At 43.3% G+C, this 57671-nt stretch carries 49 protein-coding genes and 1 pseudogene (2 of these 50 running past the window's edge); 7 read left to right on the top strand and 43 right to left on the bottom strand.

Annotated elements, in window-relative coordinates:
* Positions 1 to 196: the start of a ribosome hibernation-promoting factor, HPF/YfiA family gene (hpf, locus tag B4V02_RS02325; protein WP_007432680.1), read on the bottom strand. 359 nt of this gene lie to the left of the window's left edge; only the first 196 of its 555 coding nucleotides appear in the window; its start codon is at positions 194 to 196; its stop codon lies beyond the left edge, outside the window.
* Positions 197 to 446: 250 nt separating this feature from the next.
* Here hpf and B4V02_RS26435 point away from each other — a divergent pair, with 250 nt between their 5' ends.
* The 3 genes and pseudogenes from B4V02_RS26435 to B4V02_RS27075 all read left to right on the top strand — a co-directional run.
* Positions 447 to 929, top strand: a complete 483-nt coding sequence (locus tag B4V02_RS26435; protein WP_094153622.1) for a DUF11 domain-containing protein — start codon at positions 447 to 449, stop codon at positions 927 to 929.
* Positions 930 to 970: 41 nt separating this feature from the next.
* Entirely contained in the window at positions 971 to 1270 is a 300-nt protein-coding gene (locus B4V02_RS26430) for a DUF11 domain-containing protein (protein WP_094153621.1), read from the top strand.
* A gap of 6 nt (positions 1271 to 1276) precedes the next feature.
* Positions 1277 to 1429, top strand: a pseudogene (locus tag B4V02_RS27075) (hypothetical protein); the annotation flags it as partial.
* A gap of 74 nt (positions 1430 to 1503) precedes the next feature.
* Here the strand turns inward: B4V02_RS27075 and B4V02_RS26420 are convergent.
* From B4V02_RS26420 to B4V02_RS02230, 17 genes are all read right to left on the bottom strand, one after another.
* Complete coding sequence (locus tag B4V02_RS26420) at positions 1504 to 1926, bottom strand: hypothetical protein (protein ID WP_244188438.1); 423 nt, start codon at positions 1924 to 1926, stop codon at positions 1504 to 1506.
* A 244-nt stretch (positions 1927 to 2170) separates the two neighbouring features.
* Positions 2171 to 2368: a cold shock domain-containing protein gene (locus B4V02_RS02305; protein WP_007432685.1), complete on the bottom strand. Its 198-nt coding sequence runs from the start codon at positions 2366 to 2368 to the stop codon at positions 2171 to 2173.
* Positions 2369 to 2733: 365 nt separating this feature from the next.
* Positions 2734 to 3945 carry a UDP-4-amino-4,6-dideoxy-N-acetyl-beta-L-altrosamine transaminase gene (gene pseC, locus B4V02_RS02300; RefSeq protein WP_094153620.1) on the bottom strand — a complete coding sequence of 404 codons (1212 nt, stop codon included), beginning with the start codon at positions 3943 to 3945 and terminating at the stop codon, positions 2734 to 2736.
* Between the two features lie 30 nt (positions 3946 to 3975).
* Positions 3976 to 4923 (bottom strand): dTDP-glucose 4,6-dehydratase, encoded by a 948-nt coding sequence (locus B4V02_RS02295; protein ID WP_094153619.1) that lies wholly within the window; start codon positions 4921 to 4923, stop codon positions 3976 to 3978.
* A gap of 91 nt (positions 4924 to 5014) precedes the next feature.
* Positions 5015 to 6061, bottom strand: a complete 1047-nt coding sequence (pseI, locus tag B4V02_RS02290; RefSeq protein ID WP_007432688.1) for a pseudaminic acid synthase — start codon at positions 6059 to 6061, stop codon at positions 5015 to 5017.
* Entirely contained in the window at positions 6061 to 7122 is a 1062-nt protein-coding gene (gene pseG, locus B4V02_RS02285; protein ID WP_094153618.1) for a UDP-2,4-diacetamido-2,4,6-trideoxy-beta-L-altropyranose hydrolase, read from the bottom strand. The genes pseI and pseG overlap by 1 nt, the downstream gene beginning before the upstream one ends.
* Positions 7119 to 7802, bottom strand: coding sequence for an HAD family hydrolase (locus B4V02_RS02280; protein ID WP_094153617.1), 684 nt, complete (start codon positions 7800 to 7802; stop codon positions 7119 to 7121). Before B4V02_RS02280 ends, pseG begins: the two co-directional genes overlap by 4 nt.
* Complete coding sequence (locus B4V02_RS02275; RefSeq protein ID WP_244188437.1) at positions 7799 to 8743, bottom strand: ATP-grasp domain-containing protein; 945 nt, start codon at positions 8741 to 8743, stop codon at positions 7799 to 7801. The genes B4V02_RS02280 and B4V02_RS02275 overlap by 4 nt, the downstream gene beginning before the upstream one ends.
* A gap of 48 nt (positions 8744 to 8791) precedes the next feature.
* Entirely contained in the window at positions 8792 to 9520 is a 729-nt protein-coding gene (locus B4V02_RS02270) for a cytidylyltransferase domain-containing protein (protein ID WP_094153615.1), read from the bottom strand.
* A gap of 17 nt (positions 9521 to 9537) precedes the next feature.
* Positions 9538 to 10284 (bottom strand): crotonobetainyl-CoA--carnitine CoA-transferase, encoded by a 747-nt coding sequence (locus B4V02_RS02265; RefSeq protein WP_094153614.1) that lies wholly within the window; start codon positions 10282 to 10284, stop codon positions 9538 to 9540.
* A gap of 135 nt (positions 10285 to 10419) precedes the next feature.
* A complete protein-coding gene (locus B4V02_RS02260; RefSeq protein WP_068497233.1) occupies positions 10420 to 11415 on the bottom strand; it encodes a UDP-N-acetylglucosamine 4,6-dehydratase family protein in 996 nt (331 codons plus the stop codon).
* A gap of 21 nt (positions 11416 to 11436) precedes the next feature.
* Complete coding sequence (locus B4V02_RS02255; protein ID WP_244188521.1) at positions 11437 to 13227, bottom strand: motility associated factor glycosyltransferase family protein; 1791 nt, start codon at positions 13225 to 13227, stop codon at positions 11437 to 11439.
* 115 nt (positions 13228 to 13342) lie between these two features.
* A complete protein-coding gene (locus B4V02_RS02250; protein ID WP_094153612.1) occupies positions 13343 to 13687 on the bottom strand; it encodes a hypothetical protein in 345 nt (114 codons plus the stop codon).
* The gene (gene fliS / locus B4V02_RS02245; protein WP_007432696.1) at positions 13687 to 14070 is read right to left on the bottom strand and encodes a flagellar export chaperone FliS; all 384 of its coding nucleotides are present in this window, start codon (positions 14068 to 14070) and stop codon (positions 13687 to 13689) included. Before fliS ends, B4V02_RS02250 begins: the two co-directional genes overlap by 1 nt.
* 17 nt (positions 14071 to 14087) lie before the next feature.
* Entirely contained in the window at positions 14088 to 15596 is a 1509-nt protein-coding gene (fliD, locus tag B4V02_RS02240) for a flagellar filament capping protein FliD (RefSeq protein ID WP_094153611.1), read from the bottom strand.
* Between the two features lie 12 nt (positions 15597 to 15608).
* Complete coding sequence (locus B4V02_RS02235; RefSeq protein WP_094153610.1) at positions 15609 to 15956, bottom strand: flagellar protein FlaG; 348 nt, start codon at positions 15954 to 15956, stop codon at positions 15609 to 15611.
* A 179-nt stretch (positions 15957 to 16135) separates the two neighbouring features.
* Positions 16136 to 16903, bottom strand: a complete 768-nt coding sequence (locus B4V02_RS02230; RefSeq protein WP_007432699.1) for a flagellin N-terminal helical domain-containing protein — start codon at positions 16901 to 16903, stop codon at positions 16136 to 16138.
* Positions 16904 to 17178: 275 nt separating this feature from the next.
* Here B4V02_RS02230 and B4V02_RS02225 point away from each other — a divergent pair, with 275 nt between their 5' ends.
* Positions 17179 to 18579 carry a carboxypeptidase-like regulatory domain-containing protein gene (locus B4V02_RS02225; RefSeq protein ID WP_094153609.1) on the top strand — a complete coding sequence of 467 codons (1401 nt, stop codon included), beginning with the start codon at positions 17179 to 17181 and terminating at the stop codon, positions 18577 to 18579.
* 66 nt (positions 18580 to 18645) lie between these two features.
* On the opposite strand, the gene csrA is transcribed toward B4V02_RS02225, so the two are convergent.
* From csrA to B4V02_RS02150, 14 genes are all read right to left on the bottom strand, one after another.
* On the bottom strand, positions 18646 to 18888 hold the full coding sequence (gene csrA / locus B4V02_RS02220) for a carbon storage regulator CsrA (RefSeq protein ID WP_007432701.1): 243 nt from the start codon (positions 18886 to 18888) through the stop codon (positions 18646 to 18648).
* Entirely contained in the window at positions 18888 to 19337 is a 450-nt protein-coding gene (gene fliW / locus B4V02_RS02215) for a flagellar assembly protein FliW (RefSeq protein WP_094153608.1), read from the bottom strand. Before fliW ends, csrA begins: the two co-directional genes overlap by 1 nt.
* Positions 19338 to 19415: 78 nt before the next feature.
* Positions 19416 to 20324 (bottom strand): flagellar hook-associated protein FlgL, encoded by a 909-nt coding sequence (gene flgL, locus B4V02_RS02210; protein WP_007432703.1) that lies wholly within the window; start codon positions 20322 to 20324, stop codon positions 19416 to 19418.
* Between the two features lie 23 nt (positions 20325 to 20347).
* Entirely contained in the window at positions 20348 to 21928 is a 1581-nt protein-coding gene (flgK, locus tag B4V02_RS02205) for a flagellar hook-associated protein FlgK (protein ID WP_094153607.1), read from the bottom strand.
* Between the two features lie 15 nt (positions 21929 to 21943).
* Positions 21944 to 22441 carry a flagellar protein FlgN gene (locus B4V02_RS02200; protein WP_007432705.1) on the bottom strand — a complete coding sequence of 166 codons (498 nt, stop codon included), beginning with the start codon at positions 22439 to 22441 and terminating at the stop codon, positions 21944 to 21946.
* Positions 22442 to 22453: 12 nt separating this feature from the next.
* Positions 22454 to 22729, bottom strand: coding sequence for a flagellar biosynthesis anti-sigma factor FlgM (gene flgM, locus B4V02_RS02195; protein ID WP_007432706.1), 276 nt, complete (start codon positions 22727 to 22729; stop codon positions 22454 to 22456).
* A 185-nt stretch (positions 22730 to 22914) separates the two neighbouring features.
* Positions 22915 to 23325, bottom strand: coding sequence for a TIGR03826 family flagellar region protein (locus B4V02_RS02190; RefSeq protein ID WP_007432707.1), 411 nt, complete (start codon positions 23323 to 23325; stop codon positions 22915 to 22917).
* 734 nt (positions 23326 to 24059) lie between these two features.
* Positions 24060 to 24527: a LysM peptidoglycan-binding domain-containing protein gene (locus tag B4V02_RS02180; protein WP_094153606.1), complete on the bottom strand. Its 468-nt coding sequence runs from the start codon at positions 24525 to 24527 to the stop codon at positions 24060 to 24062.
* Positions 24528 to 24910: 383 nt separating this feature from the next.
* Complete coding sequence (locus B4V02_RS02175; protein WP_244188436.1) at positions 24911 to 25510, bottom strand: ComF family protein; 600 nt, start codon at positions 25508 to 25510, stop codon at positions 24911 to 24913.
* Positions 25511 to 25824: 314 nt separating this feature from the next.
* Entirely contained in the window at positions 25825 to 27945 is a 2121-nt protein-coding gene (locus B4V02_RS02170; protein ID WP_094153604.1) for a helicase-related protein, read from the bottom strand.
* A gap of 204 nt (positions 27946 to 28149) precedes the next feature.
* Positions 28150 to 28590, bottom strand: coding sequence for a hypothetical protein (locus tag B4V02_RS02165; protein ID WP_007432712.1), 441 nt, complete (start codon positions 28588 to 28590; stop codon positions 28150 to 28152).
* Positions 28591 to 28679: 89 nt separating this feature from the next.
* A complete protein-coding gene (locus B4V02_RS02160) occupies positions 28680 to 29402 on the bottom strand; it encodes a response regulator (RefSeq protein WP_007432713.1) in 723 nt (240 codons plus the stop codon).
* Between the two features lie 4 nt (positions 29403 to 29406).
* Complete coding sequence (locus tag B4V02_RS02155) at positions 29407 to 30567, bottom strand: sensor histidine kinase (RefSeq protein ID WP_007432714.1); 1161 nt, start codon at positions 30565 to 30567, stop codon at positions 29407 to 29409.
* A gap of 47 nt (positions 30568 to 30614) precedes the next feature.
* Complete coding sequence (locus B4V02_RS02150; RefSeq protein ID WP_094153603.1) at positions 30615 to 33332, bottom strand: stalk domain-containing protein; 2718 nt, start codon at positions 33330 to 33332, stop codon at positions 30615 to 30617.
* A 265-nt stretch (positions 33333 to 33597) separates the two neighbouring features.
* On the opposite strand from B4V02_RS02150, the gene B4V02_RS02145 reads away from it, so the two are divergent.
* The 3 genes from B4V02_RS02145 to B4V02_RS02135 are packed head-to-tail and all read left to right on the top strand — an operon-like array spanning position 33598 to position 39074.
* Positions 33598 to 35007, top strand: a complete 1410-nt coding sequence (locus B4V02_RS02145; protein WP_094153602.1) for an efflux RND transporter periplasmic adaptor subunit — start codon at positions 33598 to 33600, stop codon at positions 35005 to 35007.
* Positions 35004 to 38120, top strand: coding sequence for an efflux RND transporter permease subunit (locus tag B4V02_RS02140; RefSeq protein ID WP_094153601.1), 3117 nt, complete (start codon positions 35004 to 35006; stop codon positions 38118 to 38120). Before B4V02_RS02145 ends, B4V02_RS02140 begins: the two co-directional genes overlap by 4 nt.
* A gap of 54 nt (positions 38121 to 38174) precedes the next feature.
* Positions 38175 to 39074, top strand: coding sequence for a TetR/AcrR family transcriptional regulator (locus tag B4V02_RS02135; protein WP_094153600.1), 900 nt, complete (start codon positions 38175 to 38177; stop codon positions 39072 to 39074).
* 163 nt (positions 39075 to 39237) lie between these two features.
* On the opposite strand, the gene metK is transcribed toward B4V02_RS02135, so the two are convergent.
* The 11 genes from metK to csaB all read right to left on the bottom strand — a co-directional run.
* On the bottom strand, positions 39238 to 40440 hold the full coding sequence (metK, locus tag B4V02_RS02130; RefSeq protein WP_094153599.1) for a methionine adenosyltransferase: 1203 nt from the start codon (positions 40438 to 40440) through the stop codon (positions 39238 to 39240).
* 333 nt (positions 40441 to 40773) lie between these two features.
* Positions 40774 to 41064, bottom strand: a complete 291-nt coding sequence (locus B4V02_RS02125) for an alpha/beta-type small acid-soluble spore protein (protein WP_094153598.1) — start codon at positions 41062 to 41064, stop codon at positions 40774 to 40776.
* Positions 41065 to 41180: 116 nt separating this feature from the next.
* On the bottom strand, positions 41181 to 41756 hold the full coding sequence (locus B4V02_RS02120) for a hypothetical protein (protein WP_094153597.1): 576 nt from the start codon (positions 41754 to 41756) through the stop codon (positions 41181 to 41183).
* A gap of 69 nt (positions 41757 to 41825) precedes the next feature.
* Positions 41826 to 43340 carry a stalk domain-containing protein gene (locus B4V02_RS02115; protein WP_094153596.1) on the bottom strand — a complete coding sequence of 505 codons (1515 nt, stop codon included), beginning with the start codon at positions 43338 to 43340 and terminating at the stop codon, positions 41826 to 41828.
* A 99-nt stretch (positions 43341 to 43439) separates the two neighbouring features.
* On the bottom strand, positions 43440 to 45800 hold the full coding sequence (locus B4V02_RS02110) for a copper amine oxidase N-terminal domain-containing protein (RefSeq protein WP_094153595.1): 2361 nt from the start codon (positions 45798 to 45800) through the stop codon (positions 43440 to 43442).
* A gap of 542 nt (positions 45801 to 46342) precedes the next feature.
* Complete coding sequence (locus tag B4V02_RS02105; RefSeq protein WP_094153594.1) at positions 46343 to 47689, bottom strand: efflux RND transporter periplasmic adaptor subunit; 1347 nt, start codon at positions 47687 to 47689, stop codon at positions 46343 to 46345.
* Positions 47690 to 47709: 20 nt separating this feature from the next.
* Positions 47710 to 50850, bottom strand: coding sequence for an efflux RND transporter permease subunit (locus B4V02_RS02100; RefSeq protein WP_094153593.1), 3141 nt, complete (start codon positions 50848 to 50850; stop codon positions 47710 to 47712).
* 352 nt (positions 50851 to 51202) lie between these two features.
* Complete coding sequence (locus B4V02_RS02095) at positions 51203 to 55222, bottom strand: S-layer homology domain-containing protein (protein WP_094153592.1); 4020 nt, start codon at positions 55220 to 55222, stop codon at positions 51203 to 51205.
* A 193-nt stretch (positions 55223 to 55415) separates the two neighbouring features.
* Entirely contained in the window at positions 55416 to 56546 is a 1131-nt protein-coding gene (locus tag B4V02_RS02090) for a glycosyltransferase family 4 protein (RefSeq protein WP_007432727.1), read from the bottom strand.
* A 138-nt stretch (positions 56547 to 56684) separates the two neighbouring features.
* The gene (locus tag B4V02_RS02085) at positions 56685 to 57446 is read right to left on the bottom strand and encodes a WecB/TagA/CpsF family glycosyltransferase (protein ID WP_007432728.1); all 762 of its coding nucleotides are present in this window, start codon (positions 57444 to 57446) and stop codon (positions 56685 to 56687) included.
* An 8-nt stretch (positions 57447 to 57454) separates the two neighbouring features.
* Positions 57455 to 57671: the 3' end of a polysaccharide pyruvyl transferase CsaB gene (gene csaB, locus B4V02_RS02080; protein WP_094153591.1), read on the bottom strand. It continues 923 nt past the right edge of the window; only the last 217 of its 1140 coding nucleotides appear in the window; its start codon lies beyond the right edge, outside the window; its stop codon occupies positions 57455 to 57457.

Below are 57671 nucleotides of genomic sequence, written 5' to 3'. Positions count from 1 at the left end.
CGGCACGGAGTACAAGCCCCGGCAAAGGAATGGTTACTTCTACAGTGTGCAAATCTCTGGTTGTGCTTAACGTTACACTTCCGTCAGACGTCGGGGGTGCATCGAAATACTTTTCAAGTCTGCTGAATTTCTTATCAACGTAGTCCTTCAAAGCGTCGGTAACCTCGATCTGTTGACCTCGTACTGTTAAGTTCATAGGGCACGCCTCCTTTGCCCCTTCAGTATAACACATATGTTAACGCCAAGTAAAAAAAACACCCAACATTTCGAAGCTATTTTACAAAATTCTTCATATTTCGATAAAACGCCTCTGGTAACGCCATCCTTTGAAAAAGTAATGTTTAATTATACGAAAGGATTATTACATCCAGCTTAGCTGGTTCTTCCCAGTCGAAGATCCTCCAAGTATAGCGGATTGGAAGAGATGGAAAGCAGGAGGCTAATCCATGGCTTTTATTCAGCGTTACGTAACGAACCAGACGGGATCTGTCACCTTTACCGGAAATACACTTGGGCTGGCACGTTCCAATTCGGCAGCCGTCACATTTCAAGTTTCTGTCGTCAGTCTGCCACAGCCGCCGCAAATTACGAATCAGTCGACCGTTAGCTTGATAAAAACTATCAATACCGTCAACGCGCAAATTGCTTCAACACTGCTCTATACACTAACGTTAACCAATACTGGCAATATCGCCGTTATACCTGTGCTGTCAGATAATATCCCGACTGGCTCTGAGCTACTGCATAACAACGTCGGTGTTAACGGCATCCTTGTCCCTGGGGCTTCACCGGTTACAGGTATTACATTTGGCTCGCTTGTTCCTTCCAGCAGTATCGTGGTGAGCTTCCAAACAGTCGTCTCATTTCTGCCAGCTCCACCTATATTGACCGACGTTGGGCAAGCGAACTTTTACTTACTCATCACCTGACGGTAGAGTACTGAGCGGTTCCATCACATCAAATACAGTCAATGTCACCATATCCGCACCCTAATATCCAGGCGACAAAAGCAACCAGTTTGGCAGCCGCTGTAGTCGGCGATACGATCAGATACACACTGAGCATCACGAATAGCGGTATAGATCTGGTCACAGATACCATTGTAACCGATACGATTCCGGCTGGAACCTCCTTTGTTCCAGACAGTGTGCTCATCGACGGCGTAGCCTTCCCTAATGCTTCTCCGGTTGCTGGAATTGCCATCGGTAATGTTGCACCTGGAAATACATTTGTCGCAAGCTTCCAGACGTCCGTGCAAACTTTGCTGTAGCCTCCACTGCTCACAGATATCGTAGCCGTTACGTTTACCAGTAGAACATTCACCGGCACTACCTTTTCCGATCCGCTTATCGTACCTGTATTCAATCCGCTTATTGCACTTACCAAAACGTCCAGCACGCTTACCGCCTCTGTCGGGGAGCCCCTTACCTATACGGTTCAACTTAACAACTTTGGCAACGTAACTACCGAAGCTACTTTGCAAAAGCCACCATCGAATACACCTCACGTCGTAGTGGAGGAGAGACCATCCAGGAAAGCACCCAAATCCAACACTATCGATGTGACCGCTATTGCAGCCATTCCCAAGCTTACACTTAGCTCCAGCGCTCTGCGTGTTGGGGAAGAGGGCAGCTTGTCCTTCACCGTCCATGTGGAAAACATCGGCAATACTCCGCTGGAGGAGCTACTGCTCACTGCACCATTCGCAGCCGAGGATTTCCTTTTATTGCGAACCGTTACCGTAAACTCTGGCCACTTCCGTATCCTAAGCTGCTTCAAGGTCTCCCATTGGGTCGCCTTGATCCCAACCATCAAGCCGTCATCGTCTTCTCCTTTGATATTGAAACCGCGCTCCGTCCTTATCTGATAGCCCAGGCTATCCTGCGCTATCAATTCCGTTATCCCGACGGACGCATAGAAAAACAATCTGCTTCCTCCAATACTATTTTTGTGGAGATGGCTAACTTTGACGGTTCTGTAGAATAATTTTTCATTACTCAGAGCTTCCTTACCACCGTGTAAGGGACTCTTTTTATGTTGGGGTTTCAGAAAATCCTTATGTATTTTGAAAACATAAAAAAGCCCTGGAATGCATTCCAGGGCAGTTGCTAGCGTGTTATCCATTGCTAACCATCTTACCAATTATGTAGGTCGGCTATGCCGGGGATGATTATAGTTTGGTTACGTTAGCGGCTTGTGGTCCACGTGCGCCTTCAACAATGTCGAACTCCACGTCTTGTCCTTCTTCAAGTGTTTTGAAGCCTTCTGTTTGAATTGCGGAAAAATGTACGAATACGTCGCCGCCTTCAGCAGTTTCAATGAAACCATAACCTTTTTCAGCGTTAAACCATTTTACTTTACCTTGCATGCACTAACATTCCCTTCGTCATCAAATGAAGTGAAGCTCTCGCCCACATTTCCGACTATACCACCCAAACTTATCCATTGTCAATTGGAATTGATAATGTTTTCATACATTTTTTTACCACAATTTAGGATCAAGTATTGATTTAATCAAGGCAGTATATGCAAAAATAAAGGAGCTCCTCAGCTCCTTTACCCCGTACAAATTTATTTGAAACAAAAAAATTAAATAGTTTTCTTCTATAATTAAATTACAGAAGAGCTCCATCACAGAAAATTCCGCAAGAGATATTTTTCCTGCTCATGCTCCATCCTCATATGAGACGACTATTCATGGTCATCATTAGAAGTTGGTCTCATATCAGATTTTTACTTTATTGGATTTTCTCCAGAAACTGATCTCGTATATCTGGCCCATATCTTACGAATCGCCTGGACTACATCCTGTACATCCTGATCTGTCATCTTAGGAAAAAGAGGGAGTGTTACTGCTGTCCGATAATATTCCTCAGCGTTCGGGCACAGTCCTTCCTCATATCCGAGGTGTTGGTAATAAGGCTGTAGGTAAACAGGAATGTAATGCACATTTACACCAATATTTTCAGACTGTAGCGCCTCAAATATCGTTTTCCGATCTGCTTTAAAATACTCCGGTAGCCAACGAATCACGTATAAGTGCCAGCTGGAGTGCGCCCCAGCAAGCTGTTCAGGAAGGACAATCCCGGTCAACTCACCCAAAGCTTCATTGTACGCCCGAGCGATCGTGCGACGCTTCTCTACAAATGCATTCAGCTTGTCCATTTGGGAATTCCCCAATGCAGCCTGGATATCTGTCATACGATAGTTATATCCCAGTTCCTGCATTTCGTAATACCAAGGGCCGTCGTTTTTTGTCATCTCCTGTGGGTCGCGTGTCATACCGTGGCTACGGAACAATAACAATTTTCGATAAAATTCCTCAGAATTCGTCGCAATGATGCCACCCTCGCCTGTCGTAATATGCTTGACCGGATGGAAACTGAACATGGTCATGTCCGCCCATGAACCTACTTTGCGCCCATGGTAATCCGCCCCCAAAGAGTGAGCCGCATCCTCAATGAACACCAGCCCACGGTCCCGGCACAACATCGATATCTTGTCGAGTTCAGCCGGCTGACCCGTAAAATCGACGGCTATGACCGCCCGAGTATGCTCGGTAATCCGCTCTGCAATCCGATCCGCATCAATGTTGTAGGTGTGCATATCAATGTCGGCGAACACCGGTGTTCCTCCCTGGTATAACACACAATTACTACTGGCGAGGAACGTAAGTGGTGTTGTGATAACCTCGTCGCCTTGTCCAATCCCAGCAGCAAAACAGGCTCCATGCAGTGCAGCAGTTCCGTTGGTGAACGCCACCGCATACTTGGCACCTACATACTCAGCAACCTTCGCCTCAAATTGCTGAATCGCAGGTCCCTGCGTAACAAACCCGCTACGGAGTACATCCACGACAGCTTGAATATCTTTATCGTCAATCCATTGCTGTCCATATGGCAGCAGTGTATCACGCACAGGTCCAGTTATTACATCATCGGACATTCGATTAACCCCCTCTATGCTTAAAACAAACTAGATCATGCCGCTCTCGCGAATCCAGACCGTCGTACGCCGGATACCTTCTTCCAAATTAATACGCGGTTCCCAACCAAGTAACTCCTTCGCCTTCGCCGAGTTACACAACAGCTTTTGAATCTCACTTTGCGGATGGATGTGTTCCACATGCTTGATACGGGACTGATCACCACTAATCAGAAATGCCAGATCGTTCACAGAAATATCCTGCCCCAATCCCGCATTGACAATCTGACCATTGACACGGTCGCTAAATCCAGCCTCCACGACGAAGCGAGCGCAATCCTCAACGTACAGAAGATCACGGGTTTGTGTGCCCTCCCCATAGATGTTAAGGTCTTTACCTTCCAAATGGTTTTTAATGAAAATTGCAACTACGCCGCCCTCGCCGCCTGTCTTTTGAAAAGGACCATACGTATTAAACGGGCGAATAACCACTGTCGGTAAACCATAAGCGAAATAGTAGGATAATACCATATTCTCAGCAGCTACCTTCGCTCCTGCATAAGGAGAAGCCGGCTTGGTCGGATGCAACTCATTAATGCCTTGATCGTCGCTACAGCGGTCATATACCATACATGTACTCATAAAAACTACCTTGGTTTGATGCTTGCGGCACTGCTCCAAGACTGCGAAGGTTCCCACCGTATCGTTATTAAAAGTAGTGCGTGGATCATCAATAGAATCCTGTACATTTATGGAAGCTCCCAAATGGTAGCAAATTTCAAAAGAATGCTCTTTGAACAATCGTTCCAACAGCACTTCATCCAAAATGCTTCCCCGGATGAATTCTTTAAAGCCGCTATATTCGACCAATTCCGACAAATTTTCTTCACGACCATTCGACAAATCGTCGACAATCCAAACCTGATGCCCATCCTCCAACAGACGCTTGGCAACCCAACGCCCAATGAAACCAGCGCCACCAGTGAGTAAAATGTTCATAAGTGCAACTCCTGTCTATTTCATTTTGTCGAGACTCTTCATAGTGTATAGCCTGATTGTACTTACTCTATAACCTGTGGCTCACAGGCACTTAAAATAACCCCCAGTTTACTGGCGTACCTTTAGGGGTATTCTCTTTCACTGATTTTCCAATAATTTCGTCTAGAAATTTTGTCGGCAATCCTAAGCCTGGACGAATTGCCTTAATATGCTCCCTAGTGATCATTTCACCCTTTTGGATGTCCTTGGCGATATAGAGAGACCTTCTATGCTTCAAAGACTCCTTTTCTCGTTCCGTTGCACCATATGTAATATGACCGATAGACTGCCAGGCACGTTCTGCTTCCGTCACCAGCGCAGCCATTTCTTCAGGCTCCATGGAAAAGGCTGAGTCCACTCCACCGTCAGCGCGGCGCAACGTAAAGTGCTTTTCAATTACCGTCGTCCCTAAAGCCACACTCGCCACCGACACGCCAACCCCCATTGTATGATCCGATATACCAACCTGGCAACCGAATAGTTGCTCCAAATGAGGAAGCGTCGCAATATTCGTATTGTCTGGCGATGCAGGGTAAGTACTTGTACATTTCAGTAAAACAATGTCCTTGGCGCCAGCCTCCTTCGCTGCACGAACTGATTCATCTAGTTCAGCCACCGACGCCATACCTGTTGAAATGATCAGTGGTTTGCCTGTTGCCGCAACCTTTCGAATTAATTGGATGTCCGTATTTTCAAAGGAAGCTATTTTATAAGCAGGCACTTTCAATGATTCAAGAAAGTCGACAGCTGATTCATCAAAAGGAGTGCTGAACGCCAAAATCCCCAACTCTGCACATTTATTGAAAATGGGTTCATGCCATTCCCATGGCGTATATGCTTCCTGATAAAGACTATACAACGAATTGCCTTTCCACAGACTGTTCGGGTCCTCAATGAAAAAGTCGCCCTCATGAATGTCCAACGTCATTGTATCTGCTGTATAAGTTTGGAGTTTGAGCGCATCCACTCCAGATGCTGCCGCAGCTTCCACGATGGCAAGCGCCCGATCGAGCGACTGATTATGATTACCAGACATTTCTGCTATTATAAAAGGCTTGTGTTTCTTACCGATCCAACGGTCTCCAATTTGGAATTCCACTATAATTCCCCCTTTAATATGGAAAGGATGGGATGTCTCCCGCTCCTTCTCTGCGTCTCCGTCAAAGCCAGAACCGCCCTGCTCTGCTCAGCTAGCAATTCGGGCTTATTTAGCAATTTCTCCAGTATATCTGTAACTTGTTCAGTCCTGACCTCCCCACTTGCCCCCATATACCATGCAAGCCCCCGTTTTGCTGCTTCCACAACAGTTGCCTTCTGATTTTCAGCCACGGTGATAATCACGGAAGGCACACCCATATAGCAGCGCTCCCACATAGAGATTCCACCTGCACCGATCGCCAAATCCACTGAGGCTAACAGCTCCGCCATATTCGAACAATTCTCATAAAACGTAACATGGTCAAAAGGAGAGAATGCTGCTCGCAGTTCTGGTACACGAGAGTTGGCTGGACCTGCAACTACAATAAAATGAAACTGTTTTCCGATTTCGCTTTCAACGACAGGCAGCATTTTCCCCAACTCATTTGTTGGATCACTTCCACCGAAATTAACAAGAATGCATTGACATTGTGTCCGAGCGACCACTTTTTCCGACAGACGGAAAAAGTCGTTCCGTAGCAATGCAAATTCCGGGCCCAATAGTTGAAGTGCATGCTCCGGCAGCAATCCGATATATCTTTTATCCATATCTGGATATAAGTTCTGGTCCAATAGTACGTCACAATCATGTGGCCGATTTGCCAGGTCATCAATCACCAAGATATTGCGGACATAAGGACGGAGCAATTGCTCCCAACGGGCATCTAAGCCATAATGGTCCACAATAAGCCAATCGCATTGTTCACCACCTACAGCTGCAGTCTCCTGGGCATCCCGATCCATCTCTAAGGGTTCCTCATCAGTTCCCGATAGACAGGAAAGACTAAAGCCTCTGCAGCAAATATCTTCAGCCAAAGCTTGCGGTATATCAGCATTACACACAAAGCGGATATCTGCTGGTATGTTATCCCGTATACTCAAGGCAAGGGTAATGCACCTCATCATATGCCCGATTCCCAGTCGAGAAGAGGCGTTTGCCCGTATCAAGATCTGCATTTTCATTGGGATACATCCCAAGCAGTCGTAGTCTCAAACAATTGGTCCAAAGTTTCCACTTCCACATCTGCATTATATTCCTCAGGCTTTACGGTATCCTTAAAATGCCCTCGACGAATTCGAATCGTGCGGTACCCTAAAGGCCGTATACCCACAAAGTCTTTGTTCGGATTATCTCCAATATATATAATATCGGACGGATCAACCTTTTCCGTTTGCGCGATGAGCTGGAAACAATAAGGAGAAGGTTTAGATCTATGTCTCCCGTATCGATAGGTGATATAGCATTTCCTCACCCGCTCTTCCAAACCTAGTGCTTTAATCTTGTTATATTGTACGACCTTGTTGCCATCCGTCACAATATAGATCGGGGAGCCTTCGACTGCCAGGCGCTTCAAAACCGCATCCGCATCAGGGGATAGTGTGATGTCCGGTCGATGAAGCCTATAAATCGATAGGCATTTCCTGATATTACGCCGTGTTGCCATCCCATAATGTTCAAGCACTCTGTCAAAGACCTTTCCTCTACCCTCTTGCTCCAGCACATCCCACATGATTGAGAAGGCCTCCTGTGAGTTTATACCAAATTGCTCGCTCAAGTAAGAAGCGACCGCCTGAAATCCGCTTCGAACAAAAGTAATTTCTTCGTACAAAGTATCATCAAGATCAAAAACAAAAACCTTCATAAGATTAGGTCCTCCGCATGCCGAACTAGCATTTTCTCATGCGCAGATCTATGAAAGAACAAGTCGTCAATTTGAGTCCCCTCGCTCTCCTTCAGAAACCAGAAAAAACTATCCAGCCCCATTGCTAATGATAGCGTCGACGCTCCCCCAAACCGACAGTTACACTCAATTAGATGCTGCCGTTTATCTCCATCCACTATAAGCTGGAAGATAACATGACCACGAAAGCGGAATTGCTCTGCAATCTGCTGACACAGTTCCTCTATTTCCGGGTAACGAACTGATGTCGTGATCTGTGACTCCCCATTCATCACCCAATTGCGTTGCCGAACAATGGCCCCCACAGCCTTACTTTCACCTGTCAAGAACACATCAACACTATACTCCATCCCTTGGATCAGAGGCTGAAATACCGGGTTTAGCATTCTTTTCGCATGCCTTTTAGTTTCATGGGGGCTAAGACCAATACCCGCATTGATTGAACCGGCCCCAAATCGCTCTTTTACCACATATTGTCCAACGTTATAGTAGGAGGATGTTGCTATAGCTTCAAGCTCTGTGAATGTTGGAATTACCGGATATCCCTGTTTCACCAGTACCTCATAAAAGCGTAACTTGTCCAAACATAGCTCTACTGCATCAACATCCGATATCATAACTCTAATGCCGGCCTTCTCTAGTTGTTGCCGCTGCTCTGCAAAATATAGTAATTCTCCGTCTCTGCTCGGAATGATTACTGAAATCTCTTGTGCATGACAGTAGCTGATAAGACTATCCACCGTCAAATCTTGTAAAGAAGGACAAAGCCAGAATACATCAACCACATACTGCCCTAAACAGCTAGCACTAATATCCGCTCCATACAACTTGGCCCCTGGACGGGCACGATGCAGGGCATCCCTTACCGCTTTAATCATAGGCACCTTCTGACTGATACTCATGATCATGACATTCATACCGCAAACCTCGCTTTATCAGTCATCACTTTATTACTCGCCTAGCTTTTTTTGCTTTACCTCCGCATTGATCAGCGCCAGTTCAGGTTGACGCTCAAGTAGCGAAAGTATCTCGTTCCAATGGAAAATGTTTCCTGTATATAACTCCCCATAAATCCTGGAAATCAACTCCCAATCCTCGGGGGTATCTAACGTCAACCTGTATCGACTAAAATCTGTGCTGCTGCTGTATGCATGGATATGAAATAAATCAGGATGCTGGTAAATGTAGGGTGTAACGTGCTCGTATTCATATTCTTTCGTGGCATGAAAATACGATCGGCTTAAAGCATCAAAGGTAAACACTTCTGTATCCAGTCCCCGTGCAAAAGTACCACTTAAACCACTGCTAGAATAATCTAAATCATTGTCCAAAAAATGAGTAATGACTTTATCGGAAATAAGTGGGTCTAAAAGAGGACAATCCGACGTAATTCGCACAACAACATCTGCTTTTACTTCCTTTGCCGCTTCATAGTAACGGCTGAGGACATTCGCCCGGCTTCCCCTGAAATAGTTTACCCCGTAATGGCTTGCCTCCTGACAAATATGGTCATCCTCCGTCTCCGTGGTCGTAGCCACGATGACCTGGTTCAAGGTAGGAATTGCAAGTACCCTATTAATCACATGTCCCAGAACTGTCTGATCCCCTAGTTTGTTCATAACCTTGCCAGGAAGACGCGTAGATCCCATACGGGCTTGGATAATGGCAGTAATATTCATGAATATTCGCCTTTCTTTTATTCAATAATGATATAAGAACATAGTGGATTCATAGGATCTCTTCTAATGGCATATCGACTTAAACCCAATACTTCTTTTAAAGCGATTGTCTCACCAGGAAGTGCACTATAGTTAAGCTCATCAAAAGCTAAAACACTTCCTTTTGTGAGATGGCTTGAAATAGCCTCCAGGCATTTTTTTGTAGGTTTATATAAATCAAAATCAAAATATGCTAATGAAACAATAGTTTCAGGATGATCAGATAGATAAGTCGTAATACTATCCGTTGCATCTCCCTTTATCAACTCATATTTTTTAATGTGGGAAATCGGACTTTCTTGTTCATGAAATTGCATCACACTGTCCAAGTACTCAAAATAGTTAGGAGTAACAGAATAATCTCCTTTACTGACGTGCTGACCATCCTTAATATCTACTTCAGGAAAGCCTTCAAACGTATCAAATCCAATAATTTTTCTATTATAATTATATGGTTCATATATACCTCTTAAATTTTCATATAACGACAGATTCTGTCCCCATCTCACTCCAAATTCCATAATAACTCCATGAACATTTATAATCTTTTTATATAATTCATTAATGTATAATAGCCTTGAGAGAGTTTGTCTTCTTAGATAAATTCCCATATTATCCAAAATTTCCTCATCAGGAATGGGTGAATTCTTCATTATCTCCACGAATTTTTGTTTACCTTTTTTTTCTTCATTACTTGAGTTTCCTAAATACCTAATTGAATTCATATGTTACTCTCCCCTATTTTTTTATAGAATTCTTTTTTCAGTGCTTCTCGAACGGTAAATACTAACACATCAAATGCTCTTTAAATCTCTTTCCATGTGTTTATTTTCAATTTTTCATATCCTGTTCGACAACAATTAAATCAGATTCTCTGATATTAACCAGTCTATAATCACGTTTTTAGCAATTGGAAGCTCATTTGGCTTAATAATCTTATTTGATAACGTTTGATTTTTATTTTTAGAAAGTGACGGTATAATATACATTTGCTCTGTTTCTAGAGCATTTAGTCGTTCGTCTTCAGTCATTAATTCTTCAAACATCTTCTCGCCTGGACGAAGTCCTATCCGTTTAACTTCGACTTTAGTTTTGATCCCGGATTTTTCTAAAAAAACCTTTATGAGCGCTTCGGCTAAGTCACCAATTCGCACAACAGGCATTTTCAGGACAAAGACTTCCCCCCCCTGTGCATCCTCGTTAGCCTGCAGGATTAATTCAATCGCCTGTGAAGGGGTCATCATGTATCTCAACATCTCTGGATCTGTAATGGTGATTTCGTCATTTTCCAAAATTTGTTTCTTAAATAATGGAATAACGGAGCCACGTGAACCCATCACATTTCCAAAGCGAACCGAAGAAAATATAGTAGACTTGGAGCCCTTTTGATATTCAGAAGCCGAAATCAGACGCTCTGCTGTTAGCTTGGTTGCACCATAAGTGTTGGTCGGAGAAATAGCCTTATCCGTGCTTGTGAAAAGCACCTTTTTCACTCCATTCTCCAAAGCCGCTTGAATGACATTCTGGGTACCTATGACATTGGTTTGTACAGCCTCAAACGGGTTATACTCACACGAAGGCACGTGCTTCATTGCGGCTAAATGGAATACGTAATCAATATCCTCCATTGCTCTCATCAATCTTTGCTGATCTCTCACATCACCAATCAGAAAACGCAATTGATTAGAGTGGGCTTGAAAATCTATATTCATTTCATACTGTTTATGCTCATCACGGCTAAAAATACGAATTACACTCGGCTCATCTTTCAAAAGTCTCTGCACCAGTTGACGCCCTATTGTTCCCGTTCCACCTGTGATTAATATTTTCTTCCCTTTGTAGGTTTCCTTCTGCATTTTGAACACGTCCCTTGTCCTTTAACTCTTTATATTATCTATTCTGCGAATTGCTTCTATAAACAGTTCTTCAAGCATCGGAATTTTATCCAGTATTTCATTTCCTAGCTTACCAAGATGCTTGTGTATCATATCGGCTTTACGCGAGAGATTTTGCTCTATAGCGATCAAAGGCTGCTGCTGGTCAAACAGACCAATTTCCAGTGGGAGTACGGTTTCTATAATGGGAACAAACCAATCTCTACTTACAATGCTGGTCCAACGTTGTTCAATTTCGACAATCGCATTATGACACCTCAGCGGCTTCATTCGGCTCCACTCTCTAATATTTCCGATCGTTTTCAACATGACTTTCAATTCTTCCCTGAATTGGGCGAAATCATTGAGCGTATGCTGTATTTTCCCTTTAACCTCTTCGATACGATTTTCATTTATAATAAAGGGTTGATTACGTTGAATATTTGCTATTGCATCGTGCTCAATATGTTCCTCGGCAATCATATCATATACTTCTTCAATCGGCTTCCAAACGGTTCCCTCTAGCGCGGCCCCGTTACGAGTCGTATTAATGAATTCAATGCTGGATAAGGCTGCGAACAAATTCTCTAGTGCGTCTTTCATAAACAATAAGCTTTCATTCGTTGCATTATATTCACCGTGCACGTTCAATACCTGTTGCAATGCCTTCTCCACAATCGATGCTTTGTGGGATTCTTCAACATGTCCTAATCCATCAGCGTAGAACTTATTACCTGGGAAGGATAAATCCTGCCCCATCAGTACGACACGCCGAGCGCCCAGCCACACAGCCGCCTGTATAGCTGAGCCTACAACCGTCGGTGTTGCCGTTATAGCTACCTGTGTCCGGTCAATTCCTAAATAATACTGCGAAATATGATCATTGCTTAGCACAAAATGAACGGTATCTTTCTGCTTGCGGTCTGTAATTCCAAAATAAGAGGTAGACCCATACAATAAAGGAGCTTCTAACGTTTCAGGCTGAGAAAACACCTTATCATTGATAATCCCCCCATCCAGCGTGACCGCTAAATGCGGCTGTATCCCCTGTTTAACTAGTGCCTGAATACTGGAGCCTGCCGCGATAACAAGAGCATGGGGTCTTACACGCTTAATCCACTCAATATCCTGCTGGAGTGACGGGCCTGAAGCGATAATGAAAGCCGTACTACCGGGAAAGGAAAATTTCAAATCATCAATAGAGGGCGAGGTCAGCATCCCTGCCATCTGGTACATACAGTTACGAATCCAGTCCTGTCGAAAAAGATGATGCGTGCGTTGGTTTGATTCATAGGTGTGATTATATTCTTCCAATTTTTCTTTAACATCACGTAATACATCCATCTCTACCTCGAGATAATGACGAAGTGCTACAAAAGCTAACTCTCGCTGCATATGGACAGACGCCATATAAAACAGTGAGTTCAATTGGGAATCACCAATGGCCAGCCAGTACAAATTGGGATGCTCTAAAAGACTCCGCATATCATAACTGCTAATGGACTTTAGGAACTGGTATTCATCCGGTTCATATACAAAAAGCAAGCGGTCAGGATACATTTCAAGGATGTCAGCAATGCCAAGACCCTGGCCAAATCCATAAACAAAGACACATTCTATATTTTCTACCGATTGCTGAACCGCCTCCAACCAAATATGATCTTTTTCTACGGGTTCATTATAAGACTTGGGATCCTGAGCCTCAGTTGGCTCAAGCTCGAGTATTGTATTAGCAGCATGTGGAAAGCGATACTGTATAGCAGCCAAGTTCATTGATAAAATTGTCAAGACCATACCACCATTCATATTGATTCTTCTTAATTAATATATCGGACTGTAACATGAAGGAGTGAACCTTGCAAATAAAAAAAATCCCCCCAGTAATGACTGAGAGAGATTATAATACCATTTATTTACGGTGGTCTATAAAAAGACTGTCAACCGAATAAGCACGCTGGTAAGCATTTTGTTGAATTCGAATATTACCTTTTTTCTCCATCCAGCTGCCCGCTTCATCTTTCAACTTATTCATACGCTTCAATATCGGTCCATCCATATCTAAGATGAGTCCAATTTCTTGTTTGTCTTCCTCAGTGAGAGAAGTACGATATTTTTCCATTGCATGCACAATTTCCTGTCGACGATCTACAAAAGTAACTAATTCTTCCTCTTCCATGATTGAGAGCCGTTTAGTCATCTCTATTGTCATTTCTTTTAATGCTTGAATAAGGGCTTGCACACTGTTACTGTCCATCAGCTACCTGTGACCGAGCTTGGTAGTTTGCTCACTTCCACCCAAGCCTCACGAAGATCCGTTAGATGTCCCTCTACTTCCCGAGCCTTGGACACATCTTTATGAACGTTAGCCTCAATCAGACAATGCAGCATATATTCATAAATTCTTAATAAATCCTGTGCAATCGGATAGTCAAAATTCAAGGCGGATATTAATTCATGGATGATAGCTTGTGATTTACAAAGATTATAGTTCGCTTTCCCATAATCTTCATCTAAAATCCCGTCTATACCTGCCCGAGTAAAACGAATTGCCCCATCATACAGCATAATCAGAAGTTTAGGCTTGGAGGCAGTTTGGGCTTGAGCCTGCTGATACTTCTGGTAAGGGGATTGAATCAAATGTATGACCTCCTTATTTATCTAAAGCTGGACAAACTAGAAGAAGTGCTATTATATCTATTAATTGCCGTCTCCATAGCTGTGAATTTTTTGTAGTAATTCGTTTCTATCATATTCAATCGGGCTGTCATATCGGTAATTCTTCTGTCAATACTCGTTAACTCTGTTCCCATTGTGCTGTTGATAAGGAATGAAGCACTAAGATCAGTACTTACCTTTGAGGTTCCTGCCTTGTCAGCTAATTTTTGCAGCGAAGTATTGGATATTTTTCTCATGCGTGCAAAAATCCCGTCTTGATCCGTATATTTATTACTTTGTGCTGTAGCAGAATCCTGCTTACTGAAAAAGTTGGTCACAATATCAGGATCTTTATCTAAAGCAGCTTTCAGCTTATCTGTATCTAAAATAAGTTTCCCTTTTGTCTGATACGTACCTGTTGTTATACCGAGCTGGGCAAGACTAATTGTTGTACCGTCGTCCAGTTTAACTCCCTGAGTCATTGCATTACGCATATCCGCTGCTGCACTCTGCAAAATGTCGTCATTTTTAAGCATTCCACTTTTAGCTTTATTGGTCCAAAGTGTGATTTCATCATCACTCATATCCTTTTTTTGGTCAGTTGTTAAAGGTGCGTATTTTTTGTATCGTTCTTCACTTACTTTATTATTTAACGTAGAGAGAAGATCATTGTACGCGTCAACAAACCCCTGAACCGTTTCAACCAGCTTATCTGTATCTTTGGCCACCTCAATGCGTGTCGAAGTACTTCCACTGGCACTATTAAGCGTAAGTTCGACACCATTCATCGTGAATGTATTGGAGGATCTTGTCATATCCAAACCATTTACAGTGAGTTTAGCGTCTTCACCGCCTGTAATGGTACTCCCCAGCTTTAAAGCAGAGAATATATCTCCACTAAGCTCAATATCTTTAGCTCCAGTCGTTTTACTTGTTAGAGAAACCTTACCTGTGGCGGAGTCATAGATGGCACTCACACCAGCTTGCTTATTTGAATTGATTTTATTAACAAAAGAATCTATCGTTTCATTGACAGGATCTATCTCTATAGATGCTTCACCTATTTTTACTGTTACTGGGACGGTTCCTGAGATTCCCGAACCTTTAATGTCTTGTAGCTTAACAGTTCCCCAATCGGTTGGTGCAGAAGCAGAAGCATTGAGCTCAATCGCTGCAGAAGAAGTAGTGCTTGATGCGGTTGCCAGCGAGGTCACTTTTACATCCAATATTCCACTGGCCGATGAAGAAACCTTTGCACTAACCGCACTCGTATTTCCAGTGATATTCGCCTTTTGAGCACTAATTGCACTACTCATGTTAAGCTTACTTAATTCTTGCGAAAAGGTAACCAGTTTCACACTGGTCTCCCGATAGCTTTCACGTTTCCACTCCATTAACTGCTTCTGTTGATTCAGCTTGTCCAGCGGAGCGCTCTCAGCTGTCATCAACTTTTTAACCATAGAATCTATATCCATACCAGATGCCAAACCACTTATTCTCGTTACCATAAATATTCCTCCCTACACCTTTTTATCGACAATAATCCCAGTAATTTCCATCATTCTCGCTGCCAAATCCAAGATTTTTTCTGGCGGAACCTCACGGATGAGATCGCCCGTTTCCTTGTTTAAAACTTTAATCATAATGGCGTGGGTTTTTTCGTGTACAGATATTTCAAACATTTTTTGCGGACCTTGAATTGCATCAATTGCCTTCTGTAATTGCTGAATGGTTTGCTCGTGTGTTTGCTGTGCTTTTGCAGAAATTACAGATTGGGCTGAATCAACAGACGCCTCCTCCTTTTTAGCTCCGGCAGAAACATGAATCGGTGCTATACCTCCTGCATTGGCTGGTATCAACGGTTCCATAACATAACCCCTCGCTCATAAAATGGTATGCCGTACACTGTTTCTCTTCTATTCATATCGGATGTCCTACTCTATATATCGGTTAATGATTTAGATTATTTATGAAAAATCATATAAAAAAAACAAAAAAGACTCTGCAAAATGCAGAGCCTTTAATAATTCGCTTACTTCCCAAAATCTTAACGAAGCAGGGACAGTACGCCTTGTGGCGCAGAGTTTGCTTGTGCCAGCATGGATTGGGATGCTTGCAGCAAGATGTTGTTTTTGGACAAAGTAACCATTTCTTTTGCCATGTCAGTATCACGAATACGAGATTCGGAAGCTGTCAGGTTCTCAACTGTAGTACCCAAGTTGTTGGAAGTATATTCCAAACGGTTTTGAACAGCACCCAGTTTAGCACGTTGTGTAGCAACTTTTTCAATAGCATCACTTACGTTTGTCAACGTGGAAGAGGATTTCAAACCAGTGAATCCTCCTGTAGCAACACCACTAACTGTAATCGTAAAGGCTTTATCGTCAGCTTGTACTTTTACGTTAGAAGTGATTTTGATTCCGTTGAATGTTGTGTTTTTCATAATGCTGTCGATTTGCGATCCCAGTGCGTTAAGCTCCATGTTAATGTTGCTCTTATCGCTGGAAGAATATGTTCCGTTCAGCTTTTGAACGTTCAGTTCTTTCATACGGGAAAGCATGGAGGATACTTCGTTCATTGCACCCTCAGCAGTTTGCGCAAAAGAAATACCGTCTTGAACGTTACGTTGAGCTTGTTCCAGACCACGGATTTGTCCGCGCATTTTTTCGGAGATGGAGAGACCAGCAGCGTCATCAGCAGCACGGTTGATACGCAGACCGGAAGACAGCTTCTCCATGTTTTTACTTGCTGCAGCATTATTCATACCCATGTTACGATGAGTGTTCAATGCAGGAATATTGTGGTTAATAATCATTTGAAATTTCCTCCCTGAAATGGTTTAATTCCCACGTCCTTGTGGTATAAGCGTCTTCGCAGGTCGGCCGCCCTGAAGAATTACCGCTCTAAATTATATATCGACACCTGCTGCTGTATTGTTTATAGCATTTTAAAATTTTCAAAAAAATCTATTTTGGAAAACAGTACTTCGACTCAAAAATTTTTATTTTAACCAATAATTGATATTTTTTGAACTCTAGCTTATATTAAGCTTGTGGTAAAAAATATACTAATATAAGGAGTGTTTCAATTATGTTTCGGAAAACGATTAGTTTGCTATCCGTTTTGATCCTTGCAGTCGGATGGTTCTCATCTTCTTTTAATCCGGCACTTGCGGGTTCTTCTCAAGCCAAACCTGTTCAGCTGCCAGTACAATTTCTGAATTCCATGTATAAGAAAGGCTCAAGCACACTTTTAAGCGATCTACATACAACACCAACCCAATCCAATTCGCTTTCAATCTCCAAGGAGGAAATTTTAAAATATCCAAAGTTAAATACATTACCTGATACTTCGTCTAACAATAAATTTTCCGTCTCTGCAGTCACATATGATGTTTATAATACTACACCCGATGGGGCAATCTTTATTAAATCAGGTAATTCCGAACAAGGTTATATTACTGCAGAGGGTGAAAGCCGCTGGTTTTTCACACGTGTTGAAATTCCCAATAAACTGACTGTATTTCTGAATCCAGGGGCATCCACAACCAAAGATTACGATCTTCATCTATACAAGCTTGATGAAAGCACAGGAACGCTAAACAAAGTTTCATATTCTACAAAGGGAGCAGGGCAATATGAACAGGTCAGCTATGTAGCAGGGACTGGCTATTATTTCATACTTGTCCAATCATATAAGGGATTTGATGTCACCCAGCCATTTACCGTTCATACTATTCAATCTGACAGCTATGACAGCAGTGAACCAGATGACAATCCTTGGTTTGCTAAAAACCGCGGATCAGCTACCTTTAGCAGCAGCCAAACGATTGACAATATCCTCGATGAGGATTGGAGCAAAATCAAGGTGTCTTCTGATACTACCGTACGTCTCAACCTCAACAATACGTCAGCTTACGGCGAATACCGACTGGACTTATATGACGCTAATTTGACCAGTCTCGGATATCTCAACCAGAACACAACTGCACAAATAAAGTTATCCGCAGGTGAATATTATATCCGTGTTATTGCACCATCCAAGTTCGATCTTACCACTCCATATACTTTGACAGTGAGTTATCAAAATGCTGATGTTGCACGGGTGGTAACTTCCAACATTACAACAGACGGTGGAGTATACGGTTTTATCAACTATGGCTATGGACAAAAATGGAGAATAAAAAATAATATCACCATTAGCGGCAGAGCGTTTGACGCCCAAGGTAATCCTGTTGCAAATGCTATTGTTACCACGAGAATTATTGTGACAATAAATAATAAGGTATTCACGGCAAGTGGCACAACCAATGAGCAAGGATACTTTACGATACCTGTAAATGGTTTAACCTCAGCTGCAGGTAAGTACTCTTTCTACAACAGTGTCAGTACACATTATTTTGATATTATCCCAATCGACTTTTACAGTGGCGGTAAATTGCTAAACTCCGATATCAACAGTCTCTATCATTTCGCTTACCAAATAAGATAGTATAAACGGAACGAAAAAGCTGACCCAATCGAGGGCCAGCTTTTTTTGTTCAAATCTAACAGAGAGCTACTCGATGCTGCCACTCTCTCTTCCCATTTCCAATATTGCAGTTTGGAGCGTTTTAAGATCCATTGCTGCGCTTTGATTATTATCCTGGATTGCGTCGAAAATCTCTTTACGATAAATATCTATATCTTTAGGGGCAGATATTCCAATTTTAACGTTATCTCCTTCAACAGAAAGCACCGTTAAAACAATATTATTCTGAATTACGACAGACTCGCCTTTCTTGCGGGACAACACCAGCATCAGGCCTCACCGCCTTGCTCTGCCAATTTTAAATCTGGCCATAATGCATGCTTGGTTGTATATTCCGTGCTTTGCAGAACGATCTGCTTACCTTTTAAATTTTCCGTATTAAAAATGATAGGGGCAATTAAGTTGACCGTTATTTTTTCTCTATTACTGTGCCAGGTTACAATACAACGTACTGCGACCTGCTTTCGCTCTGTTACATCAATATCTGCAAGAGCATCATTAGACAACTCAAACTCGTAATCATGTACAAAGTCAAAAGGGTTGATTGTTATAAAGGAGACCCCTGCCTCTTCTACAGCACTAAAAATACTAAACAACTCGTTATGTTCCTGTAGCTTAAATTCACGTAAATACTCGAAACCGGGTAATCCTTTAGGGAAAATAAAAATGGACTCTGTTTTATATTGTCCCTTTTCATCTACTTCATGTTTTTGGTTCATACCTCATCCTCCTAAGATAGTAACAAAAAAGCTACGGACCTTCGTCCATAGCTTCAAAATGTCAAAGAAAGCAAAATGTCATCTCATAAAATCCATAAGAGATGGCTGCATGATCTGAGCCGATGATTTCAAAGCAGCTTCATATATGGTCTGGGCAGAGGTCGCCTGAATCATCAAGCTTGCAATATCCGCATCCTCAGTCTTAGACTGCAAATTTGTTAAATTCAAATTACGATCACCCAGACGCGCTTGCACAAGCTCCACACGATTCGTGCGCGCCCCAACTTCGGATAGGCTGGACTGCATTTTGGTATAACGCGATTCAATATCTGTGAGTTGATTCGCTACTGTCGTTTGGTTTCCACTTGCTAAAGCTGCACTCAAATTATCCATAATTTTAAAAACGTTATCTGCATCCGTTGACGCTCCGAAAAACTCACTTCCAGAAGTATTCACCTGAAATGTGGATTGATCTCCAATTGCAAAATTTACAGCACCTTGATCTGTATCAATTTGGTCATAGCTAGTAATTGTACCAGCAAGCTCGTATGGCGCCTGGTCATACTTTTGACCATTAAAAATATATTTACCACGAATCTGGCTATTCCCAATATTGGTCATTTGCTCTTTGAGCTGATCCACCTCTAACTTAATCGCATCCAATCCGGATTGAGGAACAGTACCAGTTGAGGCTTGAACTGTTAGCTCTTTTAGTCGTTTCATCACATCTCCAGCCTGCTGCATAGTGGAATCCGTAAAATCCAACCAGCTTACGGCTGCATCTGCATTGCTGGAATACTGCTCATTGGAGGCCAGCTCAGATCTGTAACGAAGAGCATAAGTTACACCCACAGGATCATCTGAAGGTTTATTGAGCTTACGTCCGGTTGTAATCTGATTCTCCATTTTATTCATATTGCTATAGTTACGATTCAGGTTACTGAGCGTTTGCATGCTCATCATCCCCGAGGTTACTCGAATCGCCATACGCTACCTCCTACTAATTTTAATTAGAGTCCTACACGGCCTGTGCTATTAATCAGCTTGTCCAGCAATTGATCAAATGTCGTCATAAAACGTGAAGCCGCACTATAAGCATGTTGGAACTTAATCAGATTGGACATCTCCTCATCCAAAGATACTCCGCTGACAGACTGTCTGCTCAAATCTACTTGCTCTGTCAGTAGTTGTGCGTTCTTCGATTGACGTTCTGCCTCCTGAGTCTGAACCCCAAGCTGTCCGGCAATAGAGCTAAAGTAGTCATCCACTGACGTTGGACTAGATAAAGCTGCCCCGAAATCAAATTTTACATTTTTCAAGTTAGCCATAGCCATAGCTAAAGCGTTGTTCCCGAGTATCACCTTCTCATCTGTCGTTCCCGTACCCTCTACCCGCAGAGAAGTTGCAATTTTATTAGGGTCACTTTGTATGTCGGGATTTAGCGTAATATTACCTGCTGTAATCGCAGCTCCGTCTTTAGAGGTAAAAAAAGCGTCCCCTTTGGTAGGAGTTGTCCCACTAATTGTATAACCCAACTGGTGAAGACCATTGATACCTTGGACAGTAACTTTCAAATCGCTCGTTAAAGTCCGGTTATTATTAGCATTAGAATAAGTAACCGCTGAATTATTCGGTCCTGTATTCAATACTGTTCCTTCAGGAAGCACAGTTCCTTTAGGAAGAGTAACTTCAATATTCCCATTAGCCAGTGTGTTAGCCAATTGGTTCATCTGGTTTTTGTAATCCGCAACATATCTGTCACGCGATAATACCATTCCGTAAACTTCGCCGCCAGTCAAGGTGCCACCTGTAAAAGCAGCCTGAAGACCGTCTGCGGTTAATGGTGTAACCACAGTACCAGCTACAGCTACTTGCCCAGCTACTGTTACTTGATACCCATCATCCAGTTGAGTAACCTGTACATTAGCCAGTTTAGACAACTTATCGATCGCGTAATCCCGCTGATCTCTCAAGTCATTTGGATTATCTCCCAATGACTCCAACTTGGTGATGTTTCCGTTTAAATCTGCTACAGTTTGGAGAAGAGCATTCATTTCTGTTGTTTTCAAGGTAATATTATTGGTTAAATCAGAATCTAACGCATCAAGCTGTTTGCTTGTCTGATTCAATGCATCCGTCAATGCCAGCGTCGTTTCTTTTACGATTTTACGGTTAGTTACATCTTGGGGATCTTGACTTAAATCCGACCAAGCATTCCAGAAATTATCCATGACCTTGCGCATTCCTGTGTCAGAGGGCTCGTTCATAATTGTTTCGAGCTTATTCAAAGTATCGTAGCGGATATCCCATCCACCTAAAGAGGAGTTTTCATTGCGATACTGGTCATCCAGAAATGTCTGACGTACCCGCTCAATCGCGCTGAACTCGACACCTGTTCCCAATTGTCCTCTTACAACGGAACGATTCAAACCATAGGCTTCCATAGAATCGGTTGCCTTCATACTGACCACTTGTCTGGAGTAACCAGCTGTGTTGGCATTTGAGATATTGTGTCCGGTTGTATTTAGTGCTGCGGTTTGTGTATTTAAGCTTCTTTTCGCAGTTTCTATAGCATGAAATGTCGAGGTCATATTTTCCTCCTGCAATTAGGCTCGAGTGTCGAATAACCCTGAGCGAATAGTAGAATTTTTTTCATCTGGTCGATGATACGTTGTTTCGGATTCCTCGTAATAAGACATCGTTTCTACAGAAAAATCAATGTATGAGAGTGCCTGCTCTATAAGCTGACGGTTCAACTCATTAAGCTGCTTAAGTTTGTTCAACGTCTCAGAAAGCCGTGTTTGAATGCTCAGCAACCTCTGCTTGTCTTGAGGGTCAAAAACAAGACGAGACAACTCTGTAATGGTTAAGTTCAACTTAGATTTAATTCCGCGTTCCTGCAAAAACTCATATGCAGAGGAAATACGTTGCTCTTCAAGTTGATCAATAAGTTTGGAAAGCTTCGATTCCTGATTCATGACTAAAATGAGCTGATCTACCTTATTAGATATCAGTGCTTCTTTCTTTTGAGTTCCTAGTGCAATCAACTGCTCATGAGCCTCTCTCAGCTGCTCCAGCACATCAATCAGGCGCTCTAAAGGCATATTTTACTTCACCTAACTTTCGGAAGACTGCTTGAAGTAAGGCAACAGCTTCTCTGCAATTTTGTCTGCATCCACACGATATGTTCCAGAAGCCACTTGCTGCTTAAGATCCTGAATCTTTTTAACTCGATCTGTATCGCTGCTGCGGTTCAACATTTCCATTGCTTCCGGGGAAATGGAGACCTCATCCTTGCGACGGGATTTCTTTTGCTCCTCCTGGCGTCCTGTTTCCATATTTCGCTGGTATGGATTAATCGCTCCGATGCGGTTGGTCTCGTTAATTTTCATAACTTCCACCTTCCTTAGTTATTTGATATGGTCAGAATGTATCAGACGACATAGCGTCGAACATAATTCGTATTCTTTATTTTGTGCATGTTTGCTAAAAATAAAAAAACCGATAAGCTCTATAAAGATTATCGGCGCTATTTGAAACTTTTTGAATAGCTAAACGTGTTTTTAATTCCCCTGTACTACTTTTCACGGAGTTTATCAATTGCGCTGTAGGCACCTTTGCCCATATTGTTACTTTGCTCCTGATTACTGCTTTCACGCGCGGCCTGATGCAGGTCTTTGGTCAGTCTTGTTCGACAAGAATCGCACATGTGTCCTTCACGAATCGGTATTCCGCATACTTCGCAAGGATACGTCATATTGGGTGCATTAGCAATGGAAATGCGCCCCTCACGTATAAATGTTGTGATTTGCTTAACGGATACCCCAGTAGCGTCAGAAAGCTCATGCATATTAATCCCTTTATTTTCACGTATATGTTTGACGCAGCGCTCATATTCAAGCTCGATTTCTTTAATACAATTCTGGCAGATTCCTCTGACATTCATAATAAACAGCTTTCCACAGCGGGGACAGTTATCCAAATTCATCCTCTGCAGCGCCCCTTTCCAATTTCCGGTCTCTAATTACTTTTATCCTTACATTACCTTATACTGAAGAGCTTCGTCTAGCAAATATTTCAAAAATGATTCTCAGATTTTACACAACTACACATTTTGTACGTTATCATAATTAAAATATAGATGATAATACTCCAGCAGCAAAATTTTCTCTACATTTATATGTATCGTTATTCAAATGACATACAAATTAAGGAAGCCAACGAATCGTTACATCTCAGCCTATGGCATGTATCTATTTATCGTCAAAAAAGGCAACTTATTTAAGATTAAAAAATAAAATAAGCGCCATTCCAGTAATTTTCGGGAATAGCGCTTCATTATAATTAAAATAGCTATATATGAATATGATCAAACGTAGAAATGCAGATCAAGCTGAGGGGAAAACCGGGCGAAACAATCCTCAGAAGAATTCATGTTCACCTGTGCCCCGAATGCTTCAAGCAAATGCTGTAAATCCGGGGGATCGGCGCCCATACGAATGCTCCGCACATGGAGTGTGGGGATTCATAAATCTTATGCAACTATCCTCATCTCAATTCATAAACTATTTGAAATCAAGATAGATGCATTATTGAAAATTTGCAGCCCAAAAAAAACAAACAATTATTCAAAAAAGCATTGTTTTAATAGAGGCCTTCCCGTATACTATAGTCAAACACTTGGTTTAATAAACACATATTATTATGCATTCATAATAATAATTATTTATTTGTGTTTGTTTGTGGTACTTGCAGTTCTTGACCCACTTTAATCAGGTTGTTAATTTTAACCAGTTCTTCGACAGTTACGCCGTATTTTTCTGCAATAGAAGCCAGTGTGTCGCCGTCTTGAACATTTACTGTGATTGTGTTTACAGTAGCTGGTGTTTCAGTTGTAGTAGTTGTTGCTGGTTTTGTAGTTGTTGCTTGATTGCTGTTCTCAGTAGCTGGTTGAGCGGGTGCTGTAGCTGCTTCTTCAGTAGCTTTAATTCCAAAAACTTTAGCTTCGAATGCTTTTTGTGCTGCTTCTTGTTGTTGAATGATCAGTTGTTCTTCAGCTCTATCTTTTTCACGATCTTGTCCTGATGCTGCCATTACTTGACCTGTTGCGAGTGGACTCAACAAAGATACTGCACCTAAGCTAACTGCCAGCATACTAGATACTGCTACTTTTTTCATTACGTTTTTCATGATTTTTTCTCTCCTCTTTTTTAGCTTTAAATTTTAATTAACTGCTTTACTACTGAGCGAGACACTCCCAATGTCCGCTCTGTTTGTCGTTAGCCAACTCATTACCAATTCATGTTAGCTATCAACAGATAGAAATTGTACTCCTCTTTTCCAAAAAAATCAACCTCTAAATTGAAATATTCTTAATTCATCCCTCACTTCCTTACTTTTTGTTTGTCTCTATATTTTTATTATATATCTCTTTCTAGCTCGTTGTCAAATTCTGCTGATTTCGTGGTGTAAAAGAACTCTACTCTACCTATTAAGCCATTTTTAAGGCAATTTCAATCTTTATTTCATAGTTTCAAAACAATCGTTCCACGGCAAATACAGAAAATTTAGACTTATGATCTTGCTAAAGTCAGGCAAAAAATAGCCAAATGTACTCCTTGCTCTGCTGCCTCTTCACCTAAAACACGCGCACACGCCTGCAAGGTGCTACCTGTTGTATAGATATCGTCTACGAGCAAAACAGTAACAGACTGCATCCTCGCCGATGTATATCGAGAATCAGCTTTTAAAACAAGAGACTTCAACAACTTCGCCTTATCAGGGATAACAGCAAAGGCATTATCCATTGTGCTTATGCGTTCCTTTTTGGTTTTAAAGCTCTGTTTGCCTGTATCTTGTGGACGAGCAAGTAAAGATACGAAAGGGAGCTTATTTCGCCTGGCAATCTCTTTCGCCAAAACTTGAGCCTGATTGAAGCCCCGTTCTGCCAGTCTCGTCTCACTTACCGGAACACAGGTCACAACGTCTACATTCCACAAAGATCGTTTGGGAACAGAACCGCGATGGCCTGTAAACTCATGTCTCATCGCCCGATAGGCTCGGTTCATTATCTCGCCCAACGCAGAAGCATACTTTTCATTCCCACGATATTTGAACTGTCCAATCCATTCTCTCATCATCGGCGTGTAGCTGGTTGCACTCCGATTACACACATAGTAGCGTGCCGATCGGACAAGCCTTATACAGTCCGGACAAAATGTCGGGCGCCCGCAATGAACACACCGAATTTTGTAAATCCAAGGAATTTGAGCAGAACAAGAAGTACAAATCCCGGAGTACTCGGAAAAATGCCCTGTGAGAGTGCCACAAGAGATACATGTTTGGGACTGACGATGGAGTAGCCAATTCATAAAAAGGCGGGTTTTGGAAATCATCCCCATACCAGAATGCACCTTTCTTGGTAGTTTACGTACCGACATCGTTTCAGGTTTCATATTTCTAAAAAAACTTTTTTTATTTACTGCATTTAATGCTTTTTCTCCTTCAGATAGCCTTTTTTTCGTGCTAGTGTATTCATGCGTTGAATCTGTCTGATTGCTCTCTTTTGACCACGAGTCCATTGGGGAGATGTAAAAATAACGCTACCACACGGGTCATCCTTGGATCTTCCCGCGCGACCCGCCATTTGGACGAGAGAGGCCTCATCAAAAAGGCTGCTGTCCGCGTCCAGTATGTACACATCGCTTCGTGGAACAGTCACGCCCCGCTCTAAAATAGTGGTTGTAACCAGTACACGTATTTCAGTAGCTCGGAATAAGCGTACTTTAGCGGTTCGCTCTTCATCCTGTGATGAGGTACCCGCAATAGGAACATCAGGTAAGTATTTAATCAGAAGCTCTACAAGACCCTGAATATGTGAAATTCGTGTCACAAACAAAAAGATCTGCGCTCCACGTTGTATAGATACACGCAGATGCTGGATCAAGGACGCGGGAAGCTGAGCTTTTTGCAGCCACTGCTTCACTGGAGAAGTCCCCAAGCGAAATGGAACAGGTAAGGGATGACGATGAAAACGAACGGGAACCTTGGCGTGTGGCAGCCAGCCGCGTGCAGCCTCTTTCTGCAGGGCATGCGGTGGCGTAGCAGACAAATAGATAAACTTGCCCTCTGGTTTACATACAGCTTGTGCAGCAAAAGCGAGCATAGGATCATTGTGATAAGGAAACGCGTCAATCTCGTCAATCACTACCAGATCAAAGGCATGACGATAACGCAATAGCTGGTGTGTCGTTGCCAGTGTCAGCTGTCCTCTTTGCCAACGTTCTGCGCTTCCTCCATAGAGCGTTACCATGCTAGCTTGGGGAAAAGCAACTGCCAAACGAGGTGCCAACTCCAGTACCACATCCCGGCGCGGTGTTGCTACAAGCGCTGTCCCTCCGCGCTCCAACACATGCTGTAAGAGCGGAAACATCATCTCCGTTTTGCCTGCGCCAGTCACGGCCCAGAGCAGAAAACGTTCTGCCGCGAAATCGTTGACTTGCCGTGCAGTGATCCCCCAGGCACGCTCGCCAGATTTGGGCGAAGGCTGCCCGCTGCGGGCAAGAGTGCTGCCATGCGCAGCGGCAGCGCCTGAGCCCCGGCACGCAACCATGCCGCGCCGGAACAATGCGCACGCCCGCAGCCAGTGGCCTTCCGGGCGGGAGCGTCTCCGCACCTCCACAGGTGGTGCGGCCAAAAAGCGCAGTGCCGCTTCGGCGGCGGCACGTTGCGCAGGGCTCAGCCCCCAGCGGTCGAGTTCCGCCGCTGGGGCTGCTGCTGCCGTGCGCGGCACGGCGGGTTTCGCTGCACCGCGCAGCAGCAGCGAGCATTCACGGCTGCGCCCAAGTGCGAGACAAGTCTCGCAGTAGGCGCACGCCTTGCGTCCGCACGATGCGCAGCTCGTGCGGTGCACCACCCCGCTGCCACAACGGTTGCAGCGGAGTTCATGTGCACGCGCGGCAGAGCAGCGTGCACGTGGTGCGGGAGCGAGGCCAGCAGCAAAGCTGAGCCGGCCTTGCAGATATGCTAGTTGCGCAGCTGAGCGCCAAGCACGCTCCAAACCTGGCGCTGCCTCTGCCAACAGCGCTTCGGCTTCCGGTACGAGCAACTGGCGTCCTGTTAGCAATTCAACCAACTCATCTGCTTGGCGTGCCACACACTGCATATCCAGTTCTTCAATTCCACTGCAGCGTTCCTTTTCTTGAATAAAACATAATGTTCCTTGTATTTCTCGTCTTTCCCCCTCATTTTCTGCACCTGAGATCCAGCCTTGTACATGATCCCAAATGCATATATGGTCTGCTTCTCCAGTTAAAATTCGTTGTCCGCCAAAAGGTTCCAGAGACAGCTCATTCTTTAGGTTGGAAAGAATATATCGCCACCATTGCTTATTCCCCCATCGCTTCATATCCGCCAGTTCCTTGAATGTTTCACACAGTTTTGTTCCCCAAGGCAATGGAAGCCCTTCTCCTAATAACACCCACCTTTCAACAATATTCTTTTGTCCCTCATTTCGTTGCATCCACCATGACATATCTACTCGAATATCCACAGATAATCGTAGATTCCAATGCCCCATATACCTAACCGCATATACTGCAATTTTCATCGTATATCCCTCCCGCCTATCACGATCATTTTTTCTGTCTCTTATCACACCAGATAAAAACAAAAAAGCACACTCCTATGGCTTATAGCCTGAAGTGTGCTTCACATCAATCGAACCTCAACAAGATCCGTACCATCTTGCATATGCAATTGCTTATTAATATTTATATCCGATTTCGAGCCTTGTGTCCACAATTCCCTGTCATTAAGGAACAAGTGGGGTATCTGCCAACGGGTTGGCTGTTCTAAGATCAATAACAACCTGCTTTTCACCGCCTGACTTCGGTAAAACCGGGCCCCCCGGTGAGAAACGACGTGAAATAACTGAAATTTCCATATGGCTATAACGCACCATCCGTGTCAGAATCGGCAGTGTGTCGTCCATGGACTCATCATCCAGTACCGTCACATGCAGCGGCCTCCGGTGTAGCCAAGCAAGTATGCTTAACGAACGCATCACCCATTCCACACGATCTCCGTCATTGGACGTAATCACAATATAGCGGGTCGCACGATGCTCCGGAGATAATGAGTGCGCATCTTCACCATTGCGATAAGCCTGAACCGCCTGTCGTATATACATGAGATGCACGACCGCGGCTCCTAGACCGTATATAAGCAATATCCAAACCAAGTGAGCCGTCACGAAGGTTCCACCTCCTCCTATAGCGACAATATATGCCGTATAACAGGAAGAGGTGTCACGGTTATGTACTGGGTTTCAAAGACTACACTTTACAGCGTAACCCATCCGTATTTGATCGAGTTAATAACCGCTTGTGTTCGGTCGTCAACCTCCATTTTTTGCAGAATGCTGCTGACATGGTTTTTGACCGTTTTTTCGCTAATGAATAAATATTCACCGATCATTTTGTTGCTCTTGCCTTCAGCCATCAAACGCAGCACTTCAGCCTCACGGCGGGTCAACGGATTATTTTCGCCTGCGACAAACTTCACGCCTGCTTCCTTGGTATGACCCTCAGCCATAGCCCCGGTTTCATTCAGATAGGTCATCCGGCGGAGCTGCTGAATAAGCTTACCCGTTACCTTCGGATGAATAAACGCATATCCTTCATGAACCGAACGAATTGCGTTAATAAGGGACTCGGCCTCCATATCTTTTAACAGATATCCGTTGGCCCCCTTGCGCAACGTTTCGAATACGTAGCTTTCATCATCATGGATGGACAAGATGATCACTTTGACATCCGGGAACATCTCGCGCAGCTTTTCAGTTGCCTCTACACCATTTTCAATTGGCATATTAATGTCCATCAGAACAATATCCGGTTTCTCTACGTTACAAAATTCCAGCACTTGGATGCCGTCGCCGCATTCTCCGATGACCTCAATGTCATCCTCCATATTCAAAATACGTTTAAGTCCTTCACGGAACAACTGATGATCGTCCGCCAAGAGAACTTTAATGGGTGCATTACTGATTTCTTGATTTTCCATGTTGTTACTCCTTTCCCTTTTCCACGTTGGTTGGGATATGAATCACTATCTTGGTGCCCTGATTCTCAGCTGATTCGATCTCCATTCTCCCCTCGAGCAGTTCAACCCTTTCCCGCATACCAATCAGGCCAAAATGCCCATGATCTTTGCTTTTTTGCTGGAAGAGCTCTGGCTTGAAGCCCAGACCATTATCCTGTACCACGATTTTTACAAGCTGCGCCTGATAGGTAATCTCAACAAGTACATAGGTAGGATAAGCATGCTTGGCAGCGTTGGTCAAAGCTTCCTGAATCAGACGGTAAATGGCTGCTTCCATCGCGGAAGAGAGACGGTGTTCCTTGCCCCTTGTTTCAAAAAGCGCTCTAATCTTCGTTTTTTCTTCAAAATCTTGCACATATTTTCGGAGCGTCGGAATAAGTCCCAGGTCATCCAGGGCCATAGGACGCAGATTGAAAATGACCTTTCGCATTTCCTCAAGACTAGAGCGAACTTGTTTCTTCAAGTCTACTATTTCGTCCTGAACCATCTTAAATTCCTGCTTAGCGATCATTCTTTCCACAATTTCCGTCCTAAGCACTAGATGTGCAAGGAGTTGCGCAGGTCCATCGTGAATTTCACGAGATATGCGCTTACGCTCCTCTTCTTGAGCCAAAATAATTTTGAGACCAATAAACTGTCGATTTTTGGCCGATTCGATGATCCGCGTCACTTGTCCCAGCTCACCTGACAAATATTCCAGCACGACACCCATCTGTGAACCAATGGTTTCAGCACGCTCGACAGAAGCCTCGACACTTTGGGCCCGCTTTTGCAGATCGTCTCTTCTGGCTTTGAGATACATTTCCTTCTCGCGAAAAATCATCACATCGAGCTGAAGCTGTGTCGCCTTCTCGTAAGCCTGCTTGATATCTTCTTCTGAATAGCGGACAAAGTCACGGCTGACCTCAGTCAGCCGAATGCGGGACCGCCGATAATTCATTTCCAGCTGGTCCACCTTTTCAATTGTTTCCGCCGTTTCCTTCAGGACAATTTGAAGCTCCTGATTTAACGTGACCAGCTCGGTCCGGGCCGTGTCCAATATTTCGAACATCTGATATTTGCTGTTCTCCATCACCTGGATGGCATTTTTAATGACTCGGTCTATGATATCGGCTTGAAAGTCCACAAATGTTCTACTCCAATCCTAGCATTTCAAGTATATATCATACCATATCATGACTGGAGGGTGATGGTCTTCGTTTCTTGTTCCCATTTTACAGTCATCCCTAACTGCTCAGACACGAGTCTTAATGGGACTAAAGTCCTACCACCTAATACGATAGGTGCTACATCAGTGCTCTGACGCTTTCCGTTTAGAACAACTTCTTTTTTCCCCACGGTCAAATCCATCAGTACTCCGCCGCGCATAATCGTGATCTGCTGATCGCCTGCATTCCACTTGGCCTGCCCACCAAAAGCATCAAGTACATACTTGATCGGCACATACGTTGATCCATCGCGTGTCATCGGAGCCGCATCAATCGCAGTCGCTGTTCCGTTCACGCTCATTGATTTTTGTCCAATCGTCATCTGAGCTGTTCCTTTTTTGAGTCCTTCAGTGCCAACCGTTCCCGGTGTATTAAAAGAAATATTATCAAAAGCAACATTGCCCGTTTTAGCACGCTCATCCTGACCCTCGGCTACATTGACTACATAAAGACGCTTCAGCTTCGCCGGATACGAAATATTCAAACCGCTCATATCTGCGTTTATCGTTTTCCAGCCGTTCCAGTCAATCACTTTGGCCAGATCAATATATGCCGTTTTGCCTTGAGCATCCTCCAATTCCGCCCGCAGCCAGTTCAGACTCTTATCTCCTCTCACATCAACGGAAATGGATGTAGCCGCTTGTTCCAGCGTTTTTCCGGTTGTACCGTTCAGTTGAGCATAAGCATACATTTTGCCGCTGCCATTCGTCATGTCGTAGTTCAGCTCCAGCACCTTAGAGTTGGCATGATCCCCATCTCCTTGCACAACGGCAGCTGTCCCGGTAACACCAGCTACATTCGAAGTAAAATCAATCGGATATGAAACATTTTCGAAATTCTCCCAATCGCTTGTGCTCTCCCCGCCTGCAGACAGGAAGACAACCGCGCTGAAACCATCATAGCGACCGATGGCATAGCCCGTTTTCACACCCGAGTCCACCGAGTTGACTGTAAGCTCGCTGTCCTTAACGCTTCCCTTAAAGCCGATGAATTCCCACTTGAGAGCATCTGACGTAATGCTGACGCTCTGGCCATCTTTCGTCTTTGCCGTTACAGGTACTGCAATTTTAGCTCCAGCGGCAAGTGAGCCTGTTCCACTTCCTGCAGTCAGTGATGAAATTTCATCTGCTCCAAGCACCGTAACCTTGGTTGTAGCGCTTGCTGAACCACTGGATGCTGTTAGTGTCGCGGTTCCCGGCTTGGCTCCCTTGACAACGCCGCCACTCACTGAGACAACAGCCGGGTTGCTGGATTTCCACGTCACCTGCACCTTCGAAGTATCGAATGGATTGTAGTAGTTGTCATATCCTTTGAAGGAATAGCTTCCGGTCTGACCGATCAGCAATGTTTTATTGCCTTTAATCGTGAAGCCTTTAAGCGTTCCTTTGGGAGCAGTGGTATATACACCCACTCCATTCACGACGCTGCGCTGCTCTGTACCGTATTCCGTATTAAAAGTAAGCCCTGCAGTCGTATCTCCCAAATCACGAGTTACCATGGTGGTAGAGCCGCCGCCGTCAAGGTTCATCCCCTTCCAGACGCCAATATCTTGCATCAGCGTTTGCAGCTCGCTCAGAGAGACACCAACGCTGTTCCCGTTCTTCTCAACGGCAATGACATAAGCGTAACGCTTGTCACGGGAATATCCCAAAGCTGTACGCGCACGGGTCCCGCCTATGCTTGTTGTGCTTCGGGAAAACGAGGTTTTCTGACCGTCATTTACTAATATGGTATGTCCACCAATCATCATTTGAAGGTTGGAAGGATCTACTTCACTCCCTGTCGATTTCACACGAAGGTGATAGCTCGTTTCTACTGTCTGTCCCACTGTCAGATGCTCTTTGGCATATTCAGCCGCTTTACCATGAGTACGCAAAATATAGCCATCCTGTGGAACTGTCATATTCAATCCAGCGTTGCTGGAGACTTGCGTAACCACACCATTTTGTACCAACACCTCGGTAGGCGTTGTCGAGCTGTTTTTTGGACGTTCCACTGCCTTCCAAGCAGATGTATAAATATACATAGCATTGGAGTGGCTGTAGCTGCTTCCACTCGTTTCAGGCGTATATGAAGCCTTGTTCATCCCCGCCAAAGAAAAGGATGACCCATCCCCGGCCTTTACTGTACCTTCAAAAGTAAACTGCTCTACCATCGGAGAACCATCCTTGGTTACAGCAAAGGCATACATGCCTGTTAAATCAGACGGAGTAGACATTAACACACCCTTGGATACTTGTCCGCCAATCGGCGCTCCCTCGCTGGAGGTATTAAAATAATCTCCGTTTACGCCAGCAACCGCCCCGGTTTCTTTTGCCATGCCACCAGTACTCTGACGGGTTGTGAACTGTCCGTTCTTCCCGGTCATGACATCCAGCTTGACGTATGGATTTTGCAAGTCCACCCGAATAATATCAGCCAGTGCTGTTCCTTTGGAACCTTTAAAACGATATTTCATCAAAGTTGCACCAGAAGTAAGGATTTCTTCGCCCAGCTTTACAGTTGAACCGGAGGCTGCACTTGCGATTGGCACAGACATCCAGCTATTTAACGGGATTAGTGCCCCTGTTCCGGCAACCGGTCCTACCCACAATACTCCTGCCAGTGTCAGAACGGCCCATTTCTTAGCGATTCTTCTACCATCCACTTTCTCATTGCCCTGTTTCCTATTACTTAAAAACATTTGGATAATAGCTCCCATCTTCATTGTATTCAAACGGAATGATCCGCACGTGTACTCTAGCAATAAACAAAAAAAGTCTTCTTATATTAATAGACTTATTATAAAGGCAAAAGTTACGAAAATCCCGTCAACTTATTCACAAAATCGAAATCAGCGAATTGACGAACACGATATAGGCGCAATATAATACGATTGAACTAATAAGTTCAAAATATACTAATCAGTTCAGGTCTATTTTTATAGGCCTATCGGGAGGCTTGAAATCATGAATAAACTACGGTTACTTACCGTACTCTCTTTATCCCTGAGCATAGCGGTCGCTGGATGTTCCAGTGCGGAGAAAGATGCCGCTTTAGACTCAGCTGCACAGCCAACCGTTGTGCGTACTGCAGTTGTCAAATCCTCTCCGCTCCATACTGCCTATAACTTGTCAGGCACTCTTCAGGCTTATGAGGAGAACACACTGGCTTTTCAAAATGGAGGCACCGTAGCCAGTGCATATCTCACTGTCGGTACTGCTGTACAGAAGGGCGCCGTTATTGCTCGTTTGGATGATGCTGACTACAAGCTTCAGGTGGCACAAGCGACAGCCTCCATCCTGGAAGCGCAGGCTGGTATTGATAACGCACAGGCTAACCTACAGGCTGCTGCCTCTGCGATTCAATCTGCCGATGCAGGTATTACAGGAGCTCGCGCGAATGTCAACAAGGTCAATAAAGGGGCACGCGCTCAAGAGAAGCAGCAAGCGCAAGCTACTGTAGATAAGGCACAAAGTGCCTATAATAAAGCCAAGACGGATAGTGAGCGTACACAGAAGCTGTTTGAAGCAGGTGCTGCTACCGCATCGGATAATGAAAATGCTCGCCTGAATGCTACCGCAGCCCTGAAAGATCTGGAGCAAGCTAAGGAATCCCTATCCCTTTTGCTGGAAGGGGCTACAGCCGAAGACCATCAATCCGCCCAGGCTTCCTTTCAAGATGCACTTGCAGGCAAAAGCAAAGCTCTTGCTGCCAATGAACAGGCTGCGGCTGCCAAAAAGCAAGCCCATGCCAACTATGAAAAAGCCCTTGTTGCCAAGGGGCAGGCAGAACTTGCGCTTTCACGCACCCGTCTAATCGCTCCTGTGAACGGTGTTATTTTAGGCAAGAGTGTGAATACAGGTGACTTGGTCGCTTCAGGCCAGACCGTCTATCGCATAGGGTCCATTGACCGTCTCAAGGTACTGCTCCCGGTACCGGACAGTGAAATCAAAGATTGGAAAAAGGGACAATCAGTGAATGTGATGCTATATGAAGAAAGCCGCCAAGGCACCGTTTCCAACATCTATCCTTCAACCAGCACTAATACAGGAATCGTTAACGTAGAGATCGTTATAAACAATCCACAGCAAGACTGGCTACCTGGTCAGGTCATTAAAGCTGCTCGACAGGTGACAGACAAGAACGGCATTCTTGTTCCCGCTGAAGCGGTCATTAACACGGGAAGCGAGCCCTTTATTTTCAAAGATATTAAAGGAAAGGCTGTTAAAACAGCTGTAAAGCTCGGTGATCAGGTTATAGAAAACCAATTGCAAGTCGTATCAGGCCTTCGTGAGGGCGAACGTATTGTTATTAAAGGGGCAGAAAATCTTTTTGATGGGAATCCGATCAAAGCGGAAGAAGGCGGCCGCCCATGATTGAATATTTCGTAAAAAAGCGAAAAATTACGTTACTGTTTTTTGTTATGCTTGTTTTAGTCGGAGCTTTTGGATTTTTCCAATTACCGAAGCAGGAAATGCCAGATGTCACCGTACAGAATGCTATGGTAACAACAATCTACGCTGGTGCTTCACCACAAAAAGTAGAACAAACCGTAACCAAAGAATTGGAAAAGCGCATTAAGGAAGTTGAAGGTGTCAAAACGATTACCTCTACTTCCGGAAATGGATTCTCCTCTATTTTAATTGAATCCAAAAATGGAATTGATCCTCAAACCGTCTGGGATAATATGCGTAAAAAAGTACAGGATGCGCAAGCTGATCTTCCCGAAGGTGCCGATGTGCCTGTTGTGAATGACAAGCTAACCAGTTCGTTTATCGGCTCCTATGCCCTGGTTGCTGACTCTCCTGCACCATTGTATAAACTAAATAATTTGACCACAACGTGGAAGGATCAGCTCAATACCTTATCAGGTGTATCAAGTGTCAAGTTCAATGGCCTTCCTGATCAGGAAGTACGCGTCCAAATCGACAATCAAAAGCTTCAGCAGTACCATCTGTCGTGGGGACAGGTCGCACAAGCGATCCAGTCCCAAATCGATCGGGTTCCTACTGGTGATATTGAATACAACGGGCGCACCTTTCAACTTATTGTCCGGGAAACCCAAAAAGCCGAAGAATTAAATCAGGCCATTTTGACTCGTACCGAGGAAGGAGCTCCTGTCTATTTGCGAGATGTTGCCACTACCGAGCTGGGACATGCCGAAACGGAGTACTTTGCCTATGTAGGAGGAAAGCCTGCCATTACGCTAAGTATTGGAGCAGAAAAGGGCACAGACGTCCCGCCTATGAACGAAAAGGTCAATGCGAAGCTTAAAGAACTGGAGAAAACACTTCCCGAAGGCGTTCGTCTTGAAACTCTTTTTGCACAAAAGGATCAGGTAGATCATATCTTCGAGGACTTACAACGTGAAACGATTCTTGCAATTGTGGCTGTTATTCTCGTTTGTATGCTGGGCTTGAATTTGCTTACCTCTGCTTTTGTCGCACTGGCGATTCCGATTTCGGTTGCGATTGCCATTATCTTTTTGCCTATGTTCGGTATTACACTGAATCAAATCTCCGTTGTTGGTCTGATCATTGTCCTGGGCATACTCGTTGATGACGCCGTAGTGGTTAATGATAATATTGAGCGGAGACTTACGGAATTAGGAGAATCGCCCACAGATGCAGCTGTAAAGGGTACCAAAGAAGTGATGCTCTCGATTTTGATTGCCACACTGGCTACCATCTCAGCCTTTGCTCCACTGTTGTTTCTACCCGGAAATGTAGGGGCATTCATCAAGCCTATTCCAGCCATTGTTTCTCTGACCATGCTTGCCTCCATGGTGATGTCACTCACCATCATCCCAATTTTCCGGGAATGGTATGAGAATCGCAGGCGGACTCGTCGACCACAAGGTAAAATGAAGCCTGCAGGCCTGTTGGGCCGGCAGATTCAGTCTTTAAACAAGCTGTACTCACAAAAGCTGATGCCCAAAGTCATTAAGCGTCCCTTGCTGACTGCAATGGCAGGACTCATGCTTGGAACAGCCGCTTATGGATTGGTTCCTTTCACCTCAGTTGAACTCTTTCCAGAAGCAGAGGACCCTCATGTCGTATTAAAAATAAAAATGCCTATAGGCACCTCCGTTATAGAAACAGACCAGGTCGTCAAAGACATTGCAGGCTGGATAAAGAAGCAACCCGAAACTTCCAAGGTCGTCTACAGTGCCGGAGGAACTGCTCCGCAACTATTTAGTGACATTAGTAGCTCGGGTGGTGATATTAGATATGATGAGACTATAGGACAAGTTGCTATCGTTGGTAAAAAAAATATTTTCGATCTCAATAAGACAGTCAATGCTTGGGAACAGCATGCTAAAAAATCCTATCCTGAAGCTACTGTGACGACGTATATTCCTCGTCTTGGAATCCCGGTGGGTAAGCCCGTCTCTATTCGGATTTCAGGTCAGAATCTGAATCAGCTACAAAACCTTGCCCAAAAAGTAAAAGAGCAGATTGCCACAGTAGAGGGTACGACCGGTGTCACGGATGATATAGGAATTGAAAGATATGCACTGGATTTGCAGGTAAACAAGCAAGCCATGGACCAATACCTGGTAAGCTACACAGATCTGACTCGTACCCTGCTTTTATTAAAAGAAGGGGCTAAAGTCAGCCAATTTGATACAGGAAACGATCTGGTGGATATTAAATTGTATTTGAATCATGACAACGAGGAGCCCAGCACGCTTTTCCAACAATTAAGTGTAGTCAATTCAGCCGGTGCGCAGATTCCGTTAAACCAGCTCGTACAGATTAAGCCTTCATTTGCTATTCAGCAAATCAAGCATTACAATATGGAGCGGACGATTACGGTAGAAGCCGACTTGAACGGGCGAACTGCAAGCGAAGCAATGGCGGATGTAGAAAGCAAACTGGCACAAATGGAATTCCCTGAAGGCTATAAATGGGAGGTAGGCGGCGAAACATCCGATCAGTCCACCATATTCGGGGATTTAGGGAAGCTGGCAATCGTTGTAGTCCTGCTCATTTTGCTCTTGATCACTATGCAGTTCTATTCGTTGTCCATCCCTATTATCATTATGACGACCGTATACCTGGCAGCAGCCGGCGGCATTATTGGTATTTTCTTAACAGGTATGCCTATCGGTTTTATGAGTATCATGGGGATTATTGCACTTGCAGGCATTGTTGTACGGAACGGTATTGTGTTAATTGAATTTATCGAGGATGCCCGGCATGAAGGAATGGAGCTAAAAGAAGCTGTGATACAAGCAGCCACTGCCCGCTTTAGACCCATTTTATTGACTTCTCTGGCGGCCATTGTAGGAATGATCCCGTTAGCGCTGTTGGGAAGTCTTCTCTTCAAGCCACTGGCCTTTACCGTCATTTTCGGTTTGCTATTTTCAACCTTGTTAACCTTGTTTGTCGTGCCGTCCTTATATATGATTATGGCCAAGTTCAAAATGCACCGTCAGCTCAAAAAACAGCAACACACGGTTATCACACACGACCAACCTTTGTAGAAGATATGGAGTAAGACGGCGTGCTCTCGGATTGGCCCCTAGGGGGTAGTATGTATGGAAAGCAAAAAAAATGATATTCTGCAGGCAGCCATTAGGCTGTTCTCCAGAAAAGGCTATTATTCAACATCTGTTGAAGAAATCGCCAAAGAAAGCGGGATGGCAAAGGCATCCTTTTATAAATATTTTCAGAGAAAGGAAGAACTGCCTCTGGAAATGTGCATTATCCTGGAGAAAAATATTGAACAGGATATCCGGGCACTTTACAGTAAACCTGATCTCACTACTCATGATAAGCTGCACGACTTTATTGTACTCTATTTAAGAAATCTTGTTAAAAATAAAGTATATCTTATGATGGATCTTCCTGAGCCATCCATGCTCATTTTTCAGAATGAACAGCTCAATGCCGCCTTCGAACAACATGAATACAAGTTGTATCAATGGGTATACGACTGCTTGATTGATGTTTTCGGAACCGAGATTGAAGATTCTGCATGGGATATCACTTTTGTGCTCAAAAGTATTGTATTGGAATATATTCGTTTCTTTGCTGACCGGATGAACGATGAAACGATTGAGCATCTTACGCAATTCATCATCTTCTTATCCAATTCTTTAGTTGCCAGCCTGAAGAGTACTGATTCGGTCTATCATTTGTGGGGCAGTCCAGGCTGGTTACCTGAAAGCACTATAAGCAATCCCTTCGATCAGGGCCGCCAGATCAATGTCCTTCTTCACTCTCTGGAAGACAGCATACTTCTGTCTTCATGGAGTTTGGAGGATAAGCAAGAGTACCAGCAAATTTCCACTCTACTAAAGGAAGAAGCTCTGAAAGCGAGCCCTCAGAAAGGGCTCTTAAAAGCTCTTTTTTCGTATTTGGAGCAGCGTAAGGAACTGCAAAAGGTTTGCCATTTACTCAAAAATTTATTAGACCTTGCACCGGAATCGGAATAATAGCCAACCATTCGGTGCAGTTAAAACAGATTTTCAGACGCCGATAAAGTAAATTTTGCTGAATCTGCTGTAGTTAGTCTGCGAAACATAACTAAAAAAGACTGTCTCATGTAAATGAGCAGTCTTTTTTAGTTTATTGCTTTTATTTATAACATACGAGGAACTACAGACCCGCTTGTTCTTTCAATGTTTCTGCCTTGTCTACACTCTCCCAAGGTACATCCAGATCTGTACGGCCAAAGTGACCGTAGGCAGCCGTTTGCTTGTAGATTGGACGGCGCAGATCCAGCATGCGAATAATACCTGCTGGACGAAGATCAAAGTTGTTGCGGATCAGTTCAACCAGCTTCTCATCGCTTACTTTACCTGTACCGTATGTATCCACGTTAATCGAAACCGGCGTAGCTACACCAATGGCATATGCAAGCTGAATTTCTACCTTGTCTGCCAATCCCGCAGCCACAAGGTTTTTCGCTACATAACGAGCAGCATAAGCAGCGGAGCGGTCCACTTTGGTCGGATCCTTGCCGGAGAATGCTCCCCCGCCATGACGAGCATAACCACCATACGTATCAACGATGATTTTACGACCTGTCAGACCTGCATCTCCTTGAGGTCCACCAATAACAAAGCGTCCCGTCGGATTAATGTAATATTTGGTTTGCTCATCCAGCAATTCAGCAGGAACAACCGGCAAAATAACCTTTTCCTTGATGTCTGCTTGAATTTGCTCCAACGTCGTATCCTCTGCATGCTGTGTAGAAACCACAATGGCATCAATACGAACAGGTTTGCCATTCTCATACTCAACCGTTACTTGCGTTTTACCGTCTGGGCGAAGGTAATTGAGTGTTCCATCCTTACGCACTTCAGACAAACGTCGTGCAATACGGTGAGACATAGCGATAGGCAAAGGCATCAGCTCAGGGGTTTCATTCGTAGCAAAACCAAACATTAAACCTTGGTCCCCTGCGCCAATGTTTTCTGTTTCTTTATCCACTTCAGCAGGATCACGGCTCTCCAAGGCGGCATTAACACCTTGAGCAATGTCCGGAGATTGTTCATTTAAAGAAGTCAATACAGCACAAGTATTGTAGTCAAAACCGTACTTCGCACGTGTATAGCCAATTTCCTTGATCGTTTTTCGTACAATGGATGGAATATCCACGTATTCCGATTTGGAGCTGATTTCACCAATGACGAGAACGAGCCCAGTAGCTACCGATACTTCACACGCTACCCGTGCATTAGGGTCATTAGCCAAAAAGGCGTCCAATACAGCATCGGATATCTGATCGCAGATTTTATCTGGATGCCCTTCTGTTACAGACTCGGACGTGAACAAATGACGGCCCTTTACAGACATGAACTTCAACCTCCCATAATTTAAATACATGAGGATTTATATAGAAATCCTGACATGATGATGGTATTATTCAGGGCACCTTCAAGCCAGCATATGACAGGAAGATATCTTTTCACCTGATTAACAAAAAATGAACCTTTTCCGGTAGGAAAAGGTTGCGTACAAGCCTCAAATGTCATGATATCCTATTTAAAACAAGGTGTCAATTCATATCGCTTAATTACAAGCTTCGAAGTCGGAATAGGTTTGCATGTAAATCATTTTTGAGTCACATGCAAACAGCTTCACTTCACAAGTTACTACGTTTATGGAATTTGTAGAGATTATTGTAATTTATAATGCACCAAATTCAGATAAGCTACGCTCAGCAGATTGTACCAATCGCTTCGTAATTTCTCCGCCCACAGAACCGTTTTGTCTTGAAGTCAAATCTCGCCAGGCCACATTCCCGGTTCCCGCAAACTCTCCCAATTCCGCAGCGAATTCACTGTCAGCGTTGGGATGTATATGTGCATATTGAGGGTTATAGACAGGAAGTCCAAACTCAGCAGCGATCTCATACTTCAAATCATGTAACCTGGCACGGCTTTCGGGAATTAATTGTCTTTGACCTCTTGACGCCATCGTACACACCCTCCATTACATCGTATTGTCTTTCATGAGGTTAGTGTGCAGCGATTAGAGTTCAATTAGCCAAGAACAATTTGCTATCCCAAGCAGTATTTACGAACAAGAGCAGTTTACTGTACTGTATAACCGCCTCGCACCATAACGACCAGGCCAAACTTTTGACCTTCTTTTACCTGAATACCTCTTCCCTCTCTAGGAAAAGATAATAAATGATTTTTTTCAACAGCCTGATTATGAACAATTTCCGTTCCAGAAGTAATATCAATAGCACCGCTGGCATCCATACTATACACAACAGCATACCCATTACGTAAAATAAATTCCGCTCCAGCTTTGGCAATCAGCTTTTGGCCAGGCTTTACATCAACAACCTTCAATTCCTCGGTCTGTTGCACCGTTGTAGAAGCTTTGCCTGTACTAGAAGCTCCCGAAGTTGTTGTATTAGAAGTGGCATTTGGGGTGGGAGCTGCAGAAGTAGTCGTTTTAGTGCTACTTGCCGATTCTCCACCTTTGATTGCCTGAGCAATTTTCTGGTCAACATAGCTTTTGGTTACGACTGGATCATCAGCTGTACCTGGTTGTCCAGAGCTGGAGGCCCCATTGACTGAGTTGTTCATTAAGGAGCCTGCAACAATTCCTCCTCCAAGTAAAACTGCAGCCAACGATACTTTGTAGCGTGATTTCATGCTGATCCTCCTACAGCAGGTTCATGCCTCTGTAAAATAATTATATATTAGTATTATTGTTAGCTTGCTTTAAGAAGAAGCGCCTTGCATAACCCACGGTTTATTATAAGCCATCTTCAATGTATCAATGCTCGTAACTATATCTTCAGCTTGCTGTTCAGCAGTGGTTACTTTCAGATTAGCCTCATAAACCTGAAGTTCAGTAGCCAAACCTACATCAAATTGCTTTTTAGTCATATCTGCTGCGCTTCTAGCACTCACCAAACCAGCTTGAATTTGAGAATACTGACTTTCCAATCCTTTGATGTTGTTGTAGAGCGTTCTTACAGCTTCTTCAAGCTGCCTTTTTGTACCCTCTGTAGCATACTGAGCTTTCTCAACATCAAGTTGTTGAGCTTCGTATGTCGTTCCTTGAGTATTAAAACTGTAGAGCTTCAAGCTCAATTCAGCTAAATCCACTTTTTGCTCACTTAACCAAATAGCCGTGCTGCTGGTAAGTACTTGGCTTACCTTAGTTTCCACATTATCTTTGAATTCAGAATAAACAGGTTTATCCTTCAATTCGTAACGCTGTTCTGGCTTGTAACCAATCACTTGATTCAAAGATACATACGCACTATCCAGGTCTTTTTTAGCCTTGTCTAAAGCAGCTTGATTTTGAGTCAACTGATTGGTTGCTTGAGTCACCTCATAATCACTCGACATTTGATTATCTCTTTTAATTTGTGCAACTTTCAGCTTGCGCTCAGCATCTTCAATATTCAAAGCAGCCAGTTTAACGGCATTTTGCTTTTGAAGAAGTTTGTTATAAAGATCCTTCACATTATATTCAATGCCTTCTTTGGTCATTTCCAAGTTCTTTTTGGCAGCCTCATAATTAAGGTTCGTTTGAGCATAACCTTTGAAAGCTTTATCTTGTGCTTCATCACCTGCTTCGGCAGGAACAAAGTCAATATTTTTACCTGTTTCCTTCATAATCTTGCCAGCTTGATCGATATTCACTTCTCCTGTTTTAACCGAGGTGCTATCAGCTATAGCCAGTTTAACTGCAGCATCATAGGTCAAAGAATCGTTATAGTATGTGTCATAAGTAACTTTAGTCACTGGAGCTGTTAAAGGTTTACTGGACAAACTATCTCCAGTAGTGCTTCCATTAGCTTGATTTGAAATAGTTACTGTTCGTGTAGTCTGATTCCAATCTACTTTGGCGCCTAATGATTGGCTCACAAAACGCAAAGGAACGAATACTTGGCCTTTTTGAATTTGAGTTGCAGCATCCAGTTGCACAGGTGCGCTGTTCTTATAGGCAAGTTTAGAACTAACATTTAAAGTTAACGTGTCATCATTTTTGGATGCAGTTACTTTTTTAGCTTTGCTATCCCACTCCACTTGTGCTCCCAGGCTTTCAAAAACGCCGCGAAGAGGCACCAAGGTTGTATTTTGACTAACTACAGGGGACTGTGTATATTGCTGAGTTACACCGTTAATAATAACCTTTATATCACCTGATTGAGCACCTGCAAGACTGGCAAACGTAGAAGTAAGAGTCAATGTGGACAGTAGTGCCACTCCAAAACGTTTCATAATTTCTCTCCTTTGTCAATAAGGCTAATAAAAGAAAAGGGCTCCAAAAGGAACCCTCTTCTCATCTAATTCAGTTAACTCAAAAGAGCTACTCTTAAATTACTTGTTGTTTTCAACAGTAACTGTTTTTGCAGTTGCATCGTAGTTGATGGATGCATCCAGCGCTCTACCTACCCAAGAGATTGGCAGTACAGTACGGTTTTTGTTAGTTACAGCTTTAACGTCCATACGAATCACAGAACCGTTAACAGTCAACAGGTTTGTGTTCAGTTTGATTTGAGCAACAGTGCTACCTTTGATCAGGGTAACTGTGGAAGTTGCTTTGTCAAACAGGATGTTTTGTGGGGATACACCCAGAGCTTCAGCAGCATAACGTACTGGCAAGTAAGTGCGTCCGTTTTCAGCATAAGGAGCTACTTCTGCTGTTTTAGTTTGACCATCTACAGTGTAAGAAGTGCTTCCCAGTGTGAAGACAGCTTTAGTGCTAGTAGCACCTGGAGCCGGAGTTCCAACAGTTGCGATTGCTACTTCAGCAGCTGCAGTGTTGTTGTCTTTCCAGTTTTGAGTGTTATCAGTTGCGCCTTTGTATGCAGTGTAAGAAACTGCGCTACCTTTCAGCTTAGCAACGATGTCGCCTTGAGCTACAGTACGGTCAACAGTCAGCTTAGGAGCCGAGATTGTGATTGTACTTGGAGTAGCACTTTCACTGTCGATGTAGAAGCTCAGACGGCCTTTGTTGCTTTCGCCGTAAGTATCAGTAGATACGCTCTTCACTTTAACGTCACCAGCTGTAACTTTTACTTCTGGAGTAGAAGCAAAACGTACGCCTGTTGGCAATTCCAAGATTACTTCACGGCTACCGTCTTTCTTAACGAAAGCTTCTTTAGCAGCTTCAGTGATTGTGATATCGCCAACTTGTTGGTCGCCCAGACCGATTGTCAGGGTTGGTTTGGAAGCAGCAGCCAAAGTAACTGCTTGTTTCACAGTTGCAACCTTAACAGTACCGCTCAGACCTTGGCTACCACCAACTTCAACGTTCAGATCGCCAGAGAAACCTGGTTGTGTAGCAACTTCAACGTTTTTCAGTTTCAGGGTACCAGCGTCAGTTGTGCTGTTAACGTTTTTGAAAGTCAGTTTCAAAGTACGTTTGTCAGAGTCAGTGTAAGAAACATCTGCTCCACCCAATCCGTTAGTGTTCTCCATAGAACCTACGAAGTTACTTCCTGGGCTGTTGCTTTCAAAAGTAGACTGCCAACGAGCACCTTCAGGCAGACGCAAAGTTACAGTACGTCCATTAACAAAAGATTTAGCAACAGTTTCTTTAATTACGATGTCGCCAAGTTTTTGTTCGTCATGACCTGCAAGGATAGTTGTTGGAGTAGCAACAGTAACGCCACCACCGATTTGACCATAGCTACCAACTACGAGGGAGCTAACGTCAGTTGTTGCGCTACCGGAAATGTTAGCTGTAACATCGCCTTCTTTAGCACTAGTTTCATCATCAACATAGAATTCTACAGGCAATTGGAAAGATGTTTGTTTAGTGCTTGGGTTTTTCAAGGACAAAGTCAAAGTGTCGCCGTCAATTTTAGTGATTACATCACCAGAAGCGATATCACCATAAAGAACGGTTGCATTACCAGCAGTGTTCCATTTGAAACCACTTGGCAATTTGAATTTAATGTTGTTGTTGTTAGCCAAAGAACCAGCAGTTTCTTCTTTAACTTTCAAAGTTGCAGTGAAGTTTTCTTCGCTGGAAACAGTATCAGCTACAGACAAAGATACTTGACCGGAAGAAACTACGTTTGCAATTGTTACTTCGCCGCTAGTCAAACCGCTTGCGGAAGCTGCATCAATAGCAACTTTCACAGGTCCGTTGCTAGGTCCAGTAACGTTAACTTTACCGAAGTTCAGGTAAAGATCAGCACTATCTTTGGAGTTGCTGAAATTCAAAGTTATTTTTGCAGAGTTGTTAGTCAACTTAGTAACTTCTACTGCATTAGCATCATTATATCCAGTAGATGGAATGTTTTCTGGATCGTCGTTATCTTGTGCATCCAGGTATACACCCAAACCATAAGTAGAGTCAGTAGCAGTGGTTACGCGACCAACACCATTATTAGCACCAGAGAATTCAAAGCCTTTTGGCAATGTTACTGTGAAAGATGCGCCAGCAGCGATAGAAGCTTGGCTAATGCTAACTTTTGCTCTACCCAATGTAGCATTGGATTGTGCACTGGAGCTAATGCTAGGAGTGCTCAGAGATTGGTAGCTAGAAGCTGCATGGATTGCAGTTGGTGCAGTCAATGCTGCGATTGGAGCTGCTACACCAGCAACCAATGTTGCTGTTGCCAGCACGTTGATCATTTTTTTATTAAACTTTGTCATAACCTTTTTTTCTCCTCCTTGAATATAAACAGAAATATTATTTTTGTCTTTTTGTCGGATCTTGTCACTCATCAGTCGTTACACCTCCTTTCCGAGCTTTATGAGAACCCTTATAAAATGATATCTGTGACAATATCACAGAAGCTTGGAATCTAGTTGAAAGAAAGCGTCCATTTACGACGTACTCCAGTATTATACAATGTGATAACAATGCAGTAAAGATTTTTTTTAGCGAATTTTGTCTTTACACGCTTTTGTACCCCTTTGTTTCATACTCACCCAATTAGACGTAGCATAGGTTTAAAAAGTTGCGTCAGTTTCAAAAAAAATTTTATTTTTTTTGATTATGTATTCCGCTTTCCACAGTCATAATTATACTATTAAACCTGTTCCTCCGTCATCCTACAACTTTTACCTTATCAGCCTTAAATGTACAAGGGTTATCCCCATGCGTTAAAAACAGCTTTATTAGAGTATATTCATCGAGAAATTTCCATAGAATATATAAAGAACATAAAAACTATAGACTCCCTTGAAATCAAATACTCTAAAACACTTTAAGCAGTAGGTAATGACGGAGTAACAGTATTTATTTTGAATATTACAAAAAACAATTACTTCACTATATTAACCTTCGCACCATCTGTAAGCAGACTTATACCTTTAACGGCAATAGTCTGTCCTTCAGTAAGCCCTTTGGTTACTTCAACCTGCTTGGCACTTTCCTCGCCTGTTTGCACCTCTACCCGCTTAGCCGTGGATCCCTCAACTACATACGCATACTTTTTCCCCGCCTGCTCCGTAATTGCATCCTGCGTTACGAGAATATTGTGTGCAGCTTCTGATTTCATGTAAACAGTCACTACCATGCCAGATTTGAACTCGCCAGAAGGATTAGGGACTGATATTTCGACAGGATATGCCTTAAGATCATTATCCATAACCGGATTGACTGCTGTCACTTTAGCCTCAATTCGCTTGCCCAACGAGTCTATCCCTACAGTTACAGTGGAGCCTACGTTTAGCTTAAGCAGATCCTCTTCAGATACATTTACCTTGGCAAGGATCGGATTGGTGTTTGCAATTGTAGCTACAGCTGACTGAGGGCTGACCATTTGCCCTGTTGTACCTGCCACTACCGAAATAGTGCCTGACATAGGGGCTCTGACGACAGCGTCGACAAGCTGACTACGTGCCGTATCCAAAGCAGCCTTGGACTGATTCACCGAAGCACGCGCCACATCAATACCCGTTTTTTGCTGTGCAAGACGTAATGATTTTTGAGCATTACTGTATGTTGTTTGCGCACTCTCCTTGGACGTTTGGGCATTATGAAGTGCAATTTGAGCATTTTCCAGCGCTGTCTGAGCTTTTCTATGCGCTATTTGAGACTGCTCTAATTCAGATTGCGAAACAGCACCAGCACTAAAGAGTTGCTGATTCCGAGTTAGCGTGCTTTGAGCATCACGCACGGAATTTTGAGCATCCACCAGCCCATTCTGAGCTTGTGTAATAGAATTATCCTGCTGAACAAGTGCACTTTTAGCTTGGTCTACACTAGTCTCAGCCTGCTGAACTGATTGTGCTGCTCCAGACTCCGCCTGTTTTAAATTAGCCAGTGCAACCTGATAGGATTCTTGATTTTGTGTAATTGTATCCTGAAGGTCTTTCTGATCAATCGTAAACAAAACATCGCCTTTGTTTACCTTTTGCCCTACCGTCAAATTAATGTTCTGTATTTTTCCGCTAATTTTCGGGGAAACCTGAGTCGTATCTTTAGGCGCAAAGCTGCCTACAATACCTGTTGAATCTGCCAGACTGCCTTTAGCTACTTTTGCTACCTGGATCGGAATTGCTTTTTGCGCAGCAGGTGAAGCAGCGGGGGCCTCTCCCCCACCGCAGCCTGCCAATGCAACTGATAAAAGCAATGTCGTGGCAATCAGAGCACTTTTTTTATTCATTATATCTCTTCACCTCATTATTAAATGTGAACACTCTTTTGTTGCAGCTTTGCTTCTTTTTTGAGTTGTCTCTTTGCTTGTCTTTTCAATTTACGATTTTTACGCTTTTCAATCATATTATCCAAAATAACATAGACAACCGGAATAAGAATCAATGTAATCAAAGCAGCAAAGGACAACCCGAACACAACGACAACTGCCATAGGTGCTTGTGTTTCATTACCATCTCCTGTAGCGAATGCCATTGGAAGCAAAGCAAGTACGGTAGCAAGTGTAGTCATCAAAATTGGACGTAGCCGCTCAGATGCTCCATGAATAATGGCTTCATCCCGATCTTGGCCTTCTTTACGGAGCTGAATGATGAAATCAATCATAACAATGGCGTTATTCACGACCAAGCCGACGAGCATAATATAACCGGTTAGGGCCGATACGCTAAGACTAGATCCTGTGACAACCAAACCAATAAGCACACCTATTAATGTAGGTGGAACCGAAAACATAATAACAAACGGTGTAAGCAAGGATTCAAACTGACCCGCCATAACCATATAAATCAGTACTACAGATAGCAATATAGCTATTCCCAGATTTATAAAGGACTCCATCATTTGCTCATTTTGACCGCCACCCGTATCTGCACTGTAGCCTTCTGGGAAGTGAGTACTCTTCAATAGAGCATCTATTTTTTGATTAATGGTAAGAATGTCCCCTGTTCCATCAATATCAGCAGTAATCTGCACTTGACGCGTTTGGTCTTCACGAGTAACAGTATCGGGTACAGTCCGTTTATCCATACTTACTACTGAAGACAAAGGTACATCGATGCCTTGTGAAGTGGTAATCCGTAAAGATTGTAAATATGACAAATCATGGCGGTTTTGCTCTGGCAACGATATCTTCACATCAATCTGATCTTCACCTGTACGATAGCTTGTGGCGACTGATCCATTAAAAGAAGTATTCACTGCAGATAAGATTTGGGTCGCTGATAAGCCATATCGACTAGCAAGCTCCCGATTAACCGTAATCTCATATTCTTCGCGAACCGCACTCAAGCTACTTTTAACATTAACGGTACCCGGTATGTTTTTCACGTCCGCAACGAGATTGTCCGAGAGTTCTCTCAGGACGTCAATATCGTCACCTTTTAGATTAATGTTAACAGCCGATCCACTTGAAAAACCTGTTGTAGACGTCAGTGTAATCTCTGCATCCGGAATACTATCAAATTTCTTACGAAGGCCCTCAACTACAACATCTGTTGGCTGATGGCCATCCTTCAGCGTAACACTTAGATCTGCCGAGTTGGTTGGAGTTGCACCTGAAAAGGCAGAATTGCCACCAGAACCAACTGTCACGGTCATTTTATCCAGATCAGGAACTTTCAAAATTTCTTTTTCTATACCTTGAACAACCTTTTCAGTTTCTTCCAAGACCGTTCCATTAGGAAGTTTTACGTTAATTGTGAATTCCCCAGTATCGGATTCCGGGATAAATTCAGCTTTAACCATAGGAATCAGAGTCCCAGCTGCAACAAACATTAATAATGTAATGATCAAAACCGATTTTCTGTGGTTAATTCCCCACTTCAATATACGTCGATAGCCGCCCTTAAACTTCTCGAAACCAATATTAAACCACATAATCGGGTTAATACCTTTATAAGTACCTGAAGAGTATATTGATTCATCTGGTACGGTAGGTAACCAACGTGAGCTGAGCATTGGAACAATCAGAAGAGAAACCACCAAAGCTGCAACGTGAGAAAAAATAACAGTTAATGCCAGCGGTTTAAATAGAACTCCCGCAATTCCGTCAACAAAAACAACTGGTAAAAATACTACGATCTGCGCAAGTGCAGACGCCATAACGGCATTACCCACCTGCTTGGAGCCATCAATAGCCCCTTGTAGCATGCTCTTCCCTTCATGTCGCTGCCTAAAAATATTCTCAATAATAACAACGGCAAAGTCGACAAAGGATCCCAATCCCAGTAGCAAACCACTCAATGAAATGACGTTGATGGTTTGTCCGCTAAAATACATCATCATAAACGTTGCTACGAAAGAGATTGGAATAACGATAGAAGCAATAATGGTGGAACGTACACTATTCAAAAATAACAGCAACACAATGGCTGCGATAACAAGTCCCAATACAGCATGCTCTACTAATGAGTTTACGGAGTCGCTAATGGGTTTGGAAGCATCTGTTACCATCTCCAATTGAGTTCCCGGAGGTAATTCCTTCCGTATTGAATCTAAACTATCCTTCACAGAATTGGCGATTGAAAGGGTATTTCCCCCTGTAGCTTTAGTAACAGAAATATTGATACTTGGCTTTCCATTATAGGTAGAAATGGTTGTAACTTCATCCACAGAATCTTTAACTGTCGCAATGTCCTTTAGCTTAACGCTTCCCTTCCCGACTGGAATTGGCGTTTCACCCATTTCTGAAACAGCTTTATATTCACCTTGAACCCGAAGTTGGATTTCTGTATTACCTCGGTACACCGAACCAGCAGAACCAGCTATGTTATTGGACGATAGTGCCTGGTTGATTTGATCCAGCGTAATGCCATAGCTTTGAAGCTTGGCCTGATCTACAGTAATCTTCACAAGCCGTTCCTGCCCACCTGACATGCTGACTGACGCTACTCCCGCAATTCTTTCAAGCCGCGGCTGAATAATATCTTCAGCAATAGGCTTCAGCTTGTTAACATCCTGATCCCCTGTAAAAGCGAGGGTAATAACTGGCGTTGCGTTAATATCCAATTTAAGTACGCGCGGTGAATTTGCCGCCTTTGGAAGAGACCCTCGAACCCCATCAATTTTATCTCGCATGTCGAGGGTTGCCTGATTTATATCTACTCCCCAATTAAATTGAACTATGACCATAGATGATCCTTCTGAAGACTGCGACTGGATCGTATCCACATTCTCAATAGAAGCCAGACCCTTTTCAATAGGTTTGGTCACCAGTTCCTCAACTTCTGTCGGTGTCGAGTTCGGAATACTGGTCGCTACCACAGCAATAGGCAGCTTCATATCCGGCATCTGCTCGACAGGAAGCCTTAACGCAAAAATACCGCCCCCGATTAACAAAGCAATAATTAACATAAATACTGTTACAGGACGGCGTATTGAAAACTGAGACATCTCATCACTCCCCACTCATTTCTCTATGTAATATTGAAGCACACTAATCCTCTACTACGAATAAATAGGCGTAAAGTTTCAGATAAATGTGCAAAAAAAATATATAAGCAAATAATAAACACATTTTGAGATAAATACTTAAAAAAAAGTAGTTAATTTTAATGCATTCATGGTAATACAAGAACAATAATGCTGTAAACTTTACCATTAGTTATTTGCTCATTGCTATTATGGCATAGGCCCTTAATCCCAGTCAAATAGCTGATTTATAAAAAACATCCCTCCCATGTATATGAAAGGGAATTCCAATTTCGCATGGAGGGATGTTTCAATAAATCAAGATTATTAAGGATTAGATTTTAGGAAGCAGCTTTTTATCAGCCATAACTTTACCAATAATAATAGCCGCATCGCCACGCAAGGTCAGTGATGTAGGGTTAAACATATACCCTTGTTTCAGATCACTTGCATCAACAGGCGAACCAGTGATGAAGCCCTTCTTGGCAATAGCCAGTACAGATGCTTGTGCATAATAATCAATCTTGTCTGCATCTTTAAAGGTTTTGGACAGATTCTTCATGATCTTGTCATGGTCTGTTTCCAGCTTCAAATTCAATGCCTTAGCAATCATGACCGCTGCATCCTGACGCGTGATTACATCTTCCGGCATGAAGATTCTCGGTTGCGAGCCTTTTACAATGCCGGCACGTGCAGCCGTTTCAATGTAACGATAATCATAGAGGGCATCTGCTGATATCGTATTTGGAATGGATACATCGTCAAAATGCTTCGCTCCACTGAAATTAAGAGGAATTTGCAGACCTTTGACAATCATGGCCGTGAATTCGCCTCTCTTGATGTAGCTGTCAGGTCCAAAGCTATTAATTGGATCCATCGGATTCATGACACCTTTAGCCAAAATAGCCTCAATGTAATCTCTGGCGTACTTGTGCTTAATGACATCACTATACGTTTCTCCAACCTTAGCGACTACATAATAGCCGAAACGATCGAACGGTACTTTAATGGTATGTTTCTTCGGATCTACCACACCACCGATGTTCTGCCAATCTTTAAGATCGGAATCAAAATAGAACACCGTCATTTGTTTCCCTGCATCCTGAGCGATACTATCATCATACGTCAGCGTTAATGTACCACGCTTGGAAGGCACCAATTCGTTAGCCGGATCACGCCAGTAGAAATTTTTGATCTTACTGTCGTCATTTTGCGATTTATTAGCCAGTTGATAAGGATCGGCACCAAAAGTTACCGGATCGTACGCATCTGTTTTAATATCATCTGCTACACCTGGGTCAATCCAGAATACCGGACTCGACATGTTAAAGCGAGTTGGGAATTCTCTGTTAAAGTATCTGCTTCCATCTGCAATCAAGCTTTGCATATCCGATAATGCTTTTTCAGTTTCAAATTCATGACGGTCTACTACACCATCTTCACTATTTGCTATTGCAAAGTACAAAGTATGGCCAGAGAACACCTGATTTTTGAACTGTTGAGGTTGATCGTAATCCCGACGGATCAGACTGGTTCCTTTTGCAAAGGAAAGTGCCAGATTACCATCAAACACTTTGTGTGATGTTTTCATGGCTTCCATGTACTGCTCGCCAGGAATATTCGTAGGCACATATTTCACAGTGATAGTCTGCTTCAGTTTTTCCTTACCTACTGTAACTACCACGTCAATCTTAGTATCTTTGTTGGCTTTTAGACCTGTAAAGATGGCTTTATAAGCTGAAGGGTAATCAACAGTGCCGTCATAATCAGAGTCGAATCCCTCTTGAACTGCCGTTTCCTTACCCACTGTAACACTATCTGCATTAGGTGCATTCACAATTACTTGTACAAAGTTTTGATTCACGATTCTCTTTTCAGGGAGCGGACGCAAAATATCAAAAGCTGTGGATTGACCGGATACTTGCAGTCGGAAAGTAGCAAAAGGTCCGCTCTTGCCACTGTTGTACAAGGTAATGTTATAGGCTACTGGTGTTCCATCTTGCGGAACGGTCTGGTTTTTCAGTACAAAGCTGAAATACTTTTTGTCCGGATGATAGTACACAAGCAGATCCTTTAAATCTTTGCTTGTAAATTTATCTGTAGTAGCGCCGGAGTTGTACGTTGTTTTGGCATCTTCTGCTGAGAAAAACTCATTATTCAGCGTCCAGTTCATCTCAGTGCCGTCCGAGCCCTTAATCTCCAGAATATATTGATCTTTATTGGCAATATCACTTAATGAACCATTTACCTGATCTGCTTTACCCAAATCGGCAATACTGAAAGTACCAAATACATTGATATTTTTCAGAGATGTTTTGTAGTTCGTGTCATCTACCTTAGTAAAATTAGCATCTTTTGCTTTTGGTGCAATCTCGCTATATTTTGGCGTACTGCTTAAACCGCTAACTGGTGTAAAAGGAATAATCCCTTGTGTGTTTGGCACCGGAATTACCGGAATATTCGTCTGTGTAAAGTTTACTTTTACCGTATTGCTATACTCAATACCTGGTTTGTACACAAACTTGATTTCATTATTCCCGTTCGCCAGTGCATTGGCTGCGGCTGTTTCTGAGGAAGCAGCAAGCTTAAAGTCCACTCCTGAGCCATCCAGATCAACCAGCACATTGTTGACATACAAGAATACGTTTCGGTTAGCGCCAGTGTAATGAATATCTGCTGTGTTGCTTACATCAAGCAATTTACCTTTAAAGTAACCCAATTGCGTCAGTTTATAGGTGTTCAAGTTTGAACTGGATGTATTCAACGGAATTTGTTGCCCATCATAAATCGTATCGTACTTCATGAACGGACCCTGCAGCAGATTCACCGTTGCCTTAATTAACTTGGTCGAGTCACCATTCAGATAAAAATTCAGTACATTTTGTCCTTCTTTAGGCAAAGTGTCTACATAAGCAACGATTTTCTTCACTTGTGTTGCCTTGCCATTGATTGTTCGAATCACATCTTGAGGTGTCCCTACAGTATGAACCGATACTCCAGAAAGTTCACTGATTGAAGAAGGTGCACCGTTAACAACGATGAACTCCATACCTACAGGAACAGATGGAGCATCTGTGGTCTTGTTCTTCATAGAGCTTCCAGTTAATTTCATGGCTTCATCTATTGCAGTGGCTTGATCAGACCCGCTTCCATTAATTCTGTTCAGCAACTGATTATTAAAATCAGGAAGATAGTTTACATCATCAATATACGGCTGAGTGCTGCTGCGCAATGTAAATTGAACAGCCGATGGAGCTGGAGGTGTACTGCTATCAGTATAGGTTATACCCAGAGATGCTCTGGTCAAATGATCAATTACAGCCTCTGATGGTACAGTCACCGTGAATGGATACACCTTATAGCCATTAGATGTAACCACATTAGCCGTATCAATTGTAGCATCAATCCCAGTAGCACTACCTACAGCACTGCCATTGTTACTTACATCTGTGAAGCGTGCATTGATAGTAGCTACTGCCGGATCGGATGTACCGCCTGGAACCAAAACCTTACCATTCAAAACAATTCCACTCGTAGATGAAACGGTAAAGTCAGGCGAAGTGGTCAGGTCAGCAGACACATTCCCATCCTTGCTTAAATTCAAATCGGAGAATTCAGGTTTACCCGTATAGATTGTAATTTCACGCGTAACCGTAAGGGCCTGAGTTCCGTTGCCCACTTTAATAGTCACTATATTTTTACCAGGACTGAGTACAACACTACCTGTTAATCTATAGCTATTAAAAGAACTAATGGTATACGTATTACTGCTTTTGGTAGACGTGAGCGTTACACTGTCGGCGTTAGGCGCTGTACCTTGAATGACCACCTTAACGTCATCCGAACCACTATTTTTAGCGTCCGTCAACACAGCCGTTTGGTTCTCTACCAGTTGCTCGGTTGCACCATTCAGCGTAGCAGACAGATCATAAACCTTGGGTCCATCCTGGTACTCTACGTAAATAGAATCCTTCATGTCAGCCGAGTTTTGGCTGCTTTGGAATGTAATTCGGTTCAAACCAGGAAACAGTTTAATATCTGTAACTTTAAGCGTAGAACCACTAACCGTAATTCCGCCTTTTTGACTCTCATTTTTATTCACCACGTTAAGAGTCGTTCCATTTTTAGAGAGTTGGAATACACTATACGATATCGTGCTTCCGTTCACTCCGTTAATCGTTCCGTTAACTGTAATGCGGTCGGTGTTTACCGATCTGGCCGAATCCACATCATATTTTTCATTCGGAAAAATAAAATAAGTTCCTGTCGCAGCATGAGCCGTACCTACCAGGGCCGCCGGCACCAAGCCAATGATGAGACCAACCGTCAGCAACATGGATAGCAATCGTTTCAAATCATTGTCCTCCTTTGATTCTGTCGCACCTTGGGGTACGTAATCATTCAATACTTTTTTTATCGGTAGTGAACATACAAAAAATTAGTAAATTCTCAAAAAAGGAGGGAGATTTTTTATAGCAAACAACAAAAAAGCCTTCAAACCCGCGGCATGGCGCCAAGCTTGAAGACTTACATTTTAAATAAAAAATTTATAATTTCGATCGCGTCTGTGAATCCGGCTTAGCCAACAGGCGAATCAGTGTGTTAATAACTGGACGCTTGGTTTTGCCCACCAGACCAATAACCTCTGCACCAATCTGTAAGAAAAACATCATAATACATATCACGACAAAGGTAACCCAGTTTGCTTCATTAAGCGCAGCAGACGATTGAATCACGGCTAATACACCGAAAAATGCAGCAATACCGTAAATAATCAAAACTGTCTGTCTATGGCTGAAACCTAGTTCGCGTAAGCAATGATGCAGATGACCTTTATCCGGTGAAAAAATCGGTTTTTTCTGCAACTTGCGACGAATGATAGCAAAAAATGTATCTGATAAAGGTACACCAATAATAATTAATGGTGTAATAAACGATACGATAGCAATCTGCTTGAAACCAAGCATGGAAAGCATAGCCAGACTGAAACCTAAAAACAGCGACCCTGTATCACCCATGAATATCTTCGCAGGATGAAAGTTAAAAAATAAAAATCCGATAATACTACCCAGCAGCACCAGACAAAGCATAGCCACCATGTAGTTGCCCATCAGGAGGGACATCACAAAGATGGTTCCAATCGCAATCCCTGAAACACCCGCAGCCAGTCCATCCAGACCGTCAATCAAATTGATGGCATTCGTCACACCTACAATCCAGAAAATCGTAAGCGGGACGGAAATCCAGCTTTCCAAAGACGAGTATGCATCCTGAAAAGGTACATTTACAAAATCAACACGAATATCAAAGGCAAACACAACCATACAAGCAACGGCAATTTGAGCCAAAAATTTCAACTTTGCATTGAGATCAAAACGATCATCGAGAGCACCAATCAGTGTAATCATCGTACCGCCAATCAGAAAGGCCGCGATAAAGTTAATATCCCGTGAGGACAGCATTCCGTCGGGTACAAAAGGCAAAATCGCCAATAAGGACAACAGAAACGCCAGGAAAATCCCCAGCCCGCCAAGTCGCGGCATAATCCGGGTATGTACTTTTCGGGCATTCGGTACATCGACGGCTCCAACCTTAACAGCGAATTTCTTGACGAGCGGTGTCAATAACAGCGCAAGTCCCAGTGCCATGATGAAACCAATAATATAGATCAATAGCATTTGATCATTCGACCCCCAATTTTAAAGCAAATCCCTTTTCAGATGTAACCGCATTGAATTATACTCTGATCAAAAATAAATACCAAGCTTCATATTCTGGCAAATTAGCGGGTTTTGAAGGCAGATTCAAGCTATTTATCACACTTTTGTGACGTTTTCTTTTTCACGCATCACTTTCACGGCGAATTTCGGCAGCGCAAGCATTCTTTTGTATCGGCTAGGCTCTTTAAGGAGCCTATACAGCCACTCAATTCTGAGTTTCTGGAACAATTTAGGCGCACGTTTTGTTCTGCCAGATATAACATCAAAACTACCGCCAACCCCCATCATGACCGGTACGCCTAGCTGCTCCTTGTATTTACCAATCCACGGCTCCTGTGTATCCGCGCCACGTGCTACAAATAACAGATCCGGATTCGCTTTGCGAATGGCTGCGATGACTGCCTCATCCTCTTCAGATCCAAAAAATCCATCGCGCTGGCCACAAACCGTAATTCCAGGATAAAGCTCATGTACCCGCTGTGCAGTCGCTTGAATCACCTCGGACGTTGATCCGAGCAAATAAACTTTCCAATGATAGTTTTCTCCGGCTCTAAGCAATTCATGTAATAAGTCAAAACCTGCTACTCGCTCAGGTACAGGGTGTCCTACATAATTTGCGGCCCAGACCACACCAGTCCCATCTGGAACAATTAACTCGGCCTGCTTCATCACTGACATGTACACAGGATCTTCCAATGCAGCCATTACCATAATTGGATTGGCAGTGATCACTTGATGGGGTCTGCGAGACTCCACCGCCTGGATTAATACATTTAAAGTATCTTTCATATTAAGCCTTGATACCCGAACACCGAAAATCGGGACGGTAGGCACATTCGTAACCTTATCAACTGTCACTGTATCCATCATCCTTTGCGACACAAGTAATTAATGATATGCTGTGCCGGCAAACGTGCCTCGCTCTTCAACAAAGCAATTGCCGCTCCCTGGCTCTCGATCCATTGATTTCGCTCATCTAGCAGCCGCATAGCCTCTACAGCCAGCTTTTGACCATCCAGTGCTTCTGCAGTGCCTACAGGCTGACTGCCGACGCGGCTGAGAAAATGATCAATTTTGGGATCG

Source organism: Paenibacillus kribbensis (assembly GCF_002240415.1).
Taxonomy (GTDB): Bacteria; Bacillota; Bacilli; order Paenibacillales; family Paenibacillaceae; genus Paenibacillus; species Paenibacillus kribbensis.
Note: the sequence above shows the minus strand (reverse complement) of the source record. Positions and strands in the feature narration are given on the sequence as shown.

Bases quoted from the DNA above. Each gene is read 5' to 3' on its own strand.
- B4V02_RS26435 (WP_094153622.1), top strand. From the start codon at position 447: ATGGCTTTTATTCAGCGTTACGTAACGAACCAGACGGGATCTGTCACC.
- B4V02_RS26430 (WP_094153621.1), top strand. From the start codon at position 971: ATGTCACCATATCCGCACCCTAATATCCAGGCGACAAAAGCAACCAGT.
- B4V02_RS02305 (WP_007432685.1), bottom strand. From the start codon at position 2,368: ATGCAAGGTAAAGTAAAATGGTTTAACGCTGAAAAAGGTTATGGTTTC.
- pseC (WP_094153620.1), bottom strand. From the start codon at position 3,945: ATGTCCGATGATGTAATAACTGGACCTGTGCGTGATACACTGCTGCCA.
- B4V02_RS02295 (WP_094153619.1), bottom strand. From the start codon at position 4,923: ATGAACATTTTACTCACTGGTGGCGCTGGTTTCATTGGGCGTTGGGTT.
- pseG (WP_094153618.1), bottom strand. From the start codon at position 7,122: ATGAAAATGCAGATCTTGATACGGGCAAACGCCTCTTCTCGACTGGGA.
- B4V02_RS02280 (WP_094153617.1), bottom strand. From the start codon at position 7,802: ATGAAGGTTTTTGTTTTTGATCTTGATGATACTTTGTACGAAGAAATT.
- B4V02_RS02275 (WP_244188437.1), bottom strand. From the start codon at position 8,743: ATGAGTATCAGTCAGAAGGTGCCTATGATTAAAGCGGTAAGGGATGCC.
- B4V02_RS02270 (WP_094153615.1), bottom strand. From the start codon at position 9,520: ATGAATATTACTGCCATTATCCAAGCCCGTATGGGATCTACGCGTCTT.
- B4V02_RS02265 (WP_094153614.1), bottom strand. From the start codon at position 10,284: ATGAATTCAATTAGGTATTTAGGAAACTCAAGTAATGAAGAAAAAAAA.
- B4V02_RS02260 (WP_068497233.1), bottom strand. From the start codon at position 11,415: ATGCAGAAGGAAACCTACAAAGGGAAGAAAATATTAATCACAGGTGGA.
- B4V02_RS02255 (WP_244188521.1), bottom strand. From the start codon at position 13,227: ATGGTCTTGACAATTTTATCAATGAACTTGGCTGCTATACAGTATCGC.
- B4V02_RS02250 (WP_094153612.1), bottom strand. From the start codon at position 13,687: ATGGACAGTAACAGTGTGCAAGCCCTTATTCAAGCATTAAAAGAAATG.
- fliD (WP_094153611.1), bottom strand. From the start codon at position 15,596: ATGGTAACGAGAATAAGTGGTTTGGCATCTGGTATGGATATAGATTCT.
- B4V02_RS02235 (WP_094153610.1), bottom strand. From the start codon at position 15,956: ATGGAACCGTTGATACCAGCCAATGCAGGAGGTATAGCACCGATTCAT.
- B4V02_RS02230 (WP_007432699.1), bottom strand. From the start codon at position 16,903: ATGATTATTAACCACAATATTCCTGCATTGAACACTCATCGTAACATG.
- B4V02_RS02225 (WP_094153609.1), top strand. From the start codon at position 17,179: ATGTTTCGGAAAACGATTAGTTTGCTATCCGTTTTGATCCTTGCAGTC.
- csrA (WP_007432701.1), bottom strand. From the start codon at position 18,888: ATGCTGGTGTTGTCCCGCAAGAAAGGCGAGTCTGTCGTAATTCAGAAT.
- fliW (WP_094153608.1), bottom strand. From the start codon at position 19,337: ATGAACCAAAAACATGAAGTAGATGAAAAGGGACAATATAAAACAGAG.
- flgL (WP_007432703.1), bottom strand. From the start codon at position 20,324: ATGGCGATTCGAGTAACCTCGGGGATGATGAGCATGCAAACGCTCAGT.
- flgK (WP_094153607.1), bottom strand. From the start codon at position 21,928: ATGACCTCGACATTTCATGCTATAGAAACTGCGAAAAGAAGCTTAAAT.
- B4V02_RS02200 (WP_007432705.1), bottom strand. From the start codon at position 22,441: ATGCCTTTAGAGCGCCTGATTGATGTGCTGGAGCAGCTGAGAGAGGCT.
- flgM (WP_007432706.1), bottom strand. From the start codon at position 22,729: ATGAAAATTAACGAGACCAACCGCATCGGAGCGATTAATCCATACCAG.
- B4V02_RS02190 (WP_007432707.1), bottom strand. From the start codon at position 23,325: ATGAATTTGGATAACTGTCCCCGCTGTGGAAAGCTGTTTATTATGAAT.
- B4V02_RS02180 (WP_094153606.1), bottom strand. From the start codon at position 24,527: ATGAAAAACGTAATGAAAAAAGTAGCAGTATCTAGTATGCTGGCAGTT.
- B4V02_RS02170 (WP_094153604.1), bottom strand. From the start codon at position 27,945: ATGAAAATTGCAGTATATGCGGTTAGGTATATGGGGCATTGGAATCTA.
- B4V02_RS02160 (WP_007432713.1), bottom strand. From the start codon at position 29,402: ATGGAAAATCAAGAAATCAGTAATGCACCCATTAAAGTTCTCTTGGCG.
- B4V02_RS02150 (WP_094153603.1), bottom strand. From the start codon at position 33,332: ATGTTTTTAAGTAATAGGAAACAGGGCAATGAGAAAGTGGATGGTAGA.
- B4V02_RS02145 (WP_094153602.1), top strand. From the start codon at position 33,598: ATGAATAAACTACGGTTACTTACCGTACTCTCTTTATCCCTGAGCATA.
- B4V02_RS02140 (WP_094153601.1), top strand. From the start codon at position 35,004: ATGATTGAATATTTCGTAAAAAAGCGAAAAATTACGTTACTGTTTTTT.
- B4V02_RS02135 (WP_094153600.1), top strand. From the start codon at position 38,175: ATGGAAAGCAAAAAAAATGATATTCTGCAGGCAGCCATTAGGCTGTTC.
- metK (WP_094153599.1), bottom strand. From the start codon at position 40,440: ATGTCTGTAAAGGGCCGTCATTTGTTCACGTCCGAGTCTGTAACAGAA.
- B4V02_RS02125 (WP_094153598.1), bottom strand. From the start codon at position 41,064: ATGGCGTCAAGAGGTCAAAGACAATTAATTCCCGAAAGCCGTGCCAGG.
- B4V02_RS02120 (WP_094153597.1), bottom strand. From the start codon at position 41,756: ATGAAATCACGCTACAAAGTATCGTTGGCTGCAGTTTTACTTGGAGGA.
- B4V02_RS02115 (WP_094153596.1), bottom strand. From the start codon at position 43,340: ATGAAACGTTTTGGAGTGGCACTACTGTCCACATTGACTCTTACTTCT.
- B4V02_RS02110 (WP_094153595.1), bottom strand. From the start codon at position 45,800: ATGAGTGACAAGATCCGACAAAAAGACAAAAATAATATTTCTGTTTAT.
- B4V02_RS02105 (WP_094153594.1), bottom strand. From the start codon at position 47,689: ATGAATAAAAAAAGTGCTCTGATTGCCACGACATTGCTTTTATCAGTT.
- B4V02_RS02100 (WP_094153593.1), bottom strand. From the start codon at position 50,850: ATGTCTCAGTTTTCAATACGCCGTCCTGTAACAGTATTTATGTTAATT.
- B4V02_RS02090 (WP_007432727.1), bottom strand. From the start codon at position 56,546: ATGCTATTGATCTATATTATTGGTTTCATCATGGCACTGGGACTTGCG.